Origin of the sequence: Prosthecochloris marina, assembly GCF_003182595.1 — a bacterium.
Classification (GTDB): domain Bacteria; phylum Bacteroidota; class Chlorobiia; order Chlorobiales; family Chlorobiaceae; genus Prosthecochloris; species Prosthecochloris marina.
On sequence record NZ_PDNZ01000004.1, the window covers coordinates 172,753 to 230,423 of the forward strand.

The 57,671-nt window shown below is 45.9% G+C and carries 51 protein-coding genes, 1 pseudogene and 1 riboswitch (1 of these 53 running past the window's edge); of the genes and pseudogenes, 25 read left to right on the plus strand and 27 right to left on the minus strand.

Annotated elements, in window-relative coordinates; all coding sequences use genetic code 11:
* The 4 genes from CR164_RS06920 to CR164_RS06935 all read left to right on the plus strand — a co-directional run.
* On the plus strand, positions 1–1,081 hold the 3' portion of the coding sequence (locus CR164_RS06920; RefSeq protein WP_110023201.1) for a peptide-binding protein. 596 nt of this gene lie to the left of the window's left edge; 1,081 of the gene's 1,677 nt are visible here — the last part of the coding sequence; the start codon falls outside the window, past its left edge; its stop codon occupies positions 1,079–1,081.
* Positions 1,082–1,171: 90 nt separating this feature from the next.
* A complete protein-coding gene (bchF, locus tag CR164_RS06925; protein WP_110023202.1) occupies positions 1,172–1,639 on the plus strand; it encodes a 2-vinyl bacteriochlorophyllide hydratase in 468 nt (155 codons plus the stop codon).
* A gap of 16 nt (positions 1,640–1,655) precedes the next feature.
* Positions 1,656–2,639 carry a chlorophyll synthesis pathway protein BchC gene (bchC, locus tag CR164_RS06930; protein WP_110023349.1) on the plus strand — a complete coding sequence of 328 codons (984 nt, stop codon included), beginning with the start codon at positions 1,656–1,658 and terminating at the stop codon, positions 2,637–2,639.
* 15 nt (positions 2,640–2,654) lie between these two features.
* A complete protein-coding gene (locus CR164_RS06935) occupies positions 2,655–3,770 on the plus strand; it encodes a chlorophyllide a reductase iron protein subunit X (RefSeq protein ID WP_110023203.1) in 1,116 nt (371 codons plus the stop codon).
* 40 nt (positions 3,771–3,810) lie between these two features.
* Here the strand turns inward: CR164_RS06935 and typA are convergent, their stop codons facing one another.
* Positions 3,811–5,640, minus strand: a complete 1,830-nt coding sequence (gene typA / locus CR164_RS06940) for a translational GTPase TypA (protein ID WP_110023204.1) — start codon at positions 5,638–5,640, stop codon at positions 3,811–3,813.
* A 144-nt stretch (positions 5,641–5,784) separates the two neighbouring features.
* Here typA and CR164_RS06945 point away from each other — a divergent pair, with 144 nt between their 5' ends.
* The 4 genes from CR164_RS06945 (at position 5,785) to CR164_RS06960 (ending at position 9,738) form a co-directional block, all read left to right on the plus strand.
* Positions 5,785–6,630 (plus strand): cytochrome C assembly family protein, encoded by an 846-nt coding sequence (locus CR164_RS06945; protein WP_110023350.1) that lies wholly within the window; start codon positions 5,785–5,787, stop codon positions 6,628–6,630.
* A 112-nt stretch (positions 6,631–6,742) separates the two neighbouring features.
* The gene (gene hemA / locus CR164_RS06950; protein ID WP_110023205.1) at positions 6,743–8,023 is read left to right on the plus strand and encodes a glutamyl-tRNA reductase; all 1,281 of its coding nucleotides are present in this window, start codon (positions 6,743–6,745) and stop codon (positions 8,021–8,023) included.
* A 27-nt stretch (positions 8,024–8,050) separates the two neighbouring features.
* Entirely contained in the window at positions 8,051–8,992 is a 942-nt protein-coding gene (gene hemC, locus CR164_RS06955; RefSeq protein WP_110023206.1) for a hydroxymethylbilane synthase, read from the plus strand.
* Positions 8,992–9,738: a uroporphyrinogen-III synthase gene (locus tag CR164_RS06960; protein ID WP_110023207.1), complete on the plus strand. Its 747-nt coding sequence runs from the start codon at positions 8,992–8,994 to the stop codon at positions 9,736–9,738. Before hemC ends, CR164_RS06960 begins: the two co-directional genes overlap by 1 nt.
* Before the next feature lie 3 nt (positions 9,739–9,741).
* Here the strand turns inward: CR164_RS06960 and CR164_RS06965 are convergent, their stop codons facing one another.
* The 7 genes from CR164_RS06965 to CR164_RS06995 all read right to left on the minus strand — a co-directional run bounded on the left by CR164_RS06965 (position 9,742) and on the right by CR164_RS06995 (position 19,772).
* Entirely contained in the window at positions 9,742–11,085 is a 1,344-nt protein-coding gene (locus tag CR164_RS06965) for a DNA recombination protein RmuC (protein WP_110023208.1), read from the minus strand.
* Between the two features lie 123 nt (positions 11,086–11,208).
* Positions 11,209–11,967, minus strand: a complete 759-nt coding sequence (gene hisN, locus CR164_RS06970) for a histidinol-phosphatase (protein WP_110023351.1) — start codon at positions 11,965–11,967, stop codon at positions 11,209–11,211.
* Between the two features lie 4 nt (positions 11,968–11,971).
* On the minus strand, positions 11,972–12,721 hold the full coding sequence (locus CR164_RS06975) for a hypothetical protein (RefSeq protein ID WP_110023209.1): 750 nt from the start codon (positions 12,719–12,721) through the stop codon (positions 11,972–11,974).
* A 42-nt stretch (positions 12,722–12,763) separates the two neighbouring features.
* Complete coding sequence (locus CR164_RS06980; protein ID WP_110023210.1) at positions 12,764–14,860, minus strand: ATP-binding response regulator; 2,097 nt, start codon at positions 14,858–14,860, stop codon at positions 12,764–12,766.
* Between the two features lie 9 nt (positions 14,861–14,869).
* A complete protein-coding gene (locus CR164_RS06985) occupies positions 14,870–16,177 on the minus strand; it encodes a protoporphyrinogen/coproporphyrinogen oxidase (protein ID WP_110023211.1) in 1,308 nt (435 codons plus the stop codon).
* On the minus strand, positions 16,177–16,872 hold the full coding sequence (locus CR164_RS06990; RefSeq protein ID WP_161953501.1) for an AfsA-related hotdog domain-containing protein: 696 nt from the start codon (positions 16,870–16,872) through the stop codon (positions 16,177–16,179). The genes CR164_RS06985 and CR164_RS06990 overlap by 1 nt, the downstream gene beginning before the upstream one ends.
* Before the next feature lie 794 nt (positions 16,873–17,666).
* On the minus strand, positions 17,667–19,772 hold the full coding sequence (locus CR164_RS06995) for an ATP-binding response regulator (protein WP_110023213.1): 2,106 nt from the start codon (positions 19,770–19,772) through the stop codon (positions 17,667–17,669).
* Between the two features lie 436 nt (positions 19,773–20,208).
* On the opposite strand from CR164_RS06995, the gene hemB reads away from it, so the two are divergent.
* Together hemB and aroC are read left to right on the plus strand one after the other, a co-directional pair.
* On the plus strand, positions 20,209–21,195 hold the full coding sequence (hemB, locus tag CR164_RS07000) for a porphobilinogen synthase (protein WP_110023214.1): 987 nt from the start codon (positions 20,209–20,211) through the stop codon (positions 21,193–21,195).
* Positions 21,196–21,316: 121 nt separating this feature from the next.
* Positions 21,317–22,510: a chorismate synthase gene (gene aroC / locus CR164_RS07005; protein WP_110023215.1), complete on the plus strand. Its 1,194-nt coding sequence runs from the start codon at positions 21,317–21,319 to the stop codon at positions 22,508–22,510.
* 10 nt (positions 22,511–22,520) lie between these two features.
* Here aroC and cysE read toward each other — a convergent pair whose 3' ends face one another.
* The 3 genes from cysE to CR164_RS07020 form a co-directional block, all read right to left on the minus strand.
* A complete protein-coding gene (gene cysE, locus CR164_RS07010) occupies positions 22,521–23,315 on the minus strand; it encodes a serine O-acetyltransferase (protein WP_110023352.1) in 795 nt (264 codons plus the stop codon).
* A 243-nt stretch (positions 23,316–23,558) separates the two neighbouring features.
* A complete protein-coding gene (locus CR164_RS07015) occupies positions 23,559–24,830 on the minus strand; it encodes a Y-family DNA polymerase (protein WP_110023216.1) in 1,272 nt (423 codons plus the stop codon).
* 14 nt (positions 24,831–24,844) lie between these two features.
* Complete coding sequence (locus tag CR164_RS07020) at positions 24,845–25,297, minus strand: LexA family protein (protein ID WP_193525196.1); 453 nt, start codon at positions 25,295–25,297, stop codon at positions 24,845–24,847.
* Between the two features lie 186 nt (positions 25,298–25,483).
* Here CR164_RS07020 and CR164_RS07025 point away from each other — a divergent pair, with 186 nt between their 5' ends.
* The gene (locus CR164_RS07025) at positions 25,484–25,912 is read left to right on the plus strand and encodes a 6-pyruvoyl trahydropterin synthase family protein (protein WP_110023218.1); all 429 of its coding nucleotides are present in this window, start codon (positions 25,484–25,486) and stop codon (positions 25,910–25,912) included.
* 758 nt (positions 25,913–26,670) lie between these two features.
* Positions 26,671–27,180: a hypothetical protein gene (locus CR164_RS07030; RefSeq protein WP_110023219.1), complete on the plus strand. Its 510-nt coding sequence runs from the start codon at positions 26,671–26,673 to the stop codon at positions 27,178–27,180.
* Here CR164_RS07030 and CR164_RS07035 read toward each other — a convergent pair.
* From CR164_RS07035 to CR164_RS07045, 3 genes are all read right to left on the minus strand, one after another.
* Positions 27,153–28,097 carry a radical SAM protein gene (locus CR164_RS07035; protein ID WP_110023220.1) on the minus strand — a complete coding sequence of 315 codons (945 nt, stop codon included), beginning with the start codon at positions 28,095–28,097 and terminating at the stop codon, positions 27,153–27,155. The two genes, CR164_RS07030 and CR164_RS07035, sit on opposite strands and share 28 nt — an antisense overlap.
* Before the next feature lie 163 nt (positions 28,098–28,260).
* Positions 28,261–29,610, minus strand: a complete 1,350-nt coding sequence (locus CR164_RS07040; RefSeq protein WP_110023221.1) for a BCD family MFS transporter — start codon at positions 29,608–29,610, stop codon at positions 28,261–28,263.
* A 110-nt stretch (positions 29,611–29,720) separates the two neighbouring features.
* Entirely contained in the window at positions 29,721–30,302 is a 582-nt protein-coding gene (locus CR164_RS07045; protein ID WP_110023222.1) for a DNA-3-methyladenine glycosylase I, read from the minus strand.
* Between the two features lie 151 nt (positions 30,303–30,453).
* A riboswitch (TPP riboswitch) is annotated at positions 30,454–30,557 on the plus strand.
* A gap of 72 nt (positions 30,558–30,629) precedes the next feature.
* Here CR164_RS07045 and thiC point away from each other — a divergent pair.
* On the plus strand, positions 30,630–32,324 hold the full coding sequence (thiC, locus tag CR164_RS07050; RefSeq protein WP_110023223.1) for a phosphomethylpyrimidine synthase ThiC: 1,695 nt from the start codon (positions 30,630–30,632) through the stop codon (positions 32,322–32,324).
* Between the two features lie 83 nt (positions 32,325–32,407).
* On the opposite strand, the gene tpiA is transcribed toward thiC, so the two are convergent.
* From tpiA to trpE, 5 genes are all read right to left on the minus strand, one after another.
* Positions 32,408–33,160, minus strand: a complete 753-nt coding sequence (gene tpiA, locus CR164_RS07055; RefSeq protein ID WP_110023224.1) for a triose-phosphate isomerase — start codon at positions 33,158–33,160, stop codon at positions 32,408–32,410.
* A gap of 2 nt (positions 33,161–33,162) precedes the next feature.
* Positions 33,163–33,387, minus strand: a complete 225-nt coding sequence (locus CR164_RS07060) for an LSm family protein (RefSeq protein WP_110023225.1) — start codon at positions 33,385–33,387, stop codon at positions 33,163–33,165.
* A gap of 23 nt (positions 33,388–33,410) precedes the next feature.
* Positions 33,411–33,890 carry a transcription elongation factor GreA gene (greA, locus tag CR164_RS07065; RefSeq protein WP_110023226.1) on the minus strand — a complete coding sequence of 160 codons (480 nt, stop codon included), beginning with the start codon at positions 33,888–33,890 and terminating at the stop codon, positions 33,411–33,413.
* A gap of 144 nt (positions 33,891–34,034) precedes the next feature.
* Entirely contained in the window at positions 34,035–35,549 is a 1,515-nt protein-coding gene (locus CR164_RS07070) for a DegQ family serine endoprotease (RefSeq protein ID WP_110023353.1), read from the minus strand.
* Between the two features lie 155 nt (positions 35,550–35,704).
* Positions 35,705–37,198 (minus strand): anthranilate synthase component I, encoded by a 1,494-nt coding sequence (gene trpE / locus CR164_RS07075; protein WP_110023227.1) that lies wholly within the window; start codon positions 37,196–37,198, stop codon positions 35,705–35,707.
* A gap of 110 nt (positions 37,199–37,308) precedes the next feature.
* Between trpE and CR164_RS07080 the strand changes: the two genes are divergently transcribed.
* The gene (locus tag CR164_RS07080; protein WP_110023228.1) at positions 37,309–37,749 is read left to right on the plus strand and encodes a hypothetical protein; all 441 of its coding nucleotides are present in this window, start codon (positions 37,309–37,311) and stop codon (positions 37,747–37,749) included.
* Here the strand turns inward: CR164_RS07080 and lepB are convergent.
* The 4 genes from lepB to def form a co-directional block, all read right to left on the minus strand.
* Positions 37,743–38,570 (minus strand): signal peptidase I, encoded by an 828-nt coding sequence (lepB, locus tag CR164_RS07085; RefSeq protein WP_239994499.1) that lies wholly within the window; start codon positions 38,568–38,570, stop codon positions 37,743–37,745. The two genes, CR164_RS07080 and lepB, sit on opposite strands and share 7 nt — an antisense overlap.
* Before the next feature lie 118 nt (positions 38,571–38,688).
* A complete protein-coding gene (lepA, locus tag CR164_RS07090; RefSeq protein ID WP_110023230.1) occupies positions 38,689–40,506 on the minus strand; it encodes a translation elongation factor 4 in 1,818 nt (605 codons plus the stop codon).
* Positions 40,507–40,568: 62 nt separating this feature from the next.
* Positions 40,569–41,522 (minus strand): methionyl-tRNA formyltransferase, encoded by a 954-nt coding sequence (gene fmt, locus CR164_RS07095; protein ID WP_110023231.1) that lies wholly within the window; start codon positions 41,520–41,522, stop codon positions 40,569–40,571.
* A gap of 21 nt (positions 41,523–41,543) precedes the next feature.
* A complete protein-coding gene (def, locus tag CR164_RS07100; protein WP_110023232.1) occupies positions 41,544–42,104 on the minus strand; it encodes a peptide deformylase in 561 nt (186 codons plus the stop codon).
* Between the two features lie 713 nt (positions 42,105–42,817).
* Between def and CR164_RS07105 the strand changes: the two genes are divergently transcribed.
* Positions 42,818–43,375, plus strand: coding sequence for a DUF6144 family protein (locus CR164_RS07105; RefSeq protein ID WP_110023233.1), 558 nt, complete (start codon positions 42,818–42,820; stop codon positions 43,373–43,375).
* A 121-nt stretch (positions 43,376–43,496) separates the two neighbouring features.
* Here the strand turns inward: CR164_RS07105 and CR164_RS07110 are convergent.
* Positions 43,497–43,589, minus strand: a pseudogene (locus CR164_RS07110) (DUF4113 domain-containing protein); the annotation flags it as partial.
* A gap of 478 nt (positions 43,590–44,067) precedes the next feature.
* Here CR164_RS07110 and CR164_RS07115 point away from each other — a divergent pair.
* The 5 genes from CR164_RS07115 (at position 44,068) to proB (ending at position 49,139) form a co-directional block, all read left to right on the plus strand.
* On the plus strand, positions 44,068–45,729 hold the full coding sequence (locus CR164_RS07115) for a mechanosensitive ion channel domain-containing protein (RefSeq protein ID WP_110023234.1): 1,662 nt from the start codon (positions 44,068–44,070) through the stop codon (positions 45,727–45,729).
* A 125-nt stretch (positions 45,730–45,854) separates the two neighbouring features.
* The gene (locus CR164_RS07120) at positions 45,855–46,292 is read left to right on the plus strand and encodes a Fur family transcriptional regulator (protein ID WP_416145739.1); all 438 of its coding nucleotides are present in this window, start codon (positions 45,855–45,857) and stop codon (positions 46,290–46,292) included.
* 147 nt (positions 46,293–46,439) lie between these two features.
* Positions 46,440–47,693: a cation:proton antiporter gene (locus tag CR164_RS07125; RefSeq protein ID WP_110023236.1), complete on the plus strand. Its 1,254-nt coding sequence runs from the start codon at positions 46,440–46,442 to the stop codon at positions 47,691–47,693.
* A 29-nt stretch (positions 47,694–47,722) separates the two neighbouring features.
* A complete protein-coding gene (locus tag CR164_RS07130) occupies positions 47,723–48,049 on the plus strand; it encodes a DMT family transporter (protein ID WP_110023354.1) in 327 nt (108 codons plus the stop codon).
* Between the two features lie 4 nt (positions 48,050–48,053).
* Positions 48,054–49,139: a glutamate 5-kinase gene (gene proB / locus CR164_RS07135; RefSeq protein WP_110023237.1), complete on the plus strand. Its 1,086-nt coding sequence runs from the start codon at positions 48,054–48,056 to the stop codon at positions 49,137–49,139.
* A 16-nt stretch (positions 49,140–49,155) separates the two neighbouring features.
* Here the strand turns inward: proB and CR164_RS07140 are convergent, their stop codons facing one another.
* From CR164_RS07140 to CR164_RS07150, 3 genes are read right to left on the minus strand one after another with little or no spacing between them, the layout of a single operon-like run.
* On the minus strand, positions 49,156–49,584 hold the full coding sequence (locus tag CR164_RS07140) for a cupin domain-containing protein (protein WP_110023238.1): 429 nt from the start codon (positions 49,582–49,584) through the stop codon (positions 49,156–49,158).
* Positions 49,585–49,587: 3 nt separating this feature from the next.
* Positions 49,588–49,998, minus strand: a complete 411-nt coding sequence (locus tag CR164_RS07145; RefSeq protein ID WP_110023239.1) for a rhodanese-like domain-containing protein — start codon at positions 49,996–49,998, stop codon at positions 49,588–49,590.
* A gap of 30 nt (positions 49,999–50,028) precedes the next feature.
* Positions 50,029–50,883 carry a hypothetical protein gene (locus CR164_RS07150; protein ID WP_110023240.1) on the minus strand — a complete coding sequence of 285 codons (855 nt, stop codon included), beginning with the start codon at positions 50,881–50,883 and terminating at the stop codon, positions 50,029–50,031.
* Positions 50,884–51,501: 618 nt separating this feature from the next.
* Between CR164_RS07150 and CR164_RS07160 the strand changes: the two genes are divergently transcribed.
* The 5 genes from CR164_RS07160 to CR164_RS07180 all read left to right on the plus strand — a co-directional run bounded on the left by CR164_RS07160 (position 51,502) and on the right by CR164_RS07180 (position 57,336).
* Positions 51,502–52,755: a glutamate-5-semialdehyde dehydrogenase gene (locus CR164_RS07160; protein WP_110023242.1), complete on the plus strand. Its 1,254-nt coding sequence runs from the start codon at positions 51,502–51,504 to the stop codon at positions 52,753–52,755.
* Positions 52,756–52,851: 96 nt separating this feature from the next.
* Positions 52,852–53,538 (plus strand): ABC transporter ATP-binding protein, encoded by a 687-nt coding sequence (locus CR164_RS07165; protein WP_110023243.1) that lies wholly within the window; start codon positions 52,852–52,854, stop codon positions 53,536–53,538.
* A 141-nt stretch (positions 53,539–53,679) separates the two neighbouring features.
* Positions 53,680–54,996 (plus strand): MFS transporter, encoded by a 1,317-nt coding sequence (locus CR164_RS07170; RefSeq protein ID WP_110023244.1) that lies wholly within the window; start codon positions 53,680–53,682, stop codon positions 54,994–54,996.
* The gene (mpl, locus tag CR164_RS07175) at positions 54,993–56,453 is read left to right on the plus strand and encodes a UDP-N-acetylmuramate:L-alanyl-gamma-D-glutamyl-meso-diaminopimelate ligase (RefSeq protein WP_110023245.1); all 1,461 of its coding nucleotides are present in this window, start codon (positions 54,993–54,995) and stop codon (positions 56,451–56,453) included. Before CR164_RS07170 ends, mpl begins: the two co-directional genes overlap by 4 nt.
* A gap of 406 nt (positions 56,454–56,859) precedes the next feature.
* Entirely contained in the window at positions 56,860–57,336 is a 477-nt protein-coding gene (locus CR164_RS07180; RefSeq protein WP_193525193.1) for a PEGA domain-containing protein, read from the plus strand.
* Positions 57,337–57,671: the final 335 nt, after the last annotated feature.

A 57,671-nucleotide genomic window follows, 5' to 3' on the forward strand; every position in this document is an offset into this window, starting at 1 on the left:
AGCAGCAGAAACCCCGATTGTCGGTGCAGGCCCTTTCAAGGTGAAGGAATGGGCTCGGCAGCAAAAACTTGTACTCGTATCGAACGAGAAATCGATATTACCTCATCCTGCACTGATTTCCACCATGAGCTTCATCATCGCCCCGGAGTACACCACACGCCTTGCCATGCTGAAATCAGGACAGCTTGATGCACTCATATCTGCTGGCGGGATAAACCCGAAAGACCTCCCGGAACTGCAAAAGACAAACCCGGAGATCATGATAAAACCCGTCAAGAATCGATATTTCGACAGTATCGTATGGCTGACCATCGACGGGGAGTCTTATAGAAAGCATGAGGAAATCAAACCGAATTTATTCTTTGGGGATAAAAAGGTCCGTCAAGCCATGACCTATGCCATAGACCGCCAAGCCATAATCGATGGCTTCATGGGCCCGAAGCATGCCGTGGTAGTCAATACATCTCTATCCCCCGCCTATGAAGCGATTGCCAACCGGTCCCTCGATACGTATACATATGATCCCCAAAAAGCGCAGTTATTGCTCAAACAAGCCGGGTGGGAACCCGGACCCGACGGCATCATGCAGAAAAACGGTAAAAAGTTTTCCTTTACCCTTGCAGCCCAGGCTGGGAACCCGCGCAGAAACTACGCGGCAACAATTATCCAGCAAAACCTCCGTGAGATAGGCATAGAATGTGAGCTTAGAATCGACGAAAAACTTATTTTCAACAAAAGCCAGAACGAATTCCTCTACGATGCCGCACTATCGGGCCTTGCCGCCGAAACCCTGCCGTTTCAGCTTATCATCTGGGGCTCGGATTTCCAGAACAGGCCTTTTAACTCCTCGGCTTTTCAACACGCGAAACTCGACAGGGTAATAAGCCAACTAAGCACTCCCCTTCCGGAAAACGAAAGCCTTCTCTTATGGCAAGAGTACCAAAAAATACTTCATGAAGAACAGCCGAGAACCTTCCTTTACTACTATGACGAACTCGAGGGATTCAGCAAACGGATTAAAAACGTGGAAGTCAATCTTCTCTCGACCCTCTATAACGCATATGAATGGGAGTTGAATTAAAGCTTACTCACATTGGGGCATCCCTTATTTTTACTATATTCTTGAGCTTTTTATTACGATCATGTAGTCCATAAGTCAAGACCAACCAGTATGCCTCGTTATACTCCCGAACAGCTTGAAAAAAGAAATCTTTCCGTATGGACAAAAGTGCAGGGCATCCTTGCACCCATACAGTTTGTTGCTTTCATAGCCGGCCTTGCCGTGACCATTCTGTACAAATTAGACATGGGTATCGACAACTTTGCCTGGGTGACCGCTTTTATCATTCTGAAAACCGTTATTTTTCTCCTCATTTTTATCACAGGAGCGTTTTTCGAAAAAGACGTCTTCGACCAATACGTTTTTGCACCGGAGTTTTTTTGGGAAGATGTCGGCAGCACTATAGCAATAGTCATTCACCTTGGCTACTTTATCTTATTTTACATGGGCCTGGATGAAAATGTCCTTATCTGGACTGCACTCCTTGCTTATCTGAGTTACTTGATTAACGCAGCACAGTTTCTGTTCCGCCTGATCATTGAAAAACAGCATGCGAGAAAAACCCAAACCGCAAACTGAAGCCAGCAGATCCGCCATGAAAGCAAAAGCAATCGTTTTTACCGGTGTTCGTCAGATAGAAGTGAAAAACGTAACGCTCAAACCGGTGTTATCGACCGATGTACTCATTGAAACGCATTGGTCTTCGATCAGTACAGGTACCGAAAAAATGGCATTCAACGGCCTTATTCCTTCACCGCCTTTCATCTTTCCGTTTATACCGGGTTATGAAACCGTAGGTAAAATCACACAGGTCGGGGCTCACGTCAATGAAAATCTCATCGGCAAATATGCCTACATTGCCGGATCTTTCGGATACCAGGACGTCAATGCCGCTTTTGGAGGGGCATCACAGTTTGTCGTTTGTCCGGTCGAAAGCATTACGGTACTTGAAGGCATTGACGACCCGAAATGCGGCATTGCGCTTCCCCTTGGAGCAACAGCACTCCATTTTATGGATCTTGCAGACATAGCAGGAAAAAAAGTTCTTGTTCTTGGCCAGGGGGCTGTAGGTATTCTCGCCGTCCAGCTGGCCAAACACATGGGAGCAAAACTTGTTGCGGCTACAGAACCCTATCAGAACCGTCTTAACTTCTCTTCAGCCGATCTGAAAGTAAATCCGTCAATCCAGGATGTTTCAGCAGCCCTCGCTGGAAATGAGTTTGATGTCATGATAGACAGTACCGGTGTCATGAACGCTATCGAAACCGGTCTGCGCTTCCTGAAGTTCCACGGTAAAGTAATTTTTGGAGGCTACTACCAGCGAATGAACATCGATTATTCACAAGCCTTTGAAAAAGAACTGTCATTTGTCGCTGCACGTCAATGGGCCAAAGGTGACCTGCTCCGTGTCAGGGATCTTATCAGAACCGGAAAACTGAACACAAAAAAGATATTCACCCATAGCCACTCCGTTGATACCGATCTTGCCGAAGCGTACCATCAAGCCTTCAACGATCCGGACTGTTTAAAGATGATTCTGAGCTGGAAAGAGTCTGATACCGAAACCCTGCCAGAATAGGAATATCATATCTGTATGACACCACGCACTATAGCCATATACGGAAAGGGAGGCATCGGGAAAAGCTTCACAACAACCAACCTGAGCGCAACGTTTGCGCTTATGGGAAAAAAAGTACTGCAGCTGGGATGCGACCCGAAGCATGACTCGACAACGTCGCTCTTCGGAGGAATCTCACTGCCTACTGTTACAGAAGTTTTTGCAGAAAAAAATGCCCGTAATGAACAAGTGCAGATCAGCGACATTGTCTTCAGGAGAGATGTTCCTGACTTTCCACAGCCAATTTATGGTGTTGAACTCGGAGGCCCCCAAGTCGGCAGAGGGTGCGGTGGCAGAGGCATTATCTCCGGCTTCGATGTGCTGGAAAAACTCGGCCTGTTCACATGGGATCTTGATATCATTTTAATGGATTTTCTCGGTGATGTTGTTTGTGGAGGTTTCGCCACCCCATTGGCACGCTCCCTGAGTGAAGAAGTCATTCTTTTGACAACCAATGACCGCCAGTCGATATTCACTGCCAACAATATCTGCAAGGCAAACAACTACTTTAGAACCGTAGGTGGACAATCCAAGCTCCTCGGACTCATCATTAATCGTGACGACGATAGCGGTATTGCAGAAAAGTATGCAGCTGCTGCAGAGATAAACATCCTCATGAAGCTGCCATACGATCCGGCAGCAAGGGACAAGGATGACAGCTTCAACTTCGCGATCCAGCTTCCTGAAATAGGAGAAAAGTTCCGCAAACTCGCCGCTGATATCATCGAAAGAAATATCGAACCCTGCGAAGCGGCCGGGCTTGATTTTCAAACATTTGTCCGTTTGTTCGGAGAGATAAGCGCCGCTCATCCAACCCCTGCCTCGGAAACAGAGCTAACCGGACAACAAACACAAACAAGTCCCGACTTTTCAGCACGAGAAAACGACGATCCCGGTTCATCTGACAACGAAAAGCTGTTATCCTGCGTCGATAAGCTTCCTGATGCCGAACGGGAAATCTACCGCATGATTGATATTGACAAAAAAAGCGTTACGGAAACAGCCGGGCTGCAAGGTATCAGCGAATCGGAAACCGAGAAAACACTTTCAGCCGCCAGAACCCGCCTGAGAAAACTGTTCTTCTCTTTATGAGCAGTGACGAGTAACAAGTGTTCAGTCAGCAGTCTTCACGCTATCCCATTTTCGCCCGCTTGGCGGCCTTAGCCCTCTGATTGGAATCAAGAATTCTTTTTCTGATCCTGATATTTTCCGGCGTCACTTCAACAAGCTCATCATCATTGATAAAATCAAGTGCCTGTTCAAGTGTCATTTTTTTAGGAGGGGTAAGACGAACCGCATCGTCAGCCCCTGAAGACCTCATATTGGTAAGCTTCTTGGTTTTGCAGACATTCAGAGTAATATCGAACTCTCTGGTTGACTCACCGACTACCATGCCTTCATAAACCCGGACATTCGGTCCTATAAAAAAGGTGCCTCGATCTTCGAGGCCAGCTATTGCGTAAGCAACCGACTGCCCGTTTTCTCCACTGACCAGTGCACCGGTTTCTCGTGCCGGAAGTTTCCCCCTGAACGGTTGATAATCATGAAATACATGAGACAGCATCCCCTCCCCCTTGGTATCGGTGGTAAACTCCTGACTGTACCCTATCAATCCTCTGGTGGGAATCTCAAACTCAAGCCTGATCATACCGCCTCTCAAGGTTTCCATATGCTTCATTTCAGCCTTGCGCCGTCCCATTTTTTCGATAACAACACCATTATATTCATCGGGTACATCGATGGTTACATGCTCGACCGGCTCGAGTAACGTACCGTCTTCGGCTGTCCGGGTTATAACCTGGGGCCTTGAAATAGCCAGTTCGAACCCTTCACGACGCATGTTTTCTATCAACACGGAAAGATGCAGTTCTCCACGCCCTGAAACACGAAACGTATCGGCACTATCAGTTTCCTCGACCTGCAGAGCGACATTGGTCATTACCTCTTTCATAAGTCTTTCGCGTATTTTGCGACTGGTGACTTCTTTGCCCTCCTGACCGGCAAAGGGCGAATCGTTCACCGAAAAAAGCATGGAAAGAGTCGGCTTGCTGATTTCAAACGACTCGATCGCTTCAGGACGTGCCTCCAGAGCAAGAGTCTGACCGACATTGACCCCCGCAATACCTGAAATAGCGATGATGTCACCTGAAGTGGCCTCTTTGACCTCCACACGCTGCGTCATGTCAAAAGTGAAGAGTTTGGCGACACTGCCCTTGCCGACAACGCCTTCATCTGTCACGACAGCGAGAGAGTCTCCGGGATGAACCTTTCCTCTGTGAATTCTTCCAACAGCTATTTTACCCAAGTAGTCGCTGTAATCCAGTGTTGTCACCAACATCTGAAAATCATCTTCATCACTGTTTTCCGGCGACGGTATTTCTCCGATGATCATATCGAGCAGCTGGCTCATGTCACCGTCAGGATCCTGCATGGAGGCTTTTGCTATACCGAATTTAGCCGAAGTGAATATATAAGGAAACTCCAACTGGTCCTCATCGGCTCCGAGCGCGATGAAAAGGTCGAGCACTTGATCGTGAACTTTATCGGGATCGGCTTGAGGACGATCTATCTTGTTGATAACGACGACCGGCTTGAGTTTCAGTTCAAGAGCTTTACGGAGAACAAATTTTGTCTGTGGCATAGGTCCCTCGAACGCATCGACAAGCAACAGTACACCATCGACCATTTTCAATATACGCTCAACTTCCCCACCAAAATCAGCATGACCGGGGGTATCCACAATATTGATCTTGCACCCTTTGTATACCGTTGCGGCATTTTTTGATAAAATGGTAATACCGCGCTCTTTTTCCTGGGGATTGGAATCAAGCACGCGGGCATCGACTTGCTGATTTTCCCTGAAAGCTCCGGTGTGACGAAAAATTGCATCAACAAGGGTTGTCTTCCCGTGATCAACATGAGCGATTATGGCGATGTTGCGAATATTCTGTTTCATACTCATCTTTTTCGAGGCAAATATTTATATTTTGTTTCGATTCGGGCGAATATACACTTTTTTTCTTGACTCTGTACAAGGACTTTTCCAAACATTCACTTCATCAGGAACCACCGGAATATTTTTTATCAAATACCCCTCATGACATCTATGGACAACGAACTACTGAACAATACTCTACTTGTCGTACTTACCAGCATGGTATCGCTATTCTACGTCATATCGGTTAGCCTTTACGGTTCTGATTTTTTCAAAGGCAACACCTTTGCCAAAACCTACAAGCAGCCGGCACTCATTGTCACCATTGTCACGCATATCGCTTATATAGGCTTTCTCACCGCACCCGAAGGTTATAGACTGAATTATTCCATCTCGATGCTCATGACCATGGTTGCGCTGACACTCGCAGTGATCTACATGTTTATCGAATTCTCAACGAAAACAGAGAAAACCGGTTTTTTTATACTCTCTTTCTCTGCAGGCGCAGAGATTCTCGGCTCGATACTGCTTTTCACATCGTCAGGAGATGGCCCAAGCTTCAGTGGTCTGGGAATAGGCATCCACCTTCTTGCCGCGATATTCAGTTTCAGCTCCATTGCCATAGCAGGTCTTTACAGCTTCCTTTACCTCCTTCTGTTTCGCCAGATCAAAAACAACAAATTCGGCTTTCTTTTCGAAAACCTGCCAAACCTCGAAGTTCTTGAACAACTTATCAAACATGCTGTTGCCTTCGGGTTCCTGTTCCTTACCATCACGCTTCTCGCCGGCGTCATCGGCTCGATTCAAACGTCGGAAATCATCAACCTTTTCGACACAAGGCTCATAGCCCTCATCACAATATGGTTGTTTTACGGTTTCAGCCTTTTCATAAAAAAGCTTTTTGGCTGGGACACAATTCATATGGCGTACTTGCTTATCTTTCTTTTCGTTTTGACGACAACGCTGATTCTGCTAATGAGTATTTTTTCACCAACGTTTCACGGCCTAAGCTTTTAGTGTTTCCAGCTTGATAATTTTTTAGCTTTGAAGTATATTGATTGCCACTGACTTTTGAACAACGACCAGCAACATCACATCGATTTCAGGCAAGTAACTAAACCATCACATCATGAACATTATTTCAGTTGGTGTAAATCACAAAACTGCACCTATTGAAATCCGTGAAAGAGTTTCTCTTTCGGAAGTTCAGGCTAAAGAATTCCTGACAAACCTGATCGACGACAACATAGCGCTGGAAGCCATGGTACTTTCGACCTGCAACAGGACAGAGTTATATGTTGTCCCAGGCATGCCGGAGGTTGATGGCAAATATCTGAAGGAATACCTCATTGCATTCAGAAATGCACATAACGAGGTTCGTCCTGAACATTTCTTCAACCGTTTCTACTGTAACACGGCAAGACATCTGTTCGAAGTTGCAAGCGCAATTGATTCACTGATTCTCGGTGAAGGCCAGATCCTCGGACAGGTAAAGGACGGCTACAGAATAGCCGTCGAAGTGCAGTCAGCAGGCATTCTTCTTACTCGCCTCTGTCATACAGCTTTCAGTGTAGCAAAGAAAGTCAAGACCAAAACAAAGATAATGGAAGGCGCGGTTTCCGTGAGCTACGCCGCAGTCGAACTTGCCCAGAAAATTTTCTCCAATCTTTCCATGAAAAAGATACTTTTGATTGGGGCGGGAGAAACGGGTGAACTTGCAGCCAAACATATGTTCCAAAAAAATGCGAGGAACATTGTGATCACGAACAGAACGCTTTCAAAAGCAGAAGCCCTTGCAGAAGAGCTCGGAACCAACCAGGTGCTTCCTTATGAATCATACAAGGAACACCTTCATGAGTTCGATATTATCATTACCGCAGTAAGTATAAAAGAGTATGTGCTTACCGAGCCGGAACTGCAGCAAAGCATGCAGAAAAGACGGCTCAAACCTGTTATAATCCTCGATCTTGGCCTTCCTCGTAATGTCGATCCTGAAATCGGTAAACTCAAAAACATGTTCCTCAAGGACATCGATGACCTGAAACATATCATCGACAAAAACCTTGAAATGAGAAGAGCCGAGCTACCCAAGGTTCAGAAGATCATCGATGAAGAGCTTGTTGGATTCGGGCAGTGGATCAATACCTTGAAAGTTCGTCCCACCATTGTAGATCTGCAATCAAAGTTCATTGAAATCAAGGAAAAAGAGCTTGAGCGGTTCCGTTATAAGGTCAGTGAAGAAGAGCTTAAACGAATGGAGCGTTTGACGGACAGGATTCTCAAGAAGATCCTGCACCATCCAATTAAAATGCTTAAAGCTCCGGTTGATACGGCCGACACCATCCCAAGCAGAGTAAACCTTGTAAGGAACATTTTTGACCTTGAAGAACAAAATCAACGCACAAAGTAATCAGTTAAACGTTAATCAGTAATCGCATTGAAAAAGAAATTAATTATTGGTACCAGATCCAGCCCCCTGGCCTTGTGGCAGGCCGAATTCACCAAGGCCGAACTTTCGAAACACTATCCGGAACTCGACATAGAGCTCAAGCTGGTTAAAACAACCGGAGATGTACTGCTTGACTCTCCGCTTTCCAAAATCGGCGACATGGGACTTTTCACAAAAGACATTGAAAAGCACCTTATAGCAAACGAGATCGATCTCGCTGTCCATAGCCTGAAAGATGTTCCGACCGAAACACCGGCAGGACTTATGCTTTCCGCTTTCACAGAAAGGGAAGACACCAGAGACGTGATCATTTCAAAAAATGGTGAAAGTCTGAAGACTCTCCGTCAAGATGCTAAAATAGCAACCAGCAGCCTCCGCAGAACATCTCAGCTTCTGAGTATGCGACCTGATTTCCAGATGGGAGACATAAGAGGCAACCTGAATACCCGGTTTAAAAAGTTCGATGAGAGCGATTTTGACGCCATGTTACTTGCATACGCAGGCGTCCACCGGCTCAATTTCGGCGACCGCATTTCAGAAATCCTGCCTCATGAAACCATGCTGCCGGCAGTCGGCCAAGGAGCTTTGGGAATTGAAACACGTTCTGATGACGAGGAGACAAAAGAAATCGTCAAAGTCATGAACAACTCGAACACCGAGTTCTGCACCAAGGCTGAGCGCGCGCTTCTCCGCCATTTACAGGGTGGCTGCCAAATCCCGATCGGTTCTTACGCAAACCTGAAAAACGGAACGCTTCACTTGCTCGCATACGTCGGCTCGGTCGACGGCAAACGGGCAATCCGTGATGAAATCACGCTGGAGAACTGCACTCAACCAGAGCAGGCAGAGCAGGCTGGGATCAACCTGGCAAAAGAACTGCTCAAACTCGGTGCAAATGAAATCCTCGCCGAAATCAGAAAAACCTGCTGATGATGTCTGTTCTTGTCACAAGGCCCAAACATCAGGCAGGCTCATTTGTAGAGGAACTGAAAAAACACAATCTGACCTCGGTTGTTTTTCCAACAATCGAGATCAGGCCAACCATTGGGTGGACAATACCCGATATTTCAGTCTATAACGGCGCTTTTTTCACCAGCCCGAACAGTGTTCATTATTTTCTTGAAAGACTCGAAGACGAAGCACCCGAAGAGCTTGAGGAGCTGAAAAAAATAAAGATTTTCGCGGTAGGAAAAACAACGGCGAAAGATCTTGCGAACTACGGAATCATAACGGAGCCGGTACCAAAAGTAGCAGATGCCGTAAACCTAATGCAGGGAATCGACGCAAAAGAAATTCATGGCAAATCGTTTCTTTTTCTCCGTGGAAGTCTTTCACTCGGCATCATACCAGCGGCTATTGCTGAACGGGGGGGAACGTGTGATTCTTTAACCGTCTATGAAAACCATCCTCCAGATCTCAAAGCCACTGAAAAGGTGAAAAAGATGGTCAACGATGGTGACATTGCATGTTTGTCGTTCACCAGCCCGTCTACCGCCCAGAACTATTTCAAGGCGATCGGTTCGACAGATATACCCTCCGGCGTTCTGGTGGCTGCAATCGGCAAAACCACAGCCAATGCACTTGAGGAACTGGGAATAACTGTCGATATTGTTCCGGAATACTATGATGGACCTCATTTTGCAAAAGCAATCGCAAAAGCATTGAGCAACGAGTAATGATCAACCATCACCTTTCAGGCCTGAGTTCCTACTGTCCTTTGTATTTTCATCAACAAGTGGGGGGTTCTCTTCCGATACATCCTCCACCTGTCGTAAACGTCTTTGGATGGCACGAGTCCTCACACCCACGAGCCGATCGAGCTCCGTCCCTGCTTGCGTGATCCTGTTCTGAGCTTTTACGAGAACCTCTCCAAAAGCAGCAAACTCACTCTTAACCTGAGCGAGAACTCTCCATACCTCACCGGTCCTTTTCTGTATCGCAAGCGTTCTGAACCCCATCTGCAGACTGTTCAAAAGAGCAGCAAAGGTAGTAGGTCCCGCGACAATAACATTGAATTTACTTTGCAGGGTTTCAAGAAGAGCCGTATTGCGAACCACCTCTGCAAAAAGCCCTTCAGTCGGGAGAAACAAAATCCCGAAGTCGGTAGTTTCAGGAGGATTCAAGTATTTATCAGAAATATCTTTGGCACAGCGCAACATCTCTCCTTCAATTGCTTTTGTCGCAACCGCTATCATCTTCTTGTCGCCCACTTCCACAGCTTCGAGAAGACGATAATAGGCTTCGAGAGGAAATTTCGCGTCTACAGGAAGATACACCACACTTTCACCATCATCTTTTCCCGGAAGCTTAACCGCAAACTCTACCTGTTCGCGCTGCCTTTTTCCGAGCATGACGTTTTCCGCATATTGTTCGGGTGAAAGCAGGTTCGCCAATAAATGTCCAAGCTGCATTTCCCCGAAAACACCTCTGACTTTAACGTTGGCAAGCACTTTTTTCAAATCTCCAACACCGGACGCAAGCGTCTTCATTTCCCCCAAACCTTCGTGCACCTGACGAAGCCGATCGCTGACCAGGCTGAAAGATTCGGTCAAACGCTTTTCAAGAGTCGACTGTAGCTTTTCATCAACAGTCCTTCGCATCTCATCGAGTTTCACCTCATTCTTTTCCTGTAAAACCTGAAGTCGCTTTTCGACAGTGTCACGTATGCTATCCAAGGTCTTTGATGTTTCTTCTTTCAGCGCCTCCTGCCTCGATAAAAGTTCACCGAAATTTCTCCGCTGCAGCTCATCCTGCTGCATAACATGCATCCTCATGCTATCTTCAAAAGATTTCAAAGACGCTGATTGTTCGGTACGCCCCTCTTGAAACAACCGTGCAAGCTCTATCCTGTTGCGCTGAAATTCGTTTTTCTGCTCATTGCGAACCTGATCCAAATCCGCCCGAAGCATAGTCTCACTTTGCTGCAATGCATCTGCCGAAACAGCTCTTTTACTGACCCAAAAAAGAACAAGCAGAATGAGAAAAAGAAGAATGATAACAGCGATAAGAAAATAGATTATCATAAAGTACAGTCATCGCTTTGTTGAAAATAAATCCAAGGCGGATAATGACAGGAACGAACGAAATCCGATCTCCGATACCGAAAAGCGGATAATAACAGTTGTTTTCGAGGAACTAAGGGGAAATCAGACAATGGCGGCTATCAGCTTGCTCCCGATTAACCGGTTGGCGCTCACCAACCCCTGACCGTAAATCGTAGTTTGGCCGGTATAGTCAAAACAGCAGCCTCCGGCCTCCTGAACTATCGGGATAAGCGCCGCGCAATCCCATGGACTCATAATCTTGTCGACAGCCACCTCGGCTCTTCCGGACGCAACAAGCATATGACCGTAACAGTCACCCCATCCCCGGACCAATCCGGCATCATGACGAAGACTGTCTACAGGATGCTCCGAAGATGGATCGAGCAGGTACTCTTTTTCGGTAAAAACCACCGTTGCATCCCGGTAATCCGATATTGCCGAAACATGTATTGGATCACCGTTCAAAAATGCTCCCGACCCGGCTTCTGCATAATACATTTCATCAAGAGCGGGAAAATTGACAACCCCAACCTTCATTTCCCGATCAACTTCCAGACCGATCATGACCCCATAAAGCGGTACACCATGGATAAACGATCGTGTTCCATCAATCGGATCGAGAATCCAGCGACGCCCGTTAACCGATAGTTTCTCTTCAAATTCTTCACCGAATATCCCGTCATCGGGAAAAACACTGGCGATCTCACGCCTTATCAGTTCTTCTGCATTTCTGTCCGCCTCAGTGACCGGTGTATCATCTCTTTTAGCATCAATCTTGAGAGATTTACTCCGAAAAAACGACAAGGTGAGATTCCCCGCACCTTCAGCGAATTTTATAGCAAGCTGCAAATCTTCCGTCATAACATCACATCCCCTCACCCAATGGGTGTCTTCGCTCAAAATCCCTAACAGCTCTTTCCATGCTACGTTCAGATTCGGTTAATGCTTGAAAGCTCGAAACAACTCCCGACATCCCCCTATGAATATCCGACTGCTGTTCTTCAGTTACAGTAGAGAAAACAGACCCGAGATGTTTGCGCATTACATGAACCGATAACTCATACTTACCGGTTTCATACAGCGCAGTATAAAAGTTCTGGACATTCAGGTCAAGCACATCGGAAAGCACCTCGAGATGCAGTGGTTCCTGTAAGAAACTGTAAAAACTTACCTGCAGACGTATTAGTGGATAACTTTTCAATGCAAGATAAGATATGCGCAACCGATATGTTCTGTTCACAATATCATGCATGATCCCCTTCGCCTCATGCTCAACTCCCGAATAACCAAGATCAATGAGTATCCTTGGCATACCAGAAAGCTCCGTTATTGCAGGCATATTATATTCAAGTGTCCCTGGATAACCGAAAATTCGAGGGTTTTCACCTGTAATCGAAATGGTTCCAGGGGACTCAGATAACCGCATTGAGGTAGTTTCTCCAGAAGGCAAAGCTCTGATGATATCAGAGTACTTTGGATCGGCATCGACCAGCCGCTGTCCCTTTGTCCAGGATTCAAGCCTTCCGAGCACATCCATAATATCTTGTGCACATGCCTCCCCTCTCGCAGCAGGAACAACTGCACGACCACTACAATGTTTCGAGAAAAAAGGCATCTTTATCTTGGGTTTATAGCTTTCCAGAAAAATATACAATAATTAGCGAATCCACTGGCTGATCTTCATCAGCAAAACCCTCGTATCAACCGGTTTGATGAGATAATCATTCATTCCAGCATGCATTGCTTCTTCTATCGAAGCTTCGTCCGAGTCGCCGCTGAGACCAATCACGGGTACAGACGCCAATTCCTGGTTCTCAGACTGACGAATGTGATTTGTTGCACTGATACCATCAGACAATGGCATTCTAAGGTCCATCAAAACAAGATCAAACGAGCCTCCCTCGAGCTTCTTCAAAGCTTCTATTCCATCGACAGCTTCATCGATTACAATACCTTGTTTTTCAAGAACGGTTTTAAGTGCAACTCGATTGAAAGAAGAATCGTCCGCTATGAGAAGAGATTTCCCTTTAAGACTTTGCAAAGAAAGCTTCTGCTGAAAAATACCGGCAAGCTGTCTGATAAGTTCTGATTGCAAACATGGCTTTGTAATAAGTCCCTGCATACCAGCCTTTTTTGTCTTGCTGCGTGCGATATAATATGGCATCGCTGTATAAGCCACTATGGGAACAATAGCATTTTTGCTGCCACCCTCTCCTCTTCTTATCATTTCCGCCGCCTTGTATCCATCCATCAAAGGCATATTAAGATTCATGATAACAAGATCATATGGATCCTCTGAAAGCTTCTGCAATGCTTCTTTTCCATCACCAGCCTCCTCCACCAAAACACCAAGAGCCAAAAGAATTTCCTTTACTTCATCTCTATCTGTACGTTCATCATCAACGATGAGAATACGTTTGTTTTCGAATAGCGATCTGTTGGCAGCGACAAGCTCGTCACGCCTTCGCTGCAATTCATCATTCGAAATCACAGGAAAGTCCAGAACAAATTCGGTGTACTGCCCCACTACGGAATTACAGGTGATATCTCCGCCAAAAGCCTGCATGACTCGCTTGCAATAAGAAAGGCCGAGTCCTGTTCCTCCTTTTTTACCTGACGTGAAATAAGCGTTGAAAAGCTTGTCAAGATTTTCAGTCGGAATTCCTGGACCGGTGTCCATGACTTTCACCCTGTTGAACTGTGCTCCCTTTTCCAGAGTAATGAAAATCTTTGATTTCGGATAGGACTTCAAAAAATACAATGCGTTCATCATCAAATTGAACAGAACAAACACATACATGGTCTCTCCAACTTTGAACACAAAATCTTCTTTTTTGTCGAAGACGACCTTATCCCGCTCCTCACTTGATTCAAACCCATACTCATCGATAGCTTTCTGGGTTATCACAGCCGCAGAGGCATAAAAAAAACTGGTTGTATCTATAGGCTTTTCCCTTACCTCATCAAGAATCATGGTAATGACCTGCGAGCCCCGTTTCACGGCCATTTTGCTTTGCGCAACATGCCGATACAACTTATCGAGGGTAAAATCGTTGATCGGGGCAGACAGTCTTCCAGGCTGATAACCTGGCAGGTTCTGCTCAATAGCCTCGAGGTTATATTTCACCTGACCGAGCGGATTACGCATTTCATGGGCTATGCTTCCTGCGAGTGCTTGGGTGGCAGAGTTTTTTTCCTGGGCGATCTGCCCCTGCTTGTTACTGTAACTGAAAACATATCCGGCAACTATCGTAAAAAAAACTACAATCGAGTAGAGGGGAATATTGAAATCCGGATTGAGTTGAGCACCGGGAGATGTTATGAGAAAAAAAAGAATCGCTGCGACAACTCCGACCAGAAGGTCAAACAGAAATACCAACCAGTTGGGAACATAGGCGATGAGAATGAAGATCATGAAAATCTCCCAATACAACCAGAGTTCATGAAAATCATTTTTCAGCAGGTATGCTGTAAATATGAACGGCAGCACAAATATCAGCATGATATGCCAATAGATAGCGAAATACTTCCCGAGAAACTCAGGATTTCTGAGTTTCACCAATGCAACAAGGCAAAGCAGTGTCGCCGTAATACGAAGCTCGAAACTCTCATACGGCAGGTGAAATGCATACTTGAAAAGGAAATAGTATAAAAAATGTGCTGGAGCTCCCAGAAAAACTGCCGTTACAATGTTAAAACGTGAAATCTGTGTTCCTTCAAGAACAGCAGATTTTATATAACTGACAAAATTCATACCAGGGGTCTACTTGTGTATCAATTTTTGCACCGCTTCCTCTGCAGACCTGAAACATGCCTCGATTGAAGCCCCTCTCCAGTAATCACCTGTGAGACCAATACTATTATGAAATGTATCAAGGGTACCATGCATTTTTTGAAGAAGCTTATAATGATAAGGAGAATATGCACATAATCCAGGGTCGAGATACTTATAAACGTAATTATGTTTACTATTTCCTTTCACATTAAAATAATCTTCAATAGTCTTTTCAGCAATTGATATAGCTTTTTCCGGGTTTGTGCCCGACAATATCATTTTTCTCGCTTTATCGCCACTGAACGTATACCGAACGAGGCTCAGATCATTGATACCGTATGCGCCTGCATTGCTTAAAGGCGAAGTCCGGTCAAAGACCATTGCACGGTGATCGTGCTTAAAGACGTCGTTCTGATACTGAACAACTGCAACAGCTACCGGATAATAGGTCACCTTTTCGAGTAATTCTGAAAGCTTCGGATTAGAATGCTCAAAAAGAGGAGCTGCTTTCGATGCAGGCAATGCAAGCATGACTTTCTTATACGTTAATTCCTCGCTCTTGCCCTTATTGAACCCTTTGATGACAACTTTTGAAGAGGCAGGATCAAAAGCAAGACGCTCTACATCATAACCGGTAAAAAAACGGGTATGCTGCGTGCCGGTATAAAACGCTTGTATAAGACTTGACATGCCTCCCTGCAGCTGCTCGTAACTATCAAGAGCTAAAGCCAGGTTAGAGCCAAAATTCCCCGGATAACACTCTTCTGGCTCAGCCCCATTCATCCTGACCGTAACCGGACGAACAACATGCTGTGAACAGCGCTCACCAAAAAAAACCGACAATGAACCGTGGTCATTTCGTTCTGCAATGCTATTGAAAAAGTCGCTGTTCAACACACCTTGCTCATGGTCACCTTTAACAGCCTTGACAAGTGGATACAACTTGAAAAAGCCTTTCAAACCACAGAGATAAACAAGACGCATCAAATTACGGAGTTTGGCTTTTTCCTTACTGATCTTGATCACTCTGCCACCGACAACTTGAGATGTATTGAAGCCAAACTGTTCAAAAGGCAGATTACCATAATCTTTCACAAAACAGCGAAATCGTCTGTAATTTCTACCGATGTTTTTCCCCCCAAAATCAACGGTGCGCCCATCGAGTACTTCACTACCGATACGCCCACCGATTGATTCGGCAGCATCAAAGAGATCAACATCAATATTGTGTTGATTCAAATAGTATGCTGCCGCAATACCAGAAATCCCCCCCCCAATCACAGCAATTTCAGCCATCAGATAACTCCCACAGTGTTTTGCGCTGACAGTATTTTCGAATCGTACTGCTTTTTGTGTCGGGCCTGGACTTTTTCTGTCCTGATCCTGTAATTGACATACTTGGACTTGTCAGGGAAAGCTTTTCCTTTCAATAAAGCACTGGATGCAAGTTTTCCCCACTGAAAAATTTCGCAACTGACAAAAACATCCCCTTTGCTATCGCCGGGATTAAATGAAAATGGAGTATAGGTTCTGACCACAATCGGTGCGGTCAGCTCCAAGAAATTGTAAAAACCGGAATCATAAGTCAGCAAAGCTATTGTACCTTCATCAGGCAAGCCTCCTGATATATGCGTGGTTGCAATCGATGCCTGACGCATTGCTTCAAGCAAGAGAAGACCTTGTACATGATCGGAATCGTGATCAAACTGAATCTCCCGTGTCTGATCATACATATTGAAATACAGGAAATTCCCTTTACTGAAGTAGTCAGAAATCAAAACATTCTCATCTTTTTTCTTATGCACATAGCGTCTGTTCAAAACTTGAGGCACTACATCATCTTCTTTCATAGCCAATGGACTGTGCATTAGTGATGTTATATCCAATGGAATTTTGTTAATTAACCCACCAAACCCTGCATCAGCCTCATGGTTTTGAACATATTCTTTGGCTTGCCTGTACGTAATTGATTTTACTTTTCTGTAGAGCAACGGATTGTTGTTTTCGAAATCTTTTGAAAGATAAACCTCTACAGTTTCACCCAAAATACCGATATAACAGAGAACCTCCTCGAAAGAAGAAGCAACGATTTTTTGCCCCCCTTCTTGTTCTTCAGGAAAAACATCACCGTCAAATACTAAAACGTAAGGTTTTTGATAACAGTTATCCGTAAATTTTCCTCTACCATTTTTTCTGTTCAGTCTGCCATTCCTCGACGAGCGCAAAACAGTCTCTTCCGTTAAAACCGAAGATGAGCATTGTACACTTGAAATCGAAGATCCCGTCATCTGTTCCTGTAACATCTTTCACCCCTCCTTCATTTTTGGATTTGAACAAATATTAAATTCACCTACCGACTCATTTTTTATCAGAGTATACTGCTTTACAAGAGTAATTAACAAGTGTTAATTACTTTGCATTTAGAGACAAATTAAGTAATTAGGTTGCTTCTCTTTACTAAATAATTGAAAAATCTGCACTTTTGACCATGAAAGAAGACCCCAGTGCGCCATATACCAGCCATCTCAGGGCTTTTTTCTTTTACTGTATCAAAATAACAGCCTGTTTCTGCTGATGCCAGGATGGCAAAGGGTTAAAAAACTCTCACATTTTTGATGTATTCACTCACAAAGCGTTCCCTGTCAGAAAAACATGAGCGTACCTGCTCGGTTTGCATAACGGCAGAAAAGTCTTTGAAAGATAAAAGAGCACCGTGCCTTGCGATATCAGGAACCCCCGTTAAGACACAGCAAGAGATGAAAGGAAAAAATCGAAGGAGAAAAAATCAGGATTTACCCCACTTTTCAATCATGTTCAGCAGTAAAACACTATCGACAGGTTTGAGGAGATAATCGTTCATACCGGCACTAAGCGCTTTCTGAATCTCCTCTTCGCCCGACTCGCCACTAAGCCCGATGATAGGAACATTTTTGTTACTACCAGACATACTGCTTCGAATAAGCCTCGTTGTCTCTATACCATCAAGTTCCGGCATCTGGATATCCATAAGTATCACATGAATATCATCCAGTTTCAGCTTTTCGATCGCCGCTTTTCCACTGACAGCTTCGCTGATACCGATGTTATGCTTTTCAAGAATGCTTTTGAGAACATATCTGTTGAAAGAAGAATCATCGACAAGCATCACATTGATACCTGAAAAGTCCCTTGTCCCGACAATGTATTCCCCATTGAATATCGATGCGAGAAGATTGATCAATTCAGACTCGGTAACCGGCTTCGAAATAAAGGCCTGCATGCCAACTTTTTCTGTTTTTCCTCTCGCGATATAGGTAGGAACTGCAGTATGGCCAACAATGGGTACGTTTTTCATCGTAGCGCCTGCCTTACCGCGCCGGATTTCCTCTGTAGATTCATAACCGTTCATAACGGGCATACCCAGGTTCATCAAAACAACATCATATCGCTTTTTTGCGAGCATCTCCAGCGCCTCTTGACCGTTCCCTGCCTCATCGATTATAACATGAAACGGCTCAAGGTATTGCTTAACCGGCTCCCTGTCCGGCAATTCATCGTCAACGAGCAAAATAGACTTGTCCTCGAAGATATCGCGGTAGCGGGAGACCATCCACGACCTGAACCTGACAAGCTCCTGGCCACTCACGACAGGAAACTCCAAAGTGAATTCCGTATACTCATGTTGCCTGGATTCACAGGTTATATCGCCGCCAAAAGCCTTCATAACTCTTTTGCAATAGGCGAGGCCCAAACCTGTCCCTCCCTTTTTACCCGACGTGAAAAAGGCATCGAAAAGCCTGCCCAGATTTTCTGGAGGAATACCAGGCCCGGTATCCCTCACAGAAATTCTGTTGAATGAACTGCCTTTTTCCAGGCAAACGGTAATATGCGCGTCAGGATAGTTTTTTATGAAATAAAATGCATTCATAATCAGGTTAAACAGAACAAACACATACATCGTCTCATCGGCCTTGATGAGAAAATCGCCACTGCATTCCAAAGAAAGCTTTTTCCTTTCGGCCTCAGATTCATAACCATACTCATCGATGGCTTTTTTGGTAATCCCCTCGGCAGAAAGATACGTGAAGCCGCTCGTGTCAATAGGTTTGTCTTTAACTTCATCGAGAATCATGTCGATAACCTGTCCGCCCCTACTGACCGCCATCTGACCCTGAGCAACCCGTAGGTAGATATTGTCCAAACCTTGAGCGGTAATACACTCATACACCTTGTCGGCATGGTATGTCGGCAGTTCTTCCAAAATACTTTGGAAACTGAACTTCACCTGCCCCAGAGGATTTCGCATCTCGTGAGCGATACTTCCGGCAAGAGCCTGAAAAGCTGAATTTTTTTCCTGTGCTACAATTCCTTTTCGGTTGCTATAACTGAATACATACCCTGCTACTATTGAAAAAACGACAAGAAGCACATATGGGGCTATATCAAACTGCGGATCGAGAACGACGAAAGGTGGCGTAAGGAAAAAAAACACAATAGCGGCACCTACCCCAAGGAAGAGATCGAAAAGAAATACCAAAGGGTTGGGGACAAAGGAAATCAGAACAAAAATCATGAAAATTTCCCAGTAAATCCAGGCTTCATGAAAATTGTTCTTCAATACCATGACAGTAAGGATGAACGGCAATACGAAAATGAGCATGCTATGCCAGTAAATCGGAAAGTATTTGCCGAGAAAGTCTGGATTTTTGAGCTTGAAAAGCCCGACAAGACAGAGAGCTACTGCTACAAGGCGTAATGCAAGGTTATCATAAGGAAGTTGGAAGATATATTTGTATGCAACGTAGAAAGAGAGATGTGCCGGTGCCCCGAGAGCAGCTGCGGCCATGATGTTAAAACGCGAAACCTGCGTCCCCCTGCTGAACGATGACCGTATGAATTCGGCAACATTCACCCTACACCTCCCGGTATCGACCGGTTACCACACTCAATTTTCCGGAAACGTTTCTTCGTAAACATTGTTTCAGCTGAGCGGCCGGCAGCCGAAAAGTAACCGGTAATGACATGCAAGCGACATTGAAACAGAAAAATGTAGTGATACATACTGTGCTATGTGCTTAAAGAATGGGGGAAACTGATAGCCCGAGCCATCAATAGAAAAATAAAAAAACTCTCTTAGGGAACAATGTCATCAAGGTGTATTAAGAAAGAAAAAAAATCCCAAACATGCTTACTTGAACTCAGGATATTTTCAGGAAGAAAGTTGTCAAAGCAGTCATTGTAGTCCGTGATCTCCGATAACGCCAAAAGAGATTTTATTCACAAAGCTTCCCGATGTTTTCAGTTTTTCGTATTTTTGGCTTTTCAACAAACCAAATTAATCCAGTAACATGAGTCAGACAGATTTATTGAATATTGTACACCGACCGAGAAGACTTCGCAGAACTCCTGCTATCAGGAACCTTGTAAAGGAAAACACCCTATCGAAAAGTGACCTTGTCTTTCCACTGTTTGTCTGCCCCGGCAGTAATGTCGTGGAAGAGGTTCCCTCGATGCCCAACAGTTTCCGTTATTCAATCGACAATGCGGTAAAAGAATGCAAGGAGCTCTGGGATCTGGGTATACAGGCGATCGATCTGTTTGGCATTCCAGAAGAAAAAACCGAAGACGGTCGTGAAGCATATAATGACGACGGCATCATCCAGCGAGCTATCCGTGCCATCAAAGAGGCTGTGCCGGATCTTTACATTATGACCGATGTTGCTCTCGACCCGTTCACCCCGTTCGGCCATGACGGCTTGGTAAAGGATGGAATCATTCTCAATGACGAAACCGTCGAAGTGCTGTGCAAGATGTCGATATCACATGCAAAAGCAGGAGCAGACATGGTTTCTCCGAGTGATATGATGGACGGTCGTATCGGAGCAATCCGGGAAGCACTGGACGACTCGGGACATTCGGATGTAGGCATTCTTTCGTATTCGGCAAAATACTCGTCGAGCTTCTACGGACCGTTCCGTGACGCTCTTCACTCGGCACCGCAGTTCGGTGACAAATCCACCTATCAGATGGATCCGGCAAATTCCGATGAAGGCATGAAAGAAATCGAACTCGATATCATGGAAGGCGCTGATATTGTCATGATCAAACCAGGACTTGCTTATCTTGATATCGTCTACAGAACAAAGGAAAGATTCGACGTTCCGGTCGCCGTGTATCATGTTTCGGGAGAGTATTCGATGGTGATGGCTGGAGCGGAGAAAGGTTGGATAGACGGCGACAGGGTCATGATGGAATCTCTGGTTGCAATGAAGCGTGCAGGTGCCGATATTATCTTTACCTATTATGCAAAAGAAGCAGCGAAAAGACTGTCCTGATCAGTCTTGACATTTTAATTTTACACTATGTTCCGGCTGCAAGCATGCAGCCGGTTTTTTTTGCCTTACAGAACCGTAATACAGGCTTGCGCAATAAACGCGCAGCCGGATAGAAAAACACATGATCAGATACTTTACAGCAGGAGAATCTCACGGCCCGGCACTCTCGGCAATCGTCGAAGGTCTACCTTCGGGAATAACGATCACTCCTGAGGATATCAATACTGAACTGGCACGACGCCAGCAGGGATACGGAAGAGGCGGCCGAATGAAAATCGAGACCGATAAAGCCGTTGTGCTGTCGGGGATACGGTTCGGAAAAACCATCGGCTCTCCGGTTGCACTGCAAATAGAAAACCGGGACTGGAAAAACTGGACCGAAAAAATGGCCCAGTTCGAAAAACCGAACGAAGACATTCCTGCAATCAGCATACCGAGACCCGGCCATGCGGACCTTACCGGCATGATCAAGTACGGCTTCGAAGATATCCGGCCGGTGATAGAACGTGCATCAGCCCGTGAAACCGCGGCGCGAGTCGCCGCCTGCTCTCTTGCAAAAACTTTTTTGAGATCGGTGGGAATCCAGATAGGAAGTTACGTTTCTTCCATAGGTCCAGCCGGAGAAACGGCATCGTCGTCCCGTCTTGAAAGCTTGCTTGCCGAAGGTGCAGAAGCACTGACAAAAGAAGCCGACACTTCCCCCGTACGCATGTTGGAAAAAACAGATGAAGAAAATGCCGTTGCAGCCATCGACAAGGCAAAAGAAGAGGGGGACACGCTTGGCGGTATCATCGAGCTGTTTATCACTGGAGTTCCGATGGGTCTGGGTTCTTATGTCCAGCACGATCGCAGGCTCGATGCGGAACTTGCTGCCGCACTCATTTCGATACAAGCAGTAAAGGGTGTTGAAATCGGTACGGCGTTCGACAACGCGAGAAATCCCGGATCACAGGTGCATGACGAACTTTTTCCAGGCGCAGCACATGGCCCTTCCCGCAAAACAAACCGGGCAGGTGGCCTGGAAGGAAGCATGACGAACGGATCCGTCATCCACCTCAGGGCGGCAATGAAGCCCATTGCCACACTGATGTCGCCATTGCACTCATTCGACATAACCTCGATGGAAGCCCATCTCTCTCACATAGAACGGAGTGATACCTGTGCGGTTCCTGCCTGCAGCGTTATCGCCGAAGCCGTTGTGGCACCGGTCATAGCAAATGCTTTGCTGAAAAAAACAGGAGGAGACCATCTTGCAGAGATTCTCGAAAGACTCGAGGAATACAGGGCGGAAATAGCAGCAAAGTTCAAACAGTGACCGCAAAAGATCAGTCCTGACGCCGTTTGGCGCTCAGGCGCTGGTTCATCTCCAGAGACGGTTCAGCTACTTCAGTCCGGCCGACAATCTGTGCGGGAACCCCGGCTACGGTGTAATGGGGCGGTACATTATCGAGCACCACGCTGCCAGCCCCTACTTTTGCGCCTTCCCCTATCTCGACATTACCAAGAATTTTAGCCCCTGCGCCGATCAGCACGGATTTTCTCACTTTCGGATGCCGGTCACCTGTTTCCTTGCCAGTTCCTCCAAGCGTCACTTCGTGCAGGATCGAGACATTGTCTTCGACTACAGCTGTTTCACCGATAACAAGGCTCGTAGCATGGTCGAGCAGGATTCCCATGCCTATTTTTGCAGCAGGATGTATATCAACCCCAAACACTTCCGACATCCTGTTCTGCATGAGATAAGCCATCGGCTTGCGATCATTGTTCCAAAGCCAGTGTGCCAGGCGGTGGGCCTGAAGCGCCTGGAAACCTTTTAAAAACAGCATAATTTCAAAATAATTGACCGCAGCAGGGTCCCTGTCGAGCGTTGCCGTAAGATCGAACACCGCCTTGTCAACCGCTTCAGGGTTCAATCCGTAAAACTCGTCGAACAGATTCTGAAGAACCTGGGGAGGAAAATGCTTCGATGCAAGCTTGACCGAAAGCAGCATGGCAAGAGCTGAAGAAAAATCATCGAAGCTCAGAATATGCTGTTCCAGAAAATGCTTCATGCAAGGCTCCCGCTCACTTTCACGTCTTGCCTCGGAACGGATAACCGACCATATATACTCTGCAGTCATGTTTGCTTGCGTGTACTGATTTAACAATAATAAACCGGCTTGTATCGAAACATGGCTCTTAACCTTCATTCGCTTCATTGCCAAGCGTCTCACCAAAACCGTTTCCTATCAACAGTCACCCTCAATAAAAGCTTTTATCCACAGAAAGTTTCAGGCATTTGCCAAATCAGCCGCCATACAGGTAATTTTCAGACCTTTTCCTCCAACAGACACAGCCCAGCAGCAACAACTCAGTTACCACTCTTACCCTCTCACCTCGATAATATCCTCCCAGCGAGTCGTATAGCGAGGGGATAACCTTTCCATACGTTGTTTCCACCCTGAAGACTCTGAAACAGCCAATCTCAGGGTACCGGAACCATAGCGGGAATTAACCATGTCAATAGCCTGCATGAGTGCCTGCGAATCATAGCCGGCACCTTTATCTTCATCAAACAGCGAAGGCGTGATACATGAATCCGATACTGGAGCAAGCCCGCTCAGCACAACCCCGGCCTTTTTATATGCACACTTTTCATGATACACCTCCTTGAGCGCCTCCAGCGCACACTGCACAATTTCGAGTGTATTCTGTGTAGCAGCCGGAATGGAAACCGTGCGTCCACCTTTGTACCGGTATCGCGGATCATCAAACGAACCAGAATAGACAAAGACGGTTACAAAACTGGCAAGTAATCCCTGTTCACGTAACTTAACAACACATTTCGATGCAAAACTTCCAATAGCGCGTTCCAGATCTTCAATCCTTGAAACCTTTCGTCCAAAAGAACGGGAGGTGCAAATACTTTTCCTGAGCGGAAGCGCATGTTCCAGAGAAAGACAGGAAATACCGTTCAGCTCCCGCTGAACCCTCGATCCGGTAACATGCATACGACGTTGTACCCATTCGCTCGGAAGAGCGGAAAAATCAAGAGCAGTCTCAACGGCATGACGGCGAAGAAAACGACTGTAACCTCTCCCGATTCCCCAAACATCCTCGATCCGAATACCAGCGAGAGCATCACGTATTGCCGCCTTCTCATCCAGCACGCACACCCCATGATACAGACTGTTTTTCTTCGCGAGATGATTGGCGACCTTGGCAAGGGTTTTTGTCGCTCCGATACCCACACTTACCGGTATACCTGTATTTCTCCTGATGGTGTCGCGGACAGTTTCGGCCAGTTGCTGCAGGTTGAACCGCTCGAAGCCGTGCAGATCGGCAAACGCTTCATCGATGGAATAGATTTCGATATCCGGCAACAGCTCGCCGAGCGTGTTCATCACCCGTGACGACATGTCACCGTAGAGCGCGAAGTTCGGTGAAAACAGCACCACATTATGTCTCTCAAGCAGCACTTTGTGCTTGAATACCGGCGCGCCCATGGGCAAACCAAGCGCTTTTGCTTCCTGGGAACGTGAAATGATACAGCCGTCATTGTTGGAAAGCACCACAACCGGCCGGTTGTGAAGCGCCGGGTTGAACACCCGCTCGCAAGAGACGTAAAAATTGTTGCAGTCCACAAGGGCAAACATTCTGCAAAGCCTCCCTATCGAGTCTTATGAATAACGTACGTCACGACTCCCCAAACAAGAAAATCAGAGTCCCCGGTTACGAGGATCGGCTTGAACTTTTCGTTGGCCGGCATCAGACACAGCCCACCATCCTGTTTTCCGATACGTTTCACTGTAAACTCTCCGTCGAGAAAACACACCGCGATATCCCCTTCTTTCGGATCGAGCGACTTGTCGATAACGAGAATATCTCCTTCCCCGATACCTGCCTCGATCATGGAGTCACCCTTGACCCGACCATAAAACGTAGCGCTCGGATGACGGATCAACGCCTTGTTCAGATCCAGTTTCAGTTCCAGATGATCATCTGCCGGCGATGGAAATCCGGCGGAAATTTCCGACAAGGCAAACGGCAACTCAAGCTCCAGACCAACATCGGCAGAATAAAAATCAATCGAGCGACTGTCATGTGTTTTTACCAGTCTCATCATACCCTCTTTTGCTATGCGTCCTTCCCATACAATACACATAATCCCCTTAACAGACAATCGACACAAGGGATATTGAACTCATTCCCCCTTGAACCATACTGTATACTATTTCACCAGCTGTTGCTGAAAACCTTTTTTTTCCGTACACTTCGCCATTCTGAAGTACACTATTATATTTGAGCGATGATAATATCACGAAAAATCGAACTCGATTACGGCCACACGCTACCCAACAGTTTTTCATTTTGCAATCAACTGCACGGGCACAGAGGTATAGTGGTAGCAACGGTTGAAGGAAAGATTATCGACCGGGAAGGAGATCCGCAGGAAGGCATGGTGATGGATTTCAAATTCCTCAACGATATCATGATGAAGCACGTTCACGATGTGCTCGATCACGGTTTCGCCGTCTGGAAAAACGACCACGAAGACCTCGCATTCATCACAAAACGCAACAAGCGCGTGGTAATCACCGACGAACCACCGACTGCCGAATGTCTTGCAAAATGGGCTTTCAACCAGATCATCCCTCACCTTCCGGAAAATGTCATCCTCAAAAATCTCCGCTGGTACGAGACACCAAACAACTGGGCTGATTACGAAGGAGAATAGGCTAAGCCATTAACGCAACTATTTCACAGCTCTTACCTGAGGGATCCATAGAGAATCCTGTTTTTCACTGTGAATGCCACATCTCTGTGAAATCCGAACATCTATTTCACGGGGAGGCATAACTTCGAGAGGAAAAATGGTTTCTTCCCTTGGGGTTCTGCTTTTATAACTGCAGAAGAAAAAATGCAATGCCTGTAACAGTCAAATGCATCGCGGCATAAACCTTTTCTCTCAATCCCTTGAAAAAGCTGTGATGCACTCCTATAAGTAAAGAATACACCAGTATAGAAGAGATAAGATATATCATGATCTCTGTAATAATGTTAGACTCTACTACTGCTGACATTATTACAACAAAAAACATACCAATCCGCAATTGGAGCAAAAAGCAAAAAAAATAACGTAGATTGACTTAAAGATGTAACTTGTGAAACAACTGTTTCATCTCATAAAGATACAAACTTGAGAATCCAAAGCAGTTCACCGTTGCATATCATGCACTTGATGGAAAATCATAAATAAGTCATAATCAATACTAAGGGTACAACGATAAAAAGCATTTTTAACGCATAATTAATAGTCATCACCAGACTATTATCTCCTACCCCCTTAAACCATTTATTTTCATGATATCTTTTTTTGAAGAATATCCGATACTATTGGAAGTCGGAGCGTTTATATTAGTCTTCATTATATTTGCTATCTTCTGGTGGCGAAAAAAGTAAAGGCTTTTTCGTTCCGAAATAGATCATTCATTTATGGGTACCATACACGACTATACTGACGGAACCGTGCTGGAAGATATCGCAAAGGCACTTCATGTATTTCGAAAAAATGACGGTTCTCTCGCCAATACCGACATCGGACAACGAATGCTGGGTAACATCAAAAAGTTCGAGCCGGTTATCATAACGATGGACCAGGCTATGGATAGCATCCATAACGCATCCAGCGTTGCGATAGGAGAAAGAGTCTGCAGAACACTTCATCCTGACTCCGTATTTACGGAGTCGGTATTTCTCGATGAACTGGCCGAGGAGATGATCCAGAAAGGCGTTGCCACACCATGTACGGCTGACGAAGCAAAGCAGACGTTGAGCAAATACTCGAAACACCCGCTCATCATCTCGAAAGTTTCGGGAAAACATCAAGAAATCTGCCGCACACACCCACCTGAATGCGTTTATTGGATAGCTGAGAAAAAAGGGCTTACGTGCTTGGCACGGATAAAAGCTGAAAATCAATCATTACCTGCCGGCACCCAGTAAACCTCTCCATCCTGAAGCGTTACCGTTTTAAATTTTCCCGACCCGAGCAGTTGTCTGATCACAAGCTCAACCTGATCAGGCTCATCGGGGATGAGTTCATCGAGGGCGTTGCGAAGTTCACGCTCCTGGAGCGGGTGGCGCTTGGTAATCGCAATGACCGTTTCAATGATATCGGCTGTGCTCTTCAGGTTCATACTTCCTTTCACCGGATGAACCACTTTCACCACATGCGATAAAATAAGGCGCGCTCTTGCAATCGCATTTCCAGAGGGAAGGCGAACACTGGACTCGGTCGAAGGACGGGTAGGAAGCACAAGATGCACCGTATCAGGCTTGACCTTTTCAAGTACCAGGGCAATGTCCTGCAAAGCCTCAGTCGAATCATTCATACCTGCTATCAGCATCACCTCAACCCAGAGCATTCCATGATACACCTTGCGAAATTCGATCAGTCCCTCGATATGACGTTCATAGGTAAACCCCGGAGCAGGACGGTCAATACGATCGAACAGCTCCGCCGATCCTGCATTCAATGAAGGCAACACCGCATCGGCTTGAAGCAGTTCATCGCGGACCTCTTTGAAAGAGAGTAACGAACCGTTGGTAATAACCGCAACAGGAATATCGGTTATTTTTTTTATCTCCCGGATCAACCAACCCAGGCCTTTGTAAAGCGTCGTCTCACCGGAACCGACAAAGGTTATCCAATCAATTGCAGCAGAACCATCGATGGCCTGTTTTATTTCTGCAAGTATCTCTTCGCGGGGGAAAAACTCCCGGCGTTCAGTTACGTATATCCGGGTTTTTCCAAGTTGGCAGTAGATGCAGTTCCATGTGCAGCTTTTCGGAGGTAGTACATCAACACCGAGGGACTGCCCAAGCCGTTTGGAGGATACCGGTCCGAAAACATGCTTCATGAAAAAAGGCCTCGATTTGTTGAAGTGTCGAGCTGCTTATGCGTCAACAAACGCTGTACTCCACACAATGTCTTATCATCTTGCAAAATCATGCCTCCTGTGACATATTCGACCGATTCCACACGACTCACCGGAAAATGGCGAGTAAAAAAATCATCAATCACTAATCAACTCCGCTCGAAGCAAGCACTTCCGCAATTTTCACCTTGCTTTCCGCTTCAAAGTCATCCTGCGATATCAGGGGCAACAATGCACTGGCCACACCAAAAGCAATAATCTCGAGTCCGAAAATGGTTGCATACGACCACATGTAATTGTCGGAGAAAGCATAAACAACGTCGCGGATTATGCCAGCTCCGAAATGTCCCATAAACATCGCAAGGCTTTGAGCGGTACCCCATAGGCCGATATACACCCCGCTTCTTCCTGCTGTCATGGTCATCATCATGGTAATGTTGGAAACACTTGCCGCACCGAGCCCGATGCCAGCGATAACAAGGCCAATTCGAAGAATGGTTTCGTCAAGCATGAAACCGGAGAAAATAATGATGGAGAAACCAACCATGCCGAATATGTTGCCGATAAACGCTCCTCTTTTTTTCCCGATCCTGTTGAGCAGAAAACCAACAAGCAGCATAAAGACAAGCTGCATTCCCCCCATTGTCGGTCTGAACAGCTTTGTGGTGACCCCCACTGGCATACCGAATACATCCGCACCAAATGGCTCCATGACGATTTCGCATGAAAAAAGCGCAAAAATAGCGACGAAAATATAGAACGCGAACAGTAGCGTTTTCGGCGAAGATGACAGCAGTTTTATCGACTGTCCAAATGTCAGCGCCTCTTCGGTCTTGCCTTTCTTTAGCGAAGAGTTCCTTTCTTCTACTCCCGCGAAAGCGAAAAAGGCGATTCCTAGAGCGATAATCCCCCCGACAAAAGCAACGTTCATAAGGCGCTCCGGTGTATAGACATCGAGATAAGTCCCTACGATACGTGCGGAAACTATCGTCGTCAGCACCATCAACGTCCAGCTTGCAGAGGTTACTTTGCCGATATGCTTGTCACCGACATAATCGGCAATCAAAGCATAATACGCCGTTGTCGCAACCTGGAGACCGAAACCGAAAACCAGAAAGATAATCACCAGCTTCAGAAGTCCCACATCCTGAACCATTGCAGGCAGCAGCTCGGCGAACCCTACACCGGCGATTTTCACCTCATATGCCGCTACAGGTGAAAGAATGAACGAAAAAACACAGCTTAGCAGGCCAAGAAGGATATAAGGTGAACGCCTGTAACCGAAAAGATGAGATTTATCCGACATGTTTCCCGCCCAAACCTTCACACCGAAAACAGCGAGCAGCTCTTTAAGGCTGATAAGCCCAAAAACAATGGTTGAAGAGATGCCGAGATCTGAAGTCATCACACGATTCAGTGTATCATGCAGAAACCCCAACATGATGCCGAATCCCATTTGAAAAAATGCAAGACGGACAAGATTGAACTGCCTCATAAATCAGCCTGTAAGAAATTCACCAGATAGAAAAAACAAGATGCATAATTTACACAAAAGCAGCTCTTTTCTAAATAGTGATACTCACCGTTGTCGGAAAGGAAGACCGATCAAAGTGAAGAAGATGTATTCCGAACTTCCCGATGACGAAAGCAATCGGTCACATGATCGTTAACCATGCCGACGGCCTGCATGAACGCATAACAGATAGTCGAACCGACAAAGCTGAAACCAAGGCGTTTGAGTTCCCTGTTCATTCGATCCGATTCTTTTGAAAAAGCCGGCACATCGGAAAGTAAGCGCCATTGATTCTGTATGGGTTTGCCGTCCACAAAGTCCCAGACAAAACTCGCGAAGGATCCGTGCCGCTCCTGAATGGCAAGAACACCTTGTGCATTTCTGATTGTCGATTCAATTTTCCGCCGGTTTCTTACAATTCCGGGATTACCAAGCAACCGGCCGACGTCATGCTCTGTGTAACCTGCTACTTTTTCGAAAGAGAACCGGTCAAATGCCTGACGATAGTTTTCACGTTTTCGAAGAATGGTGATCCAGCTAAGCCCTGCCTGAGCCCCCTCCAGTACAAGCATTTCAAACAGCTTCCGATCGTCGAACACCGGAACACCCCATTCTTTATCGTGGTATGCCACGTAAAGCGGATCGTCTCCACACCAACCGCACCTTTTTTTCATCGATGGTTTTTAAGGATTACAGCAAGATCGTTACCACAAGCAAAACAAGAAATTACAAACGTCTTATCAGTCAAAAAAGATTCCATCCTCCTTGTCGGAAACCTGACCATAACTTGCAAATCAAACTGATTTTGGTTATTGTGACTACAGCGAATCATCTTAGGGGTGCTTTGCGGGGGTAGCCCGCGGGCTGAGAACATACCCTTGTAACTTGATGCAGGTAATGCTGTCGCAAGAAAAGATGAAGCCTGTTGACACTCTTCACGCTTCTCTCTCCTTCGAACGGAACCTGCCGGCAGTTTTTTTAGTCTACAGCATAGAGATACCATGAGCAAAACAGCGGATAGCCTTTTTTGTCCTGAAAAGCATTTTTACGGACCCGACTCCGAAAAAATCTATATCGAGGGCTCCATGCACCCGGTGAAAGTCGGCATGCGGAAAATCAAACTTTCGCAAACCTACAATATCCAGGGTGAAGAATTTTCATTTTTCCCGCTCTATGATACCAGCGGCCCTTATTCGGATCCTTCAGCAGAACTCGACCTCGATCGAGGACTTCCCCGTATGCGCGACAGTTGGCACTGCAATCAAAACGATGTGGAGGAATCTCCTGCAAGTATCCCTTGCCCGATGAACGGAAGAAAACCTGTAAGGGCGAAACAGGGGCAACCCGTCACACAGATGCATTATGCTCGCAAAGGAATCATCACTCCTGAAATGGAGTATGTCGCCATCAGGGAGAACCAGCAGTTAGAAGCATGGATCGAGCGTTCACCCATCAAAGGTAAACCGTTCAAGCCTGTCACGCCTGATTTTGTCCGTGAGGAAGTTGCAAAAGGCAGGGCTATCATCCCGGCAAACATCAACCATCCTGAGCTGGAACCGATGGTTATCGGTAAAAATTTCAGGGTCAAGATCAATGCCAACATCGGCAATTCCGCACTTGGCTCATCAATCAGTGAAGAGGTTGAAAAAGCTGTCTGGGCCTGCCGATGGGGAGCCGATACCGTCATGGACCTCAGCACAGGTGAAAACATTCACACGACACGCGAATGGATTCTCAGAAATTCGCCCGTCCCTGTCGGCACTGTTCCGATCTACCAGGCCCTTGAAAAGGTAGGTGGCATTGCCGAAGAAATGACCTGGGAAATGTACCGGGACACGCTGATCGAACAGGCGGAACAGGGTGTGGATTATTTTACCATTCATTCCGGTATCCTTATGGATTTTCTACCCGCTGCAGCAAAAAGAACAACCGGTATTGTTTCAAGGGGCGGCTCGATTATCGCCAAGTGGTGCCGTGCGCACAACCACGAAAACTTTCTCTATACCCATTTCGATGAAATCTGCGAAATTCTCAGGGCATATGACATCGCCATATCGATAGGCGATGCCTTGCGCCCGGGTTCGATTGCCGACGCAAACGACGAGGCACAGTTCAGTGAATTGAAAACCCTTGGAGAACTTACCCTGAAAGCCTGGAAATACGATGTTCAGGTTATGATTGAAGGTCCGGGCCATGTACCAATGAACCTCATTGAAGAGAACATGCAAAAGCAGCTCGAGTACTGCCACGAAGCACCTTTTTACACCTTGGGACCGTTGGTTACCGATATCGGAGCCGGCTACGACCATGTCAACTCGGCAATCGGTGGGACGTTGCTTGCAAGTATGGGGTGTGCGATGCTTTGCTATGTCACCCCGAAAGAGCATCTGGGACTTCCCAAAAAAGATGATGTACGCGAAGGGGTTATTGTACACAAACTGGCTGCTCATGCCGCCGATCTAGCAAAAGGGAATCCGGTTGCCTGGCTGCATGACAATCTTATGAGTAGCGCGCGTTATGCTTTTTCCTGGAACGACCAGTTCAACCTTTCCCTCGATCCGGCGAGAACCCGTCAGGTTCATGCTGAAAATTCACCTGACAACGCGGATACGGTCACAGATGATAACTTCTGCACCATGTGCGGTCCCGATTTCTGTTCGATGAAAAAGTCGCAGGAAGCAACCGGGAAACCATAACAGACAGGGATATGAAACAAGAAAGGCACAATAATCGTGCATTATTGTGCCTTCCCGACTTTTGCCTTTTTCCTTTTGACTTCTTATCCCGCTGCTTTCACAATCGCCACAAAATCTTCGGCTTTGAGGCTCGCTCCACCGATGAGTCCGCCGTCGATATTCGGCATGGCAAACAATTCAACGGCGTTTGAAGGTTTCACGCTTCCACCGTACTGAATGCGGAGATTCCCGGCAGCCGACTCCCCAAACATATCGCTGATCGTCGCACGGATTGAAGCATGAACCTCTTCAGCCTGCTCAGGTGTTGCCGTCTTTCCTGTTCCGATAGCCCACACCGGCTCATAAGCCAGAACAACGCCGCCAAGATCACCGACATCCTTCAGACCTTCACGAACCTGTTCGGTAACTATCTTGTCCGTAATGCCGCCTTCCCGCTCTTCGAGGGTCTCGCCGACGCACATGATAACCTGCATGCCTTCCGCCAGCGCTTTTCTGACCCTGAGGTTCACTGTCCGGTTGGTCTCACCGAAATACTGCCTGCGCTCGGAATGTCCGATAATAACGTATGCACAACCCAGAGACTCCAGCATTCGTACCGAAATCTCACCGGTATAAGCGCCGTCATCTTCATAGTGGCAATTCTGCGCGGCAAGCCGGATATCGCTCGATCCGATAACTTTTCCAACCTCCGTAAGTGCAGGAAAAGCCGGGGCAATCCCGACTTCACAAAGAAGAGTGCTGTTTCCGAGGTGCTCAAGAATTGCCGAGGCAAGCTCACTTGCTTCAGCAACGGTTTTGTTCATTTTCCAGTTACCTACAACAATTTTTTTACGCATGATCAATAGTCGGTTACAATATCTCTGTAGATTTTATCAATCTGGTCGAGAGGAAACTTATGTTTTCCCGAACGTGCATCCCTGAGAATGACCTCAGACTGATTCACCGAAACAATCCGACCATGCCACACCCTGTCCTCTATGGTAATAAGATTCACTTCCTTGTCGATGAGATCGCTGTTTCCCCGGATCTGACCGGCCTTATAGACAATCTGACGTTTCCCCATGACTTCAATCGTTTTTTGCGAGGTTATTTAACAAATATTTCAAGTATCTCATAGTGAAGTTGCCCTTTTGGCACATTTATCTGCACCTTTTCTCCAACCGCCTTCCCCAGAAGTCCCCGGCCAACAGGAGAACGAACCGATATCTTTCCCTGATCGGTATCTGCTTCTTCGGAAGAAACCAGGGTATACTCGATAATCTCTTCTTCAACAATCAAGTTTTTCAACTTCACGGAAGTCAAAATATAGACCTTGTCGGTCCTTATCTGTTTTGGATCGAGAATCGTCGCCCTTGTGAGCTTGTTTTCCAGTTCGCCAATGCGGCTCTCCAACTGCCGCTGCTCTTCTCTGGCCGCCTCATATTCCGCATTCTCACTGAGATCACCATGAGCCCTTGCTTCAGCGATTTTTTCAAGAACTTCCGCTCGCGTCTCACTCTTGAGTCTGTTCAGCTCGTCTTTCAACCTGTTATATCCCTCTTTGGTCAGATACACTCTATCGCTCATATCTCTTCTGTTTGTTATTCATTCACGCCCTGTATATCCTAGCGTCTCTTTGTCAATAAAAAAAGTAAAGCCAGCGTGCCGCTGACTTTACCTCTCTTCGTTCAAGATCAATTTACAATTCTTTGTACTGCTTACAAAGCTGGTTTACAGGTTAAAAGCAAAATACACATTGCTATCCCCTCGCTTGACGAGCAAAAATAACAGATCACCCTCTTTCATCTTACCGACAATTGATAAAAACTGTTTGTACGATGTGATGTCCTTTCTATTTGCCGCCTTGACTACATCACCGTTACGCAGACCGGCGCGGTAAGCATTACCAGCCGGGTCAACGTCTGTAACGACAACTTTTCCGGCATCGGTCTGTAACCTGTACCTCGATGCCAATTCAGAAGACATGGGCGCTGCGGTGAAACCAAGCAAATCACTCATCTCCTGCTGCTGTTCGGCAGCAACAGGTTGATCCGGGATCTGGTCGAGCTTCACCGAAAGAGTTTTCATAGTACCGTCCCTCCATATGGTCAGCTTAACTACGGTACCTGGTGATGTTCTGGCAACGGTGTTACGCAGTTCAATGGTATCCCTGACCTTTTTTCCGTTCATCTCAATAATGACATCACCTGTTTTCAAACCCCCTGCTTCCGCAGGGCTTTTCTCGACAACCGTACCGACAAGCACTCCCTCGGCTTTCTTGAGTTTAAGACCTTTTGCGATGTTCTCATCCACATCCTGTATCGTCACACCAAGCCATCCTCTGGTAACCTTGCCGGTCTTAATGAGCGACTGCATGATCTGTCGAGCCATATTTGACGGAACAGCAAAACCAATCCCCTGAAAGCCACCGGTACGGCTCGCTATGGCCGTATTTATGCCGACCAGCTCTCCGTTGATATTCACGAGAGGCCCTCCCGAATTCCCTGGATTGATCGCGGCATCAGTCTGAATGAAGTCTTCATAGTCGGCCAGACCGACATTTGCACGGCCTTTAGCACTGACAATCCCCTGTGTTACTGTCCGGGCAAGGTTTTCCCCCAGAGGGCTGCCAATAGCAATCACCCACTCACCAACCCGTAATGCATCACTGTCACCAATAGCAATAGGCTTCAGATTTTTCACTTCGACTTTAATGACTGCGATATCTGTCTTAGGATCCGTACCGATAACTTTTGCCTGCACCTTTTTGTTGTCATGGGTTCTGATATAAATGTTATCGGCCTTATCGACAACGTGATTGTTCGTCAGGATATATCCGTCACTGCTGACGACAACCCCCGAACCGAGCCCTCGTAAAACCTCCTTGCGACCGTTGGCACCCTCTTCACGTCTTCTCGGTGTCTCAAAAAAATCATCGAATGGGCTCCCGAAAAAATCAAAAGGTGAAATAAATCTCCGGTTGACGGTTTTTTCGGTGAAAATAGTCACAACCGAAGGAGTCGCAGATTCGGCAATCTGTACGAAAGCTTCATTGAAATCTTTGAGGGTACGAATCGGTTTGTCCTGAAAAGTATTGGCCGCCGACGCCATGTTGATATGGTTGGATACAGCCACCTTACTCTCATCTTTTGCCGGAAAGGTAAACTCCAGGTTGGAAAACACGAGCCAACCTATGGCCACCCCAGCGAGAACCAAAAACAGGTAGGATAGTTTTTTCTTATTCATCTTGTTCAGCATTTATTCATGTTATCACTTTGATAATTGATTTGTATGTAAAATCTATCGTTTTACATTTTCCACCACTGTTTCATAACAGCAATAACTACACAGAGCGTTTAAAGGATACACTCGAAAATCAACAAGCCCGCAGCATCCAAATATCATTCCTCAAAATTTTCAAGGGCATCAACAGTACGTAACCCGGCTTGCATTTTGTTCATGGTCTCCTCAAATTCATTCAGAGGCACCGAATCGGCAACAATACCACCCGCCGCCTGAAAATAAATGATATTGTCTCTAACAACCATTGTCCTTATGGCAATTGCGGTTTCAAGCTGTCCCCGGAAATCGATAAACCCTACCGCGCCACCGTAAAGACCACGTTTTTCTTCCTCCAGTTCGTAAATAATCTCCATTGCCCTCACTTTCGGCGCACCGGTCAAGGTGCCTGCAGGAAAACAGGCCCAGAATGCATCCATCGGACTGTAACTATCCTGCAGCTCTCCCCGGACATTACTGACAATATGCATAACATGGGAGTAGCGTTCGATGATCATTTTTTCATTGGTCTCGACAGTACCGATCTTTGCAATCCTACCGATATCGTTCCGGCTCAAGTCAATAAGCATCAAATGCTCGGCAAGTTCTTTTTCATCCGATAACAACTCTTTTTCGATCCTGGCGTCCTCTTCATATGTTTTGCCCCTCGGCCTGGTACCGGCAATCGGACGTGTATCGACAATCCTTCGCCCGTCTTCATCCATACCCACCTTGACAAGCAGCTCGGGAGACGACCCAACTATGTCGAAATCTCCCATATCGAAATAGTACAGATAAGGTGAGGGGTTTATGGTTCGCAACATGCGATACACATCAAACGGCCCGGTATTCAGCTGACGTTTGAGTCTTTGGGAAACCTGAACCTGAAAAATGTCACCGGCTCTGATATGCTCTTTGGCGACAAGAACCTTCTTGAGGAAATCTTCTTTAACAGTATTGGAAACAACCTCTTCATGCTTTTCCGGTCTTAGCTGTATGCAAAGAGGGTCAAGAGGCTGAAACATTTTAGCACGAATGGTTTCGATAACCTGTTCCGCTCTGTTCCGGTCTTCCTCACCGAGGTAGTTGACAACGATAAACACTTTCCGTTTGACATTGTCAAAAACAACCAGCTTGTCACAGAACAGCAGGAAAACATCGGGCAGACCTGACGGATCCGGTTTACGGGGAAAAGGGATCTTTTCAACCAGATGCATTGTATCATAACTGAAATATCCAAAGGCTCCGGACGTAATCATCGGGGAAGATCCAACCATGCTTTCTACCTGCTGGGACGACCCGAATGCGCCAAGACAACGATCGATGACTTTCCTCAACTCTCGTTCTCCTGCTATCAGAGCTTCGAGACCCTTGAAACGCTCATCCCTCACCTGAAGAGAAATATCTCCATCGACCGAACCTTTAAGAATCGCGACCGGATCAATCGCTATGTAGGAAAAACGGGCAAGCTTTTCTTCTCCCTCGACAGATTCGAGCAAACATGAATAAACCTCCCGAAGTTTCAGATACACCGAAACAGGGGTTTCAGTGTCCGCATGAACAGCTTTGATGAGAGGATTAAGAATAAAATCGGTCGAAGGACCTGTATGTGACATAAGTCAGAGCGATGAATGAATAATGCAAATGCTTAAATAAAAGAAAAAATCACTATCATGAAATAGAGAGTAAATCTCGTTAACCCCTTACCCTTTCGCCAACATAAAGGATGGGTAGATCTTATTCAGAAAAAACGATAACTTTTATCAACTGGCTAAAAGCACTGGCATTATCACCGGGGGTGCTTTTTTCAGCCGGGTATCTTGTTATTTACCTCCTTACCAACGTCTATCTCAACAGCGCGCTCAAGAACACCATTTTGCAGGAAATTGAAACTGCAACAGAAAACCGATACACTATTTCAGTTGAACATCTTCGTGCCGGAATTGACTTACAGTCGGTTACGCTACGAAATCTCGAATTCATACCGGTAAAAAAACAGAATCAGCAAGAAGAAAACCCCGGACTCTCTCTTCCCAACCTGCACATCGAACAGGTGAATCTCTGCAATCTTCTTTTCAGCCGACAGTGCGTAGAACATTCAACCAGAGAAATTTCACGACACATTCTCTGCATCAATCATCTGCTGGTACTGTCATTGCCTCAATGAACCATCAAACCGGTTCTTTGCCAACGAATCGAATTGAGCTTTTCAACCGGATTCAACAGGGAAATGTTCGGATTCCATGACCAGTAAACCATCAAAGCCTCACCGACCATATCCCGTTCAGGTAAGAATCCCCAAAAACGGCTATCGAGACTGTTATCCCTGTTATCCCCCATAACAAAGTAATAGTTCTGCTCAATGGTATAGGTATCGGCAGGCTGACCGTCGATAAGAATTGTACCATCTGTAACTCCGATACTATGCCCTTCTTCGGCAATCAATGAGGCATAGAGATAGTAACCCTTTTCGTTCAGCGTTACGACATCGCCTTTGCGAGGAACACGGATCGGGCCGTAATTGTCCTTATTGAAACCTGAAAACCTTGGAAACACCTGCTGGTCCGGATATCCTGCGGGCATCAAATCAGCGAGAAACTGTGCATGCTCCGGAAATATTGCCTCTTCACCATTTATGAAGAGTCTGCGGTCCTTGATTTCGAGCACATCTCCACTTATCGCCACGCAACGTTTTATGTAGTTTAAAGACCTGTCCTTCGGAAATTTGAACACAACGATATCCCCCCGTTCGACAGAATCGATTCCCGGTAACCTGATATCGGTAAAAGGAACCTTTGCCCCATAGATATATTTGTTTACAAATAAAAAATCACCGGCAAGCAGTGTTTTTTCCATAGAGCTTGTTGGTATACGATACGATTCTACAACAAATACTCTTATGAGAGTGGCAAATACAAGTGCAATCAGTAAAGCCTCAAACCACTCTTTTGAATGCTGTTTTCCCGTTTTCTCTTTACCTTTTCCCAAAACCTTTATTTTTTGAATGTTACAACCGGAACCGCTTTCCAGACCACTGTTTTTTTTGACGCTTTTCATCCCGTTATCTTGCGGCGCTCCGCCTGGATATGGCACCTACCCCGGCACTCTACTGATCATCCATATTCAATACAGCGAGAAACGCTTCCTGGGGAACTTCCACCCGCCCGACCTGCTTCATCCGTTTTTTACCTTCTTTCTGCTTTTCCAACAGCTTTCGCTTTCGGCTGATATCCCCTCCATAGCATTTGGCAAGAACGTTCTTTCTCATTGCAGAGATGGTCTCACGGGCTATGACCCTGCTTCCGATCGCGGCCTGAATAGCGACTTCATACATCTGTCGTGGAATAATGCCTCTGAGCTTCTGGCATAGCTTTCTCCCCCACTCATATGCTTTTGAACGATGAACAATGGTGGAAAGCGCATCAACCGGTTCACCATTGAGAAGTACGTCGAGCTTGACAAGATCCGAAACACGATAGCCGATATATTCATAATCCATCGACGCATATCCTTTCGATACCGACTTGAGTTTGTCATGAAAGTCAAAAACAATCTCGGCAAGCGGAAACTCGAACTGCAAATTCACCCTCGAAGTATCAAGATAATCGGTATTCTTATACTCTCCCCGCCGCTCCATGGCAAGCTTCATGATATTACCGATATAGTCTGCCATCGTGATAATATGAATGCTGACATATGGCTCCTCGATCTGTTTGATCAACCCGGCGTCAGGCATTTTCGAGGGATTGTCAACGACAAGCGTCTCTCCGTCGGTTGAGACGACCCTGTACTCAACGTTGGGAACCGTTGTTATGATGTTGACCTGATATTCCCTCTCCAGCCGCTCCTGTATGATTTCCATGTGCAACAACCCGAGAAACCCACACCTGAACCCGAAACCGAGTGCTGCAGATGTTTCAGGGGTATAGACCAGGGAAGCGTCGTTCAATGAAAGTTTTTCAAGTGACTCACGAAGATCTTCGAACTCATCGGAGTTCACCGGATAGAGACCGCTGAAAACCATCGGCTTGACATCTTTATACCCTGCAAGCCGTTCCCTCGCCGGAGCATCAGCAAGAGTAACCGTATCGCCCACTTTGGCATCCCGGACATCTTTGATGGAACAAATAAGGTAGCCGACATCTCCCGACTCGAGCACTTTGGAAGGCTGTCGTTTGAGCCCCATGGATCCGATCTCGTCAGCGACAAAAACTTTGTTGTTGGCAAAAAAACTGACTCGATCCCCTTTCTTGAGAACACCGTCAACAATGCGCAAATAAACGATTGCACCACGATATGCATCGAACACCGAATCGAAAATCAGAGCCCGGAGAGGTTGATCACGATGATTGACAGGTGCCGGAATTCTTGCAATAATAGCCTCGAGCAAAACATCGACTCCAATACCGGCCTTTGCCGATACCTCGACAATTTCACTTCTTTCAACACCCATAAGATCGACAATCTGCTGAGCCACCCCTTCTACATCAGCGGAAGGAAGGTCTATTTTATTGATGACCGGAATAATTTCCAGTCCGGCCTCAACGGCGAGATAGAGATTGGCAATAGTCTGAGCCTCGACCCCCTGCGTAGCATCGACCACAAGCAACGCCCCTTCACAAGCGGCCAGAGAACGTGAAACTTCATAACTGAAATCAACATGTCCCGGGGTATCGATAAGGTTCAGAATATATGCATCACCATCGACAGCCTTATAGTGCATACGGATTGCATGACTTTTTATGGTGATACCTCGTTCACGTTCAAGCTCCATATCATCAAGCACCTGTTCAGCTACCTGATTGTGCTGTAACGTATCAGTCGCTTCCAAAAATCGATCTGCAAGCGTAGATTTTCCGTGATCTATATGAGCTATGATACAGAAGTTCCTGATAGTATTGACTACCCTACTGCTCGAAGGCATAAACTGTTCATATTTAGTTGAAATTCGCAAAAACACCGGGGAATATAATGAATCCGGTTTCCCTATGAAAACAAGGGGCACTCCTCTTCACAACGGAACCCACAACAGAATTCAACAGCGTTCATCTTGCGCTTACCCTCCATTTGAAGAGAGATGATCTCAACCCACCCGTCAAGCCCCATAACAAACAACCGGTTTCCATCCGTCGAGAAACTGCCCGGCACCATTGCCTGCTGCTTCGATTCAGGAAGCTGAAAATCAGAAGGGATCGCTTTATAGATCTTTACTTTTTTATGATTGAATACCGTCCAGGCTGTTGGTCTGGGTGAAAGACCTCTGACAAAATCACAAATAGCATCGACAGGCTCGGCCCAGTCAATCCGGGTATTTTCAGTGGTTAATTTGGGAGCCTTGGTCATCTTGGCTTCATCTTGCGGTAGTGGCTCTGCTTTACCCTCCCTGATAAGCTTCAGAGTCGTAACAACCGCGCCCGCACCGACAACCGATAATCGACCGGCAAGCTCTCCTGCCGTTTCCTCAACCCCGATATTTGTTTTCTCCTGCAATATAATGCTTCCGGTATCGACACGTTTTCGCAGGAAAAATGTCGTCACTCCCGTTTCCCTGTCACCGTTGATTATTGCCCAGTTGACCGGAGCAGCACCTCTGTAATGCGGCAGTAACGAAGCATGAAGATTGAACGCCCCTAACCTTGCTTGCTCAAAAACCGAAGGAGGCAGGATACGAAAAGCTGCAACGACAATTACGTCGGGCCGGTACCGCGCAACAGTTCCGGCAAAACGAGGATCCTTTACGTCATCTATTTCAAAAACTGTAAATCCCAGTTCCTTTGCTGCTTTCTTAACAGGGGTAGGTTCAGGCTCGGAACGTCTACTTCTTCTTGGTTTGTCCTTGCCGGTAACCACAAGAACAATTTCAAATTCATTGTCTAATTCAGCTATTGCGCGAAGAGAAGGGACAGCAAACTCGGGCGTTCCCATAAAAATAATTCTCATTGAAAAATCTTTTTTTCATTTTCACTTCACTTCGCAATCCAACGTCTGCGTAGCAATAGGGTAGCTGGTCCTTACCTCGCCACGAGTTATCGCATCAAGCTCTTTCTGAATTTTCCTGCGGTTTCGCCGCTGCATACGATCGACAAAAAGCGTTCCGTCGAGATGATCGACCTCATGCTGCAACACCCGTGCAGTAAGGTCGTTAAACTCCGCGGTATGCTCTTCGAAATGCTCGTCACGGTATTTGATCTGTATGGATGAAGGACGTACAACATCACCCCTGACATCAGGAATACTCAAGCAACCTTCATTCATCGAGACAAAACCTTTCACAGCAAGGATGTGAGGGTTGATGACCACCATCGGGGAAGCTTTTTCATACCCTTCGGCAATGGAAATATCGACTACAAGCAAGCGTAGAGAAGCACCCACCTGGGGAGCTGCGAGTCCAATCCCGTCGGCATTCCTCATGGACTCGAACATATTGCCTATAAGTTCTTCAAGCTGCTCATCCGCCCCTTTCAAAGGCTTTGTTTTCCGGCGCAGCACCTGGTCACTGTAAGTGTTAATCGGTAATATCATTCTACTAAAATGGACAATTAAAATGTTGTTTACCAAACCTGCAGACAGGCTAAAAAGTTGCCTCCCCTGCCTTGAGCGAAACATGCCTGGCCACACCGTACCGGTTGCCCTGCAAACCCTCGTCCCAAAACATCTGTCTTTTGAATTCGGCAATATCAGCTTGATTTTACTTTAATCATGAAGCAAATCAATAAACAGCAACAAGATAACAACTTAAACCCAAAACCATAGAGCCGAGACGTAAGAGGCACAAAGCCGCCCTCTTTCAAGCTTACCTCACCATCGTTTGGCGATATAATCTATTAATTTTCAAACAACAAAAAAGAGGCCGCCTTAAAAGGCGAGCCTCTCACATAGCAAACAGGCAATCATTACTAGTTCATTGCCCCTTCTCATGGTTGTCATCTTCGGGCTTGACCCTGGGCTCCATCTTCCAAAGAAAGCCGATATGGATTCCACTTCCCTGTGAAATCCGAACCCCTGTTTCACGAGGCACAGTTCTCCCATGACAACTATAGCGCTCTATGACGGTATAGAGAAAATGGTCCGGTTAACGGCTTATAAGCAAACACAAAAGCTTCTCTAAACCTTGCGTTACAGTAAACGGGGCAAGTTCCCTTGAGCGTCAATCAAGCACACAGTATATTCAGAATACCACAGAAAATCTGTAGCGCAAATACTACATAATGTTGGGCATATACATAGGAAAAAATATGGAATACTTAGAAGGTGGCCGGTTTGGCAGAATCACAAAACATTTAAGAAAGCAAGGATATGAAAATGAGATGGAAGACATTCTCCATGATTCTAAAAACTTCCCCAAGCTCAAAAAGCCCGAACAAACAAAATATGTCGAAACTGTGATGGGCAGAATGGAAAAAAGCATTGGCAAAGATAATGCCGAAAGAGTTTTATTTGAATGTGGTGTACAGTGTTGCGGGAAATCGTGGTCGAGTTTTGTAAAACGTATTTGGAATCAATCCAAGTCGATGAACGACTTCTTTATTAAATTGAATGAGGAAGAGGAAAGATACAATACTCAATTCACTTACGACCCAGACAGGAACTCAATTGCAATTGAAAGAAGTAAATGTGTATGTGGTTTAATAAATAAAGGAAAGCCTTTTAAAACGCATAAAAGCTACTGCAAGTGCAGTATAGGTCATATGTCTGTTTTCTTCAATACAGTATTCAACGTCAAGGAAGTTCACATTAAGCAATCAATCTATTCCGGTTCTGATACATGTAAATGGCATATCCAATTGAAATGAATCTGCCAAACAATAACGTTCAGGCCGACAGCCCCGCCACTCGTTTTTCACTATGGGGTCAGCTGCTGATGCCGGTGTTATATCCTGCGCTCAACCGAGCATCATCCAAAACCTCTACCCCTTACTCGATAATATCTTCCCACCGCGTCGTGTAACGGGGAGAAAGCTTCTCCATACGCGGCTTCTTCCACCCCGTAGGTGACTCGATGGCAAGCCGAAGGGTTCCGTAGCTTTAGCCATCAAGAGCCTGCATGGCCACTGCACCATCATCATTCGATGAACCTGACACATCGAATATCGAGGGCGTCACGCATTCCTGCGACGCTTCTAAAAGCTATTGCGTTATGAAGGTGTGGAACCGTAAGCCAAGAAACTCGCGCCGCGCTTTGTTCCTCCTGGCAGTGTAACCAGCTGCCGGAAGTCCAGATACAGGTTTTCTCATCCTTTTGAAATTGCCTTTTTTCGTAACTTGACTTTTACCATGTACCTATTTTTCGAATTACCATTGTACAAATAAGGCACAAAAATGATCGTACTCTATCGGTTTTCGAGCAATGAGCGGTTTCAGTAAACTCTCGGAAAACCACGTGAAACAAGCGTCAGAAGGGAATCACAGAAGTGTACAGACCTTGCCGGGTTGGTATGCGCTTAAATTCAGTTAAATTAGACACGATCATTTATAAACGATGACAATGAAAAAACATCTCATCACATATATTGTCTTTTTGCTGCTCTTTTCAGCAAGCATAAACATTGCGATTGCAGACACAACATCGCAAAAAACCGACCTATCGCAACAGGCAGGCCTTATAGTTCCCGTAACAACTGAAACCGTTACAGATACTTTAGAAGCCGAGCCGGCTACTCCGCCAAAAATCGACGATAAGGATGTTATAAAGTTTTTTTCCGACTCACTGAAGCAACAAAGCGGATTTCCGGTCATTGTCAACAACAATGAAGTTTTTCGCCTACACGGCAAAATCGCATCTATCGAACCAGAGCAAAGAGCCCAGAAAACATCAAAACTCCTGACAGAATTTTTCCGCTCGTCAACTCCGGTTGACTCGCTCATAATCGTTGAGGGAGAAACGCTGACGGCAATCAGAACCCAAAAGGACATCATAGCAGCATTCAGCGAAGAAGATGCCATAGCTGAAAATATGTCAAGGCGTGAGCTTGCCGATTCAGCTCTTGCAAAAATCTCGAATCAGGCAGAAAAATTCAGGCAAGAAACCAGCGGACGAAATATAGCATTCAGCATCCTCAAATCTCTTCTGCTGTTAGTGGCACTGGGAGTTGTCTGGCATTATCTGCACAGCTTTTTTACCCTCATCGACGGATGGATACAAAAAATCAGGCTGCACAACACCTCCTCCAGCCCGAACAAGCTCATACAAATGCTTTCCCCCGACCATTTTGCATCGGGACTCGAATGGTTCAGTAAAATAACCGAGTTGTTTCTGAAAGTCCTTTTGATCTATGCTTACCTCACTACAATGCTGAGCTTCTTCCCCTGGACAGAGGACTTATCGACCAACCTGCTTGCATTCGTTCTGGAACCGGCAAAAAAATTATCAAACGAATTTATCGCCCTGATTCCAAATGTTATTGCAATCATTATCCTGATTATCATTACCCGTTACCTCGGCAAGTTCAGCGATGTTTTCTTCAGAAACATCTCAAAAGGAGAGCTCAAGTTTGGTGATTTTGATGCCGAATGGGCGGAACCGACAAGAAAAATCGTCAAAATAATTCTCTACCTCTTGTTGGTATTCCTGCTTTTTGCATCTTTGCCGTTAACTAACAACCGAACGATACTGGCGCTGTTCATAATTTTAGGTCTGACTGTTTCACTCAGCGCAGTGCCTGCATTCCAGAACATAATCGCCGGTATAATGCTCAATTATACTGGGTCTTTCAGAATCGGTGACAGGGTTAAATTCGGAGACATTACCGGTGACATCGTTTATAAAGGTCCTCTTGTAATCCGCATAAAAAATCTTTTGAATGAAATCATCCTCATACCAAACTCAACTGCATTTCGTTCAAAAATTATAAATTATACGGAATCAGTTCAAAAAAACGGGCACTTGTCACTTGAACTTGTACTTTATTTGAAAGAAAACTTAAAAACTGAAACACTTCGTGAGTTGGTAATTGACGCAGCATTGAGAACAGATGGTATCATGCTCGATCCGAAACCGTTGTTTTTAAGGGCTGAAACAAAGAACGGATTATTCGGCTATACGCTCAGGGTAAATACCAAGGAAGAGAAAAATCTGGAAACCGTCTATTCCAGACTTTTCCAGAATGTCCAGAACAAGCTGCAGGAAAACAATTACAATCTGTCCTGAACGGATTGTCTCTCAACAGACCCCTATCTAACCGAATCATACCAATGGCCTTTTCAAAAAAAATTAAGAACAAAAAAAACCTTTCTCAGCTGGCGTTGCAGGCGGAAACCATTTTCAAAGAGTCAATGAAAGAAGAGGGATACCGATGCACTCGGGAAAGGTTGACTGTTTTACGCGAAATCTATGAATCCGATAGCCACCTTGATGCCGACGAAATATTCGTGCGGCTGAAAAAAAAGGGGGTCAGTATATCCAGAGCGACAGTTTATCACACTCTTGACCTGCTGTTCAAATTTCACCTGGTCAACAAAATCGACCTTGGCCATAAACACACACATTACGAAAAGTCCTATGGGGTAGCCAACCATCTGCACATCATTTGTGAACAGTGTGACCGGGTCGTCGAAGTGCACAGTGATGAGCTCAATAAACTCCTTGACAAGCTTTGTGAAAAAAACGGTTTTATGCTTGGCAGTTTCAGCCTCCAAGTCTTTGCAAAGTGCCGCGAAGAAATGGAAGATCAGTGCTGCTCGAAATCCCTCAACAACACACGGAAACACTGACGGTGATACCCTTTTGCCGTTTCTGTTTTTCAATACAGCTGTTCATGACTTAAAAGTAGATCACTCACGGTTCGACTGTCCCTTGACCTGTCTTTTGTCACTGTTTTTACGGAATAATTTGAAACGCTCGTGCTTTAGGGATTGATTATGGATGTTTCCTTCTTTGCAGCCTTGATCGGCGGCATCATAGTTCTCGGTGTTCTCGGCGATTTTCTTTTCACCAAAACCAAGATACCGACTCCGGTTATTCTCATGTTTGCAGGGATAGTGCTTGGCCCTGCTACGCATATATTGAAAAGTGATATCTTTTTTGAAATCGCCCCGTACTTCGGAACCTTTGCACTTATCCTCATTCTTTTTGAAGGTGGACTGGATTTGGAGTTCGACCTGGTGATACGGCAGTTTTCGTCCGCTTTGCTGTTGGGGTTTCTTTCATTTACCGTAGGAGCAGCCGGCGTCACCTCCATCTGCCTCATTCTTTTTCAGATGGAAATGACCGATGCTCTTTTTTACGGGTTCATTTTTGGCGGTACAAGTCCGGCGGTTATTCTGCCGGTCCTGCCAAGATTGTCCATCACGAAAAACCTTAAAACCCTGCTCACGCTCGAAGCGGTCATCAGCGAGGTCCTTACAGTTATCTCTGTTATCATCTACATCAAAATCCTCAAAGGAGGACAATACGAAGGAATCTCCATTCTCAACCATATCTTGGCAAGCATCGGAATATCGATTCTTCTCGCAGCTGTCAGCGGACTGGTATGGAGCCGTTTCATGGGATACTTCAGCAAGCAGAATCTCGCTTATATGCTTACCCTCGGTTTTATCCTTCTTCTCTACACTCTCACTGATTTTCTTGGCGGTGAAGGTGCGATAACCATTCTTGCTTTCGGCATCCTGCTCGGCAATAGTAAAATACTTGCGACGAAATCCCAATCTGTACTCCAAAAACTCAACAGCACTGTAAACATTGCCGATTTTGAAATCGATGAGGTTGTAAAAAAAATCAATGCTGAACTGACTTTTCTCGTACGAACCTTTTTCTTCGTATTTATCGGTCTGCTTGTTGACTTCACCTTCTTTACGCTGGATGTTCTTTTGATAGCTGTAGCTATTTTGACAATTTTCTTCATCAGCCGTATCGCCACGATCAACATTGTTCGCCCGCTTTCTCCATCTCTTAAGAGTGCACACATTTCCTCGACTTTGGGGCTCATCCCGAGGGGACTCGCAACCGCAGTCATGGCTTTCACTCTCCTGAACAGCGGTGTTTTCACTTCCAGCCAGCTCCTTTCGGTGGTTTTCGCGGTCATTCTGGCCAGTAATCTACTGATGTCGGTATTTGTCTATTACTATGAAAGCAGATGCAGACGTACTGCAAAGAATGAAGACGCAAGCAACTAAAGCACAATATTCACCCCTGTTTGATGACCATGCACTGGATATATTTGTTCATCGCCATCATCATGGAAGTTGCCGGAACAACTTCCATGAAGCTTTCAGAAGGATTCTCAAAACCATTACCATCGATTTCAATTTTTATTTTTTACGGCTTTAGCTTTACATTTCTCACGCTGGCCCTGAAGGCACTTCCTATAGGCATCACCTATGCAATCTGGGCTGCTGCAGGAACAGCACTGATAACTCTTGTCGGTATTATATGGTTTGGTGAATCGTTGAACATGCTGAAAATACTTTCGCTACTTTTGATCATCATCGGTGTCGCAGGACTACATGTAAGCCGGGAATCCATGCTTTAGTTTTATGTCAGAACCTCTTTATCGCAAAGTTGTTGTCAAGGTAGGAACCAATGTCATCACCAACAACAAGGGTGAACTGGACCTGCAGATACTCGACCAACTTGTATCACAGATCGCAGCACTGCGCAAACAGGGCGTTGAAGTACTGCTTGTTTCTTCCGGTGCCGTCGGTGCCGGCCGCTCTGTTGTCAAACTCCCATCGAGTCTTTCTCCGGTTGCTTCACGGCAGGTGCTCTCTTCAACCGGGCAGATAAGACTTATCAATACATATGCCGAGCTTTTTGAACAACGCGGCCTGAACATCGCACAAATCCTGGTAACGAAAAGTGATTTTCGCGACCGCCTTCATTACCTCAATATCAGAACCTGTCTTGCTTCACTTCTGGAACACGAGATTATACCGATCATCAATGAAAATGATGCCGTTTCCGTAACAGAGCTGATGTTCACGGACAACGATGAACTTTCGGGAATGATAGCCTCCATGATGCAGGTCGATGCCTACATTATTCTGTCACATGTCGACGGCCTTTTCGACATGTCCCGAAAAGAAAATACCGCAAACCTCATCCATACCATCGACATTGCCACCGAACATTTTCATCAGTATATCAAGCCGGGAAAATCTGAATTCGGAAGAGGCGGCATGCTGACCAAATGCCACATTGCTCATAAGCTCGCTCGTTTCGGCATTACTGTCCATATCGCCAATGGACGTACTGCCGACATTCTTATCGACATCCTGAACAGCGAAGAAGTAGGAACACGGTTCATCGCTCAAAAACCGGTCTATGGGCGAAAACGCTGGATTGCTCACAGTGAAGGACTTGAAAAAGGGGCCGTCACCATCAATGCCGGAGCAGAAACCGCTTTACGTTCCCCAAAGCGTGCAAACAGTCTTCTTCCGGTAGGCATTGAATCGGTTATCGGAACTTTTTTCAAAGGGGATATTATCAAAATATGCTCCGAAAACGGGGAAGCCATTGGTTATGGCATGGCGCAATACAGTTCTGAAAAGACAAAAGAAATCCTCGGCAAAAAAGGAGAAAAACCTCTGATTCATTACGACTACCTCTACCTTATGTCTTGAAATACAGGAAATTGCTTCAATTTCCTTCAGTCGCTTTGACAGTTATAGGCATCCCCTGAACACCGGCATAAAAGACAATGAGTTCCGCAGTTTCTTTCCCTTCGTTTTTTCCGTAATGCCATGTATCGACGACTTCGACAATCGGCTCTCCTGCTCGCAGATGAAGCACCTGACCTTTTTTTGTCGTAACCGTCAGTTCACCTTTCAGCATAACACCTGCATTGATTACAGGATGTTTATGTAACGGCAGCTTCAGCCCGGGTGGAATCGCTATTCTGAGAATCGTCACTTCTGCAACACCTTCTGCATATGCGGGTAATGCACTGCCATTCCAGCTTTTACTGGTCTTTGCCAGCACATCCACCTTCACTGCAAGAGGTTCTTTCGCATAAACCTGCCCGGCAAACAAAAGCATCGAGCAAACCAAACAGAACAACTTATTCATGCTTCATTCCTCACTGTCCGGTACGTTACAACCACAAGCAACAGCCCCTCCATTTTCTCTACAACCTTCAGTAATATAACAGTCACGCTTCCACCAGTCCAGACCTCCGATCAGCTCTTTTACCCTGAATCCAAGCTTAACCATGTTCAGGGCCCCCTTTGTAGAAGCATTACAACCAATGCCATCACAGTAAACAACAAACAGTGCTGTTTTATCCAGCTGCTTCGTTGTCTCTTCGCTCATTTTTCGATGAGGAAGATTGATGGCCTTCGGGATATGTTCCTGTCGATAGGATTCCGGTGAACGTGCATCGATGACGATGATGTTTTCCCCGGCATCCATCGCTGTCTTGAGATCCCAGGAATCTGTCTCAAACGCAAGCTTATCGCTGTAATGCTGTAGCTGTTTATCCATGACATTATATTGTTTACGAACAAGAATTAACTATGCTGTTTTGGAACATGATAACCTCAGCAACATCGAACCAAACAGTTTACCATCGTTATTCTCGGCTTTGCAGGCAAAAACATGATCACCACCCTCCAGGCCGGAATACGTCACTATCATATTTACCACTTCTCCTGCAAAAGCGAAATTATATGCTTGTACCTCTGCCGCAACAACCGTGTATCTTATGCCCGGTTCACCAATAACTTTAGACAACAGTTTTCCTGCGGTCCTACTGAGCGAGTGCATTAAAATTGCGACCGGAATACAAGGAAACGAACAGAAATGCCCATTGCATTCTTCCGGTTTTAGTGGACCAAGTCTTGCGCTTATTGTGTTGTCCGAATACCGAACGTCATTGAGAGGAATCTGTTTTTTATACGGATTGTTCGAAGGATTACACTCGAATTCCTGTTTTTTTATATGAAACAACTTTGCAAACAGCGGAACACTCATAATGTGATAATGCGTTTCCAGCTCATATAACGGGTCACCTTGAGTGGTCATCAACGTGGCAGATATGGTACCATACCTTTTATCAAAAAACAATATTTTCGCTGTTCCGCTAAAAGCCCCTTTACCGACTTCCCCTCCCTTAGCGACATTTTTCAAAACCGCACTGGAAGCGACATAATAATGTTTTTCCTTTTTCGGATTCGACCACGCCAGTGCACACGCCCCCAATACCGCCAAATGTCTTCCAACTTCAGCTGCCGCAATTTCTCCAACCTCGTTGTCCATCGGTTGTTCAGCAACAAATTCTGCAGTTGCCCCATCATCTGAAACCCTTAAATTTTCCAGAGCATAATACGGTGCTGTCACACCTATATTAACGGTAATAGCATCAACCATTTACAGTTTTTTTTCTTTTTTAATCAAAAGACGCCAGAGCGTGGATCTTTTCTTTTTTGATTCGGGAAAAAACAACAAGTACGGCACAGAAAGGCCGGGAAAAATACGATGCACATCCAAAAGGCTCTGCGAGACCAATAACAGTTGAAAATCGGCTACACCGTCATTATTGCCGGAAAAAAGGGGCATGGGAGAAAGCCTGACGCATTGATACGCGAGCTTTTTAATATATCGAAGTTAACTATAATTAAAAAAGAGAAATAGCAGACCACATAACCTGACCATCAGTTACAGACAACTCAATGGGTCGAGGAATGGAGCAAAAACCAAACGAGTATGAAGATCCCCCGATAATTTCGAAGAACACCCCTTCTATGAATTTTGATTAAACATAAACAACATAATATAACGGCAGTGATGATGCCCGATACGTATATTCACGAATAAGACACAGTATCATCAAGAATACGGAGAAAGAGACTCGAATGCCTGGTTTTTTTGTTACATTCGGAAAAGCCGACTGATACGAACAGGAGCATTCGAAAACCTCTTTTCATCATGATACAAACGGGGCGTGTCAATACCTGATCGTATCATGAATTTTTCACACTCTGAAGTATGAAAGACACAATTCACAACAACCTGCAACAGGTTCGTCAAGCAAGCAGAAAACTCTGTACTCTTTCGGACGACGCTATCAAGAACATACTGAACGGCCTGGCAGACAGAATACCTGGAAAAAGTCAAGCAATCCTCGAGGCAAATAAAAATGACCTCGACAGGATGAATCCTGACGACCCAAAATATGACAGGCTTCTCCTGAACCCGTCGCGCCTCGAAGCGATCGCAAACGACATTCGCAACGTTGCGGCTCTGCCTTCTCCGATAGGCAGGATCCTCGAAAAAAGAACATTGCCGAATAGTCTGCAGCTGAAAAAAACAACCGTTCCTCTCGGCGTCATAGGCATTATTTATGAATCGAGGCCGAATGTGACGTTCGATGTTTTTTCACTCTGCCTGAAATCAGGCAACGCAACTGTTTTAAAAGGTGGCAGTGATGCAATGTACTCGAACATTGCGATTGTCGAGCTTATCCATGATGTTCTTGAAAAGCATGATATTAACCCAGACACACTCTACCTCCTGCCTGCCGAGCGTGAAGCAGCGGAAATCATGCTTAACGCCGTCGGCTACATCGACGTGATCATTCCAAGAGGAAGCCAACAACTGATCGATTTTGCGCGAAAAAAATCCACAGTTCCGGTCATTGAAACCGGCGCAGGCATCGTACATACTTACTTTGATAAAAGCGGTGACCCTCAGATGGCAAAAGAGATCGTTTTCAATGCAAAAACCAGAAGGCCAAGTGTCTGTAATGCCCTGGATACGTTTATCATTCACCGGGAACGGCTTGACGATCTAGCCTTTATTACAGAGCCGCTTGCCGAGAAAAAGGTAATCATATTCGCCGACGGGGACGCTTACCCTGCATTGCTGGGACGCTACCCTTCCGAACTTCTGCAAAAAGCGGAAGCAACTCATTTCGGCACCGAATTCCTCTCTTTGAAAATGTCTGTAAAAACAGTTGACGACCTCGATGAAGCAGTGGATCATATCAACCGGTACAGCTCGATGCATAGCGAAGCGGTCATTGCATCTGATCCCGCGGTTACAGAGGAATTTCTCAAGCGGGTCGATGCTGCGGTAGTCTATGCCAATACATCGACAGCCTTCACCGATGGAGCACAGTTCGGCCTCGGTGCCGAGATAGGAATAAGCACCCAGAAGCTCCATGCACGAGGTCCAATGGCACTGCAGGAACTGACAAGCTACAAATGGGTGATCGAAGGAGAAGGACAGATAAGGCCATAATAACTTTATTGATGCACCGAACCATTGAATCAGCGAATAATTATATATCATTGTGGTTCGACGCAACAACGAAAAAACCGATCAACTGCTTTTTAGATGCTTGAAGCCAGAAACATTTATAAATCATACACTCTTCCCGGACAGAAAAGTATAGAGATTCTCCGAGGTATCGATTTGAAAGTAGGCGAAGGTGAAATGGTAACGGTTGTCGGTGCTTCAGGAAGCGGAAAAACCACATTGCTCAACATACTCGGCACACTCGATACCCCCGATAGTGGTGAAATCATTTTCAAGGGAGAAACCGTCTTTCGTGAAAAACGCTACACGCTTTCACAGAAAGCTCTCGCTGGTTTCAGAAATAGAAAAATCGGTTTCGTTTTTCAGTTTCACCATCTGCTTTCCGATTTTTCCGCTGTTGAAAATGTTGCCATGGCAGAGTTCATAGCAACGGGGAAACTCAATCCTGCAAAGGAAAAAGCATCTAACCTACTAGCAAAACTTGGTCTCGCCAACCGCCTGAATCACCTTCCGGCTGAACTTTCAGGCGGGGAACAGCAGCGGGTAGCGATTGCCCGTGCCATGATGAACTCACCGATGATGATTCTGGCAGATGAACCAAGTGGCAATCTCGACAGCAAAAACAGTTCCATACTTTACGATCTCATGGCAAGCATCGGCAAAGAACATCGAACCGCATTCATCATCGTTACCCACAACGAAGAGTATGCCCTTACGGCCGACCGGTGTTTACGCATGGAGGATGGCACACTACACCATAATTAATATGTCGAGCCGTTGAATTCTACAATCTTCAAAGCTTTTCAGACAGTCAACGAAGAAACAATACAGCATTTTTTATCATTCGGTTGCGTATATTATTAGCTTGGTTCTTCAGGCTCGAACACTTCAGCCCCAAAGCACTTCATGCATACAGAAAATAAACCTTACAAAATAGGCCCGATTGAACTGGCTCCATCGATACAGCCTCACCATGCATGGACATTTTTCTATGCCGCCTTCTTCTCTATCGGGATGATTACTTTTCTGTCTATCGGACAGACATATATTCTCAATGTCCACCTTGGCATTCCCGAAAAAGAACAGGGGACAATAAGCGGCAATCTCGTCGTTTGGACAGAACTGATCGCTCTGCTTCTGTTCATCCCCGCAGGCATTTTCATGGACCGTATCGGGCGCCGGCCGATGTACGTTGCAGGATTTCTACTCATCGGCCTTACCTATGTGCTCTACCCGTTTGCCGGTTCGGTTACGGACCTTTTTCTCTACCGCATCATCTATGCGTTCGGTATGGTAGCCGTAACAGGTGCACTGTCAACAGTACTTGTCGATTACCCGGCAGAGCGCTCGAGGGGAAAAATGGTTGCTCTGATAGGACTGCTCAACGGGCTGGGTATTGTCATTACAAACCAGTTCTTCGGTTCGCTCCCTGCAATCCTCGTCAAACAAGGACTGAGCGACATCGAGGCAGGCATAGCAACCCATGCAGGTGTCGCCATCATCGCAACCAGCGCAGCAATTGTCTGTGCCGGAGGACTCCAGAAAGGAGTCCCCTTCAAGGAGAAAAAAAGGCCTCGATTACGAGAACTCTTTACTACCGGTCTGACAGCGGCACGCAATCCGAGAATCCTGCTTTCCTACTCGGCAGCATTTATCGCAAGGGGCGACCAGTCCATCAACGGGACGTTTATCAGCTTGTGGGGTATGAACGCTGGCATTGCCATGGGCATGTCTTACGACGATGCTTTCTGGAAAGGCACCCTCATATTCATTATCACCCAGGTCGCGGCTCTCATATGGGCCCCTCTTGCCGGCCCCTTCATCGACCGCATCAACAGAGTTTCTGCACTGGCTGTCTGCATGTTTCTTGCCATGCTGGGAAACCTTTCCGTGCTTCTGCTCGACACTCCCTTTGATTCCATAGGTTATGCCGTATTTATCTTTATGGGGATCGGCCAGATCAGTGTCTTTCTCGGGGCCCAGTCCCTTATCGGTCAGGAAGCACCTTCGGGTAAGCGTGGCTCGATCCTGGGCACGTTCAACATAAGCGGAGCGATAGGCATTCTCATCATCGCCAAGGCAGGAGGAAACCTGTTTGACAGCATGAGCCCACATGCCCCGTTCGTCATCGTCGGATCAATAAATGCCCTGCTTATGTTATTCAGTATTTATGTACGAATAAAAGCACCTCACAAGCTTGAAACAAGCCCGGATAGCGCATGAGCACCATGAAACCCGGCTCTTCGATCTACTTTATCGGCATCGCCGGAACAGCCATGGCATCTGTAGCCGTCGCGTTATCAAGGGCTGGACACTCGGTATCAGGTTCCGATACCGCATTCTATCCCCCGATGTGCGACTATCTGGCCGAACACCGAATTCCATGCCATGAGGGTTTCGATCCAGAGAACCTGCTCCGTGATGCACCGGATGTCATCGTCGTCGGCAACGCGATCAGTCGGGGCAACCCGGAACTCGAGTTTGCACTCAACGAGCACATGAGCTTTGTCTCCATGCCGGAGATCGTCAGCCAGAAACTTATCGGCAAGAACAGGTCCGTGGTTATAACCGGCACGCACGGCAAAACAACCACAACATCACTTACAGCCTGGATTTTCGAGTATGCAGGCCTGCAGCCTGGATTTCTGATCGGTGGCATCGCCGAAAACTTCGGTGCCGGCTGCAGAGCATCTGTTAATGGCAACGACGGTTACTTCATCACGGAAGGCGACGAGTACGACACCGCATACTTTGACAAAAGAAGCAAGTTCCTGCACTATCGACCGGATATTGCGGTAATCAACAACATAGAGTTCGACCATGCCGATATATTCAGCTCTCTTGACGATATCGTACGATCATTCCGGCAGTTCATTACGCTTATACCTTCAAACGGTGTACTGATAGTCAACGGTCATGATGAGATTGCCGCCAAGATAAGCCAAGAAGCATATTGCCCCGTTGAGCGATTCGGTTTTTCCAAAAATTTTGAATGGTCGGCTTCCGATCTCGGAGTCCATGAGACAGGACTTGCTTTTCAACTGGCATACAAAGGCGAAGAACTCGGAGCTGTCCGTATAGACCAGCACGGCAACCACAATGTCCTTAACGCAGTTGCGGCAATAGCGGCAGCATCTCGTGCCGGTATTCCGTTCCCGGTTATTACCGAAGGAATGCTTTCTTTCAAAAGGCCGAAAAGAAGAATGGAAATTGTCGGGGAATTCGACGGAGACATCACCATCATCGACGACTTTGCACACCACCCAACCGCCATCCGGGCTACCCTTGCCGCATTGCGTCAGCGGTACCCGAACAGGCGTATAATAGCCTGCTTTGAACCCCGTTCGAATACCAGCACAAGAAGTATATTCCAGAAAGACCTTGAAACCAGCTTCAACGATGCCGATATCATCATTATCGGCAAGGTTCATCGTCCCGAACGATATGCTGAAGATGAACGACTCGACACGACAGCACTCTGTTCGACAATCATTGAATCCGGGAAGAACGCGTTTGCCTCCGGCAAGGGCAAGAACAATGATGGATACCCCGACGACATCGTGCAATTTATCCACAGCAACATCAGGCAAAATGATATTATTATCCTGTTGAGCAATGGAAGTTTCAACGGCTTGAAAAAACTTTTAACTGAAAGTTTTCTTAAAAAAAGGCAACGTTAATGTTTTACCTACGATGAGTTAGTATAACGGGAATATGAAACTTTGACTGAACAACGATTAATTCTGGCAATGTGATAGAGCTATCATTGTGATTCACTCGATAAATCATACAATTCATTTTAATACTCTGTAACTAAAGTTTACTACCAGATCATGAAAAATCTTTAAATCTAATCGGTATTGAACGCTATGCAATAAGTTATTGCGAGCGTAAGATCGCCCCCCCTACCTCTTTCAGTGCCCTCAAAATTTATAAGCCCAGATGGGCCAGAAAAACTCTTAACTCATAATAAAAAATAGGGATAACAACTCAAGAAACTTGTTATTACCTATATTATTCTTTATTATTACTCCGCATTCACATGCAATCATTATTTATTTTTTTATTAAAACAAGGGGAATTACAATGAAAAAACTCTTGCTAACTGTATGCATCTTGCTTCCACTCAGCTTTGCATTTTCTGGATGCGGCACAATTATGGATGGTACTAAACAAGAGATTGGGTTTTCAAGCAGCCCATCAAACGCAGTAGTAACCATTGATGGGAAAATGATAGGCAGAACACCATTAACCCAGAGCCTAAAAAGGAAAAATACTCATAAGGTAGTTATGGCTCTAGACGGTTACTACCCTTACGAAATGACACTCACCAAGAAAACAAACGGTTGGGTATGGGGCAACATTGTTTTCGGTGGACTAATTGGTTTAGCGGTCGATGCAGCAACCGGAAGTCTTTATAAACTTACACCTGAGCAGGTTAATGCTGACTTGAAAAGCAATGGAACTGCCTCAATCAGTGAGGAAGAAAATGCCCTTTATGTTGCAGTGACTCTTGAACCAGATGCTTCATGGCAGCAAATTGGTAATATAAAGAACTTCTAATCACCATTTTAATCTTCCATAAGTAAAAGAAAAAGGCCAACCACATAAGGCGGCCTTTTTCTTTTATTAACCAACAATTTCTAGCAAACCTCAAAAGCATTCTGCATATTAGTTCACAACATGGTCATCCCCCCTTCAGAACTGATATCTGCGTCATCAACCACGCAAGAGACCAATACAAGAATAACTAAAGAGAGTGATCGGAAAGATTGATAAACAAGGCAAACGATTGCTACTTGCAATTTTTGATTGCCAGTTTTCTGAGGGTAACTTTTATGGCTGATCTTTTTGGTGAAGAGATTCAGAAGAAATTTGTCGAATCGCCTTGTCACACA

Excerpts from the sequence above, each read along its gene's own strand:
- CR164_RS07035 (WP_110023220.1), bottom strand. The coding sequence starts at position 28,097 with ATGAAGCATGTTTTCGGACCGGTATCCTCCAAACGGCTTGGGCAGTCC.
- CR164_RS06935 (WP_110023203.1), top strand. The coding sequence starts at position 2,655 with ATGACACCACGCACTATAGCCATATACGGAAAGGGAGGCATCGGGAAA.
- proB (WP_110023237.1), top strand. The coding sequence starts at position 48,054 with ATGTCAGAACCTCTTTATCGCAAAGTTGTTGTCAAGGTAGGAACCAAT.
- CR164_RS07130 (WP_110023354.1), top strand. The coding sequence starts at position 47,723 with ATGCACTGGATATATTTGTTCATCGCCATCATCATGGAAGTTGCCGGA.
- hisN (WP_110023351.1), bottom strand. The coding sequence starts at position 11,967 with ATGACGGAAGATTTGCAGCTTGCTATAAAATTCGCTGAAGGTGCGGGG.
- CR164_RS06945 (WP_110023350.1), top strand. The coding sequence starts at position 5,785 with ATGGACAACGAACTACTGAACAATACTCTACTTGTCGTACTTACCAGC.
- CR164_RS06960 (WP_110023207.1), top strand. The coding sequence starts at position 8,992 with ATGATGTCTGTTCTTGTCACAAGGCCCAAACATCAGGCAGGCTCATTT.
- greA (WP_110023226.1), bottom strand. The coding sequence starts at position 33,890 with ATGAGCGATAGAGTGTATCTGACCAAAGAGGGATATAACAGGTTGAAA.
- CR164_RS07165 (WP_110023243.1), top strand. The coding sequence starts at position 52,852 with ATGCTTGAAGCCAGAAACATTTATAAATCATACACTCTTCCCGGACAG.
- CR164_RS07115 (WP_110023234.1), top strand. The coding sequence starts at position 44,068 with ATGAAAAAACATCTCATCACATATATTGTCTTTTTGCTGCTCTTTTCA.
- thiC (WP_110023223.1), top strand. The coding sequence starts at position 30,630 with ATGAGCAAAACAGCGGATAGCCTTTTTTGTCCTGAAAAGCATTTTTAC.
- lepA (WP_110023230.1), bottom strand. The coding sequence starts at position 40,506 with ATGCCTTCGAGCAGTAGGGTAGTCAATACTATCAGGAACTTCTGTATC.
- CR164_RS07080 (WP_110023228.1), top strand. The coding sequence starts at position 37,309 with ATGGGTAGATCTTATTCAGAAAAAACGATAACTTTTATCAACTGGCTA.
- bchC (WP_110023349.1), top strand. The coding sequence starts at position 1,656 with ATGAAAGCAAAAGCAATCGTTTTTACCGGTGTTCGTCAGATAGAAGTG.
- aroC (WP_110023215.1), top strand. The coding sequence starts at position 21,317 with ATGATCAGATACTTTACAGCAGGAGAATCTCACGGCCCGGCACTCTCG.
- CR164_RS07145 (WP_110023239.1), bottom strand. The coding sequence starts at position 49,998 with ATGGATAAACAGCTACAGCATTACAGCGATAAGCTTGCGTTTGAGACA.
- CR164_RS07020 (WP_193525196.1), bottom strand. The coding sequence starts at position 25,297 with ATGAGACTGGTAAAAACACATGACAGTCGCTCGATTGATTTTTATTCT.
- tpiA (WP_110023224.1), bottom strand. The coding sequence starts at position 33,160 with ATGCGTAAAAAAATTGTTGTAGGTAACTGGAAAATGAACAAAACCGTT.
- bchF (WP_110023202.1), top strand. The coding sequence starts at position 1,172 with ATGCCTCGTTATACTCCCGAACAGCTTGAAAAAAGAAATCTTTCCGTA.
- typA (WP_110023204.1), bottom strand. The coding sequence starts at position 5,640 with ATGAGTATGAAACAGAATATTCGCAACATCGCCATAATCGCTCATGTT.
- CR164_RS07025 (WP_110023218.1), top strand. The coding sequence starts at position 25,484 with ATGATAATATCACGAAAAATCGAACTCGATTACGGCCACACGCTACCC.
- def (WP_110023232.1), bottom strand. The coding sequence starts at position 42,104 with ATGATATTACCGATTAACACTTACAGTGACCAGGTGCTGCGCCGGAAA.
- cysE (WP_110023352.1), bottom strand. The coding sequence starts at position 23,315 with ATGACTGCAGAGTATATATGGTCGGTTATCCGTTCCGAGGCAAGACGT.
- CR164_RS07105 (WP_110023233.1), top strand. The coding sequence starts at position 42,818 with ATGGAATACTTAGAAGGTGGCCGGTTTGGCAGAATCACAAAACATTTA.
- CR164_RS07170 (WP_110023244.1), top strand. The coding sequence starts at position 53,680 with ATGCATACAGAAAATAAACCTTACAAAATAGGCCCGATTGAACTGGCT.
- CR164_RS07120 (WP_416145739.1), top strand. The coding sequence starts at position 45,855 with ATGAAAGAAGAGGGATACCGATGCACTCGGGAAAGGTTGACTGTTTTA.
- CR164_RS07180 (WP_193525193.1), top strand. The coding sequence starts at position 56,860 with ATGAAAAAACTCTTGCTAACTGTATGCATCTTGCTTCCACTCAGCTTT.
- CR164_RS07045 (WP_110023222.1), bottom strand. The coding sequence starts at position 30,302 with ATGAAAAAAAGGTGCGGTTGGTGTGGAGACGATCCGCTTTACGTGGCA.
- CR164_RS07150 (WP_110023240.1), bottom strand. The coding sequence starts at position 50,883 with ATGGTTGATGCTATTACCGTTAATATAGGTGTGACAGCACCGTATTAT.
- CR164_RS07070 (WP_110023353.1), bottom strand. The coding sequence starts at position 35,549 with ATGAATAAGAAAAAACTATCCTACCTGTTTTTGGTTCTCGCTGGGGTG.
- hemA (WP_110023205.1), top strand. The coding sequence starts at position 6,743 with ATGAACATTATTTCAGTTGGTGTAAATCACAAAACTGCACCTATTGAA.
- CR164_RS06975 (WP_110023209.1), bottom strand. The coding sequence starts at position 12,721 with ATGCCTTTTTTCTCGAAACATTGTAGTGGTCGTGCAGTTGTTCCTGCT.
- CR164_RS06985 (WP_110023211.1), bottom strand. The coding sequence starts at position 16,177 with ATGGCTGAAATTGCTGTGATTGGGGGGGGGATTTCTGGTATTGCGGCA.
- CR164_RS06965 (WP_110023208.1), bottom strand. The coding sequence starts at position 11,085 with ATGATAATCTATTTTCTTATCGCTGTTATCATTCTTCTTTTTCTCATT.
- CR164_RS07125 (WP_110023236.1), top strand. The coding sequence starts at position 46,440 with ATGGATGTTTCCTTCTTTGCAGCCTTGATCGGCGGCATCATAGTTCTC.
- CR164_RS07030 (WP_110023219.1), top strand. The coding sequence starts at position 26,671 with ATGGGTACCATACACGACTATACTGACGGAACCGTGCTGGAAGATATC.
- CR164_RS07060 (WP_110023225.1), bottom strand. The coding sequence starts at position 33,387 with ATGGGGAAACGTCAGATTGTCTATAAGGCCGGTCAGATCCGGGGAAAC.
- CR164_RS06980 (WP_110023210.1), bottom strand. The coding sequence starts at position 14,860 with ATGAATTTTGTCAGTTATATAAAATCTGCTGTTCTTGAAGGAACACAG.
- CR164_RS07040 (WP_110023221.1), bottom strand. The coding sequence starts at position 29,610 with ATGAGGCAGTTCAATCTTGTCCGTCTTGCATTTTTTCAAATGGGATTC.
- fmt (WP_110023231.1), bottom strand. The coding sequence starts at position 41,522 with ATGAGAATTATTTTTATGGGAACGCCCGAGTTTGCTGTCCCTTCTCTT.
- CR164_RS07015 (WP_110023216.1), bottom strand. The coding sequence starts at position 24,830 with ATGTTTGCCCTTGTGGACTGCAACAATTTTTACGTCTCTTGCGAGCGG.
- trpE (WP_110023227.1), bottom strand. The coding sequence starts at position 37,198 with ATGTCACATACAGGTCCTTCGACCGATTTTATTCTTAATCCTCTCATC.
- hemB (WP_110023214.1), top strand. The coding sequence starts at position 20,209 with ATGAGTCAGACAGATTTATTGAATATTGTACACCGACCGAGAAGACTT.
- CR164_RS07140 (WP_110023238.1), bottom strand. The coding sequence starts at position 49,584 with ATGAATAAGTTGTTCTGTTTGGTTTGCTCGATGCTTTTGTTTGCCGGG.
- mpl (WP_110023245.1), top strand. The coding sequence starts at position 54,993 with ATGAGCACCATGAAACCCGGCTCTTCGATCTACTTTATCGGCATCGCC.
- CR164_RS07160 (WP_110023242.1), top strand. The coding sequence starts at position 51,502 with ATGAAAGACACAATTCACAACAACCTGCAACAGGTTCGTCAAGCAAGC.